Here is a 57,671-nt window from a genome sequence, read left to right on the forward strand (position 1 = left end):
CCGCTTGGCCCCTTATTATCGTGTCGTGGCGCCCGATGTTGCTGGCCGCGGCCGTTCCGACTGGTTGGCAGATCCCGGGTCTTATACGGTGATTCAGTATGTTGCGGACATGCTGGTGTTACTAGCACGTTTGCAGCCTAGGCAACTCCATTGGGTAGGCACCTCCATGGGAGGGCTGATCGCCTTAGGCATGCGGGCAATATTACTAAACTCTGAGCGTACGCGCCCCATAAATGGAAGTGGGCTTCCGCCACAAGCCGCATTTTCTTTCGGTAAGTTGGTTTTAAATGATGTAGGCCCAAGTTTAAGCTTGGGAGGGGTTCAACGTATTGCACAGGTGCTTGTGCAAGAGCAAGAGTTCGAAACCTATCAGCAAGCGCTTGCTTATGTGCAGTCAAGCTCTGAACACTTAGGCTTGTTGGACGCTGAAAGCTGGGACGCGCTGACGCGTTATCAATATGTGGAGCATGATGGACGTTGGCGTCGTCACTTTGATAATCGTTTGACCCAGTCGTTTACACAACAGGCACAGAGCGATCTGGCTCAGGCTCAAGCTTTATTGTGGGAAGGCTATGAACGTTGGCCCGCACCAGTTCTGATTTTGCGCGGGGGGCGATCTGATGTGTTGAGTGCGCCGCAAGTGCAACAGATGCTAGGGCGTCATCCCGACGCCCAGGCCCACGAACTACCCGGTATAGGGCATGCTCCTAGCCTGCTCCGAGAGACTGAGCTAGCGTTAGTTGAGCAATTTTTGCTGGAGCGATCATGACGTATTTAAAAGTAGATTTACATTGCCACTCGACGCGCTCAGACGGTGTGTTGTTGCCTGAGCAGGTGGCGACTCGCGCCTATGAAAATGGTGTGCAAATGTGGGCACTCACCGATCATGATGAGCTAAGCGGTATACCCAGTGCGCGGTCTACGGCCGAAGACTTAGGCATGCGGTTTATTAATGGTGTGGAAATATCCACCACGTGGGCTGGGATCACGGTACATATTGTGGGCTTGAACTTTGATGCGGAACATCCCGCATTACGTGATAATCTTGACCAACTACGTACCGGTCGCTTAGCGCGTGCCCATCGTATTGCAGAGGCTTTAGCCGAGCAAGGGGTCGAGGGAGCCTACGAGGGGGCACTTAAGTTTGCCGCTAACCCCGCCATGTTAAGCCGTACTCACTTCGCGCGTTATCTGGTTCAGGCGGGCTATTGCGAGCACATACAGCAAGCGTTTAACCGCTGGCTCGCGGATGGTAAGCCAGCTAGCGTACCTATGCAGTGGGCTACCCTAGAGCAAGCCGTAAGCTGGATACGTGCAGCGGGTGGCGTGGCGGTGATCGCTCATCCGGGACGTTATAAATATACTGCGCTGCAATTCCAATCCTTATTCGAATATTTTAAAGAACTAGGCGGGGTAGGGATAGAAGTGCTGACCGGCAGCCATACGCTTGAAGACTACAAAACCTACGCTAAAGTAGCTAAGCATTATGGCTTTTTAGTGTCTTGTGGTTCCGACTTTCATGGCCCTAGCGAGGGTCAGATAGACCTAGGACACTTGCCTCCCTTACCCGAGGGCCTAACGCCCATTTGGAAAGATTGGTGGTAAAGGTAAAAAAAGAATGAGTAAAGCATTTGTTAAAGAAAATGATCATCAAGAGGATGATGATTTCCCCGAGATCCCCGCATTGCCTGCAGGTACGAAAAACTATATGACCGTGCAAGGCTATCGTAGTTTGCGCGCTGAATTAGTACACCTGCTCAACAAAGAGCGCCCCGATATGGTGCAGGTAGTCTCTTGGGCCGCTTCTAACGGCGATCGCTCTGAAAATGGGGATTACTTATACGGTAAAAAACGCTTGCGTGAAATTGATCGGCGTATCAGGTTCTTGACCAAGCGTTTAGAGCTGGCCGAGGTGGTTGACCCAGGCTTACAGCCCAATAAAGATCAAGTTTTTTTTGGTGCCACCGTGCTGTATAGCGATAAGGTCGGAGAGGAGTTCCGGGTCACGATCGTGGGGGTAGACGAAGCGGAGCCATTACAAGGAAAAATTAGTTGGGTTTCCCCGGTAGCACGCGCATTGATAAAGTCCCACGAGGGAGATACGGTTGTTTTGCGTACACCTGCCGGTATTGACGAGCTCGATGTGTTGGAAGTGAGCTACCCAGAACCCGCGCCGCCAGCAGATCCTGATGGTAGTAGTCCTATTTAAGTCACAATACGGCACCCTTGGGCCTGCTTACAGGTAAAATGCCGCTATTCCTATTTCTTTTACTTTAGCCTACAGTCAAACCGTGAGCCACATTCTGTATTATTCTGGGTCCTCCATTTTGTCCTCGTTCCGTCGCGAGCGCTTGCTCGAGCGTCTGGCACAGTTGCAACTCCCCGTCGCTGATATACGCGCTTTGCACGAATATTATGTTTGGACAGCAGAGGGTGGCCTGACCGATGAGGGTCAGCAGCAACTATCACAGTTACTCGACGATGGCATGCCCCGGGCTTCCATCCAAGAAGCCAAAGGCGATTTGGTGTTGCGCGTTGTCCCACGTTTGGGCACTATTTCTCCATGGGCAAGTAAGGCAACTGATATTGCGCAAAATTGCGGTTTAGCGGATGTGCGGCGCATTGAGCGTGGCGTACGTTATATTATTACGCCGCAACGTGGCTTATTGGGTGCTAAATCGTTTGAGCAAAGCCAACTGGGTCAAATCGCTGATATCTTCCATGATTGCATGACTGAAACCGTGGTCGATGCCGATTTTGATGGTCAGGCTTTGTTCGTCGAGTTGCCGGGTAAGCCTATGGCCGTGGTGGATACCATGGCAGGAGGGCGGGCAGCCCTAGAGCAAGCTAACGTCAATATGGGCTTGGCCTTGTCGGATGACGAAATCGATTACCTCTACGAGGCGTTTGATCGCTTGCAGCGCAATCCGCACGATGTAGAGTTAATGATGTTTGCTCAGGCCAATAGTGAGCATTGTCGTCATAAAATTTTTAATGCGCAGTGGGTGATCGACGGTCAGCCTCAAGGTAAAACCCTATTTGGCATGATTCGCGATACACATAACGCCCAACCCGAGCGTACTGTTGTTGCCTATGCCGATAACGCGGCGATTATGCAAGGTGGGCAGGCAACTCTCTTTCATGCTGGGCATAGTGATGCCGAAGATGGTCCTGTGTATCAGCGTCACTCGGCTATAGTGCATACACTGATGAAAGTGGAAACGCATAATCACCCTACGGCGATAGCTCCTTTCCCTGGCGCCTCTACGGGTGCCGGCGGAGAAATTCGCGACGAGGGCGCAACCGGTCGTGGTTCTAAACCTAAAGCTGGTTTAACAGGGTTTACCGTTTCTAATCTGCGTTTTGATCAATACCCCGAGCCGTGGGAAAACGACTCCCATGGTTCTCCTGATCGCATAGCAAGTCCATTAGACATCATGATTGAAGGCCCTCTAGGTGGCGCGGCATTTAATAACGAGTTTGGCCGCCCTAACTTATTGGGTTATTTTCGTACCTACGAGCAAACTGCTGGCGAACAACGCTGGGGTTATCACAAGCCCATCATGATTGCGGGTGGTTTGGGCTATATCGATGATCGCCTTACCCATAAAGATCCCTTGCCGGTAGGCGCCTTGCTGATTCAACTGGGTGGCCCCGGTATGCGCATTGGTATGGGGGGGGGCGCTGCTTCTAGTATGAGCGTCGGGGTAAACCGTGTAGAACTGGACTTTGACTCCGTCCAACGTGATAACCCTGAAATGGAGCGCCGCGCCCAAGAGGTGATCGACCGCTGCTGGCAACAAGGAGATAACAATCCGATCATTGCTATTCACGACGTGGGTGCAGGTGGTTTGTCAAACGCCTTTCCAGAGTTAGTGAACGATGCAGAGCGTGGTGCTATTTTTGAGTTGCAACGTGTGCCGCTGGAAGAATCGGGTCTGTCGCCCGCAGAGATCTGGTCCAATGAATCCCAAGAGCGTTATGTATTGGCTATCTTAGCCGAAGATCTACCACGCTTTCGCCGTATTGCCGAGCGCGAGCGTTGTCCCTTCGCGGTAGTAGGGGTGGCCACAGAAGAACGGCATTTACGTGTCACCTTTGGTGAAGGCTTGCCGGGCATTGATGCCCATTACGCACCTAAGCCTGTGGCTGAGCGGCCCGTTGATGTACCTATGGATGTCATTTTAGGTAAAGCACCGCGTATGGAGCGCGATGTACAGCGCTTGCCTGGCGTGCAAGAGCCCCTAGATTTAACGGTGATTAAGCTAGACGAAGCTATTCGTCGGGTTTTGCGTCATCCTACTGTGGCCAGTAAAAATTTCTTAATCACCATTGGTGATCGCTCCGTCGGTGGTCTATGTAGCCGTGACCAATTAGTGGGGCCATGGCAAGTGCCCGTGGCTGACTGCGCGGTCACCTTGGCTGACTTTGAGTCCGTGCGTGGGGAAGCCATGTCTATGGGCGAACGCACACCTAGCGCGGTGATTAATGCTGCTGCCTCAGGTCGTATGGCAATTACCGAAGCGCTGACCAATTTGGTGGCCAGCGATGTGCGAGACATGAAGGATGTCAAACTGTCGGCCAACTGGATGGCTGCGTGTGGCACCGATGGTCAAGATGCCGCCTTGTACGACACAGTGCAAGCGGTCAGCGTGTGGTGTCAGGAATTGGGTTTATCCATTCCGGTAGGTAAAGATTCTCTATCCATGCGTACAGGCTGGGACCACAAGGGCGAGGCGCGTAATGTGATTTCTCCCGTATCCCTGATCGTGACCGCTTTTGCTCAAGTGGGCGATGTGCGACGTACCCTGACTCCACAGTTGCGCACTGATCAAGGCGATACCGCCCTAATTTTGATTGATCTGGGCCTGGGGCAAAAACGCATGGGTGCTTCTGTGCTGGCACATGCCTTTAATCAGGTAGGGGAAACCGTACCTGATATGCAAGATGCCCAAAGCCTACTGGCTTTCTTTACTATCGTGCGCCAGTTGCAAGCGCAAGGCCTGTTATTGGCTTATCACGATAGGTCAGACGGTGGCTTGTTGGCCACTGTGGCTGAAATGGCCTTTGCTGGGCGCACAGGCGTGTCGATTAACCTCGATATGCTTACCGTGGATCCCTACACTGCCGACTGGGGCGATTATAAAATTCGACCAGAGCAGGTGTCCGTACAGCGTGACGAGGCCACCTTACAAGCCTTGTTTAACGAAGAGGCGGGTGCAGTGATTCAAGTGCCGTTAGCGCAACGCGATGTCGTCATGCAGAAACTGCGTGAAGTTGGGCTTTCCGCGAATTCTCACGTAATAGGCAGCCCTAATAAAACAGATTTAATCGAGTTGTATCGCGATGGAGCCTGTATTTACCAAGCGAGTCGCGTAGAGCTGGCCAAAGAGTGGAGCGAGGTCAGTCGTCGTATCATGACCTTACGTGATAACCCTGCTACTGCTCAGGCCGAGTTTGATCTCTGGGATGATGTGCAAGATCCCGGTATTTCTCCGTCGGTAGACTTTAATCCACAAGAGGATATTGCGGCACCGTTTATTGCTACAGGGGTTCGTCCGCGTGTCGCCATCTTGCGCGAGCAAGGGTGCAATAGTCAGGTGGAAATGGCCTGGGCATTTGATACGGCAGGTTTTGAGGCCGTAGACGTGCACATGACTGATCTATTAAGTGGTCGGGTCTCTTTAGAAACCATGCAAGGCTTGGTTGCTGTAGGCGGATTTAGCTACGGTGATGTTTTAGGTGCTGGTGAAGGTTGGGCAAAAACGATTCGCTTTAACAGTCTCCTAGCGGATCAGTTTGCGGCGTTCTTTGGTCGCGACAACAGCTTTGCCTTGGGTATTTGTAATGGTTGCCAAATGATGGCGGCCTTGGCTCCTATGATTCCAGGTGCCGATTACTGGCCGCGCTTCACTCGCAACGTCTCTGAAAAATACGAGGCACGTTTTTCGTCGGTGGAGATTGCTCAATCGCCTTCTATTTTCTTGCAGGGCATGGCTGGCTCCCGCCTGCCAGTCGCCGTTGCACACGGCGAGGGTTTTGCTAATTTCGCTCGTCAGGGGGATGCTAGCCAAGTGGCAGGAGCAGTGTATTTTGTTGACCACAACGGCCAACGTACAGAGCGCTATCCTTTGAACCCGAATGGCAGCCCCAATGGCCTTACTGGAGTTACCACCGCCGATGGCCGTTTTACAGTCATGATGCCGCACCCAGAGCGCGTTACACGTAATGTCATGATGTCTTGGGCTCCTGAAAAATGGCATGCTCAAGATCAAGGTCAGCAGCAAGAAAACGGCGGTTTTACACCATGGATGCGTATGTTCCGTAACGCTAGGGTCTGGATTGGTTAAAGACTTATGCGTATAATCCATTTTTGGACGGAGTATTAAAACATGCGTCTCATCAAGAAAGCCTTAACCTTCGACGATGTGTTGTTGGTTCCCGCTTATTCCGAGATCCTTCCTCGCGATACCTCGCTAGTCACACGTTTTACGCGTGATATCTCGCTAAATATCCCTCTGGTGTCCGCCGCCATGGACACCGTTACCGAAGCGCGTCTGGCGATTGCGATGGCGCAAGAGGGTGGGATAGGAATTATCCATAAGAACCTTAGTGCCGACGCTCAAGCGCGTGAAGTTTCACGCGTTAAGCGTCACGAGTTCGGTATCGTCATTGATCCTATTACCGTTACCCCCACCATGAAAGTGCGTGATGCAATTGCATTACAACGACAGCATGGTATTTCTGGTCTGCCCGTTGTCGAGGCCGGCAAATTGGTCGGTATTGTCACCAATCGTGACTTGCGCTTCGAAGAGCGCCTAGATGTCCCGCTGCGCGACATCATGACGCCTCAAGATCGCCTCGTCACCATGAGCGAGGGCGCGACGCTGGAAGAAGCACAGTCCCTCATGCATCAGCACCGTTTAGAGCGTGTTCTGATTGTGAATGATCAGTTCCAGTTGCGTGGCCTGGCGACGGTAAAGGATATCGTCAAAAACACGGAACACCCGCTGGCTTGTAAAGATGCTTTTGGCCAATTGCGCGTTGGCGCTGCTGTGGGTGTCGGTGATGGCACCGAGGAGCGAGTCGAAAAACTAGCCAATGCTGGTGTTGACGTGATTGTGGTGGATACGGCTCATGGTCACTCAAAAGGTGTTCTCGAACGTGTACGTTGGGTGAAGAAAAACTACCCCCGCATTCAAGTTATTGGTGGCAATATTGCTACGGCGGCGGCTGCGCGTGCTTTGGCTGACGCTGGGGCGGACGGCGTTAAGGTAGGTATAGGCCCAGGCTCTATTTGCACCACCCGTATCGTAGCCGGGGTGGGCGTGCCACAAATCTACGCCGTAGCCGATGTCGCCGAGGCATTGAAAGGCACAGGTATTCCATTAATTGCTGACGGTGGCATTCGTTTTTCAGGCGACGTGGCTAAAGCCTTAGCTGCTGGGGCTTCTGCCTGCATGATGGGTGGCATGTTCGCAGGCACAGAAGAAGCGCCTGGCGAAGTGGTCTTGTTCCAAGGTCGCTCATACAAGTCCTACCGTGGTATGGGTAGTTTGGGTGCCATGGTGGAAGGTTCTGCCGACCGTTACTTCCAAGAACCAGGCAGTAATGCCGAAAAACTGGTTCCTGAAGGTATTGAAGGCCGTGTTCCTTATAAAGGCAGTGTGTTAGCCATCATTTATCAATTAGTAGGTGGCATACGCGCTTCAATGGGTTACTGCGGTTGTGCCACCATAGACGAGCTACATGAAAAAGCGGAGTTCGTGGAAATTACGGCTGCCGGTGTACGTGAATCCCATGTACACGATGTGCAAATCACTAAAGAAGCGCCCAACTATCGCGCTGACTAAGTTCGTGTAGTGTAAAGTCAAACGGCGTATTGGGTTAAAAAGCCTCAGTTCACTTTGAATCTGAGGCTTTTTTATATCACTACGGCAGGATAGCCATAGCCGATAGTTAGTGTGCTGGGCGTAAGATGATTTCAGTAATTTCCGCCGGAACGCCTAAGCGCAAGGGAAAGCCGGCCCATAGGCCAGTGCCGGTGCTGACGTATAGCAGCATGCCCTCTACCTGGTACATACCAGCAATAAAGCCCCCATTCGCTTTTTCTACCACTTTGTGTAATCCTAGAATTTGCCCTCCGTGCGTGTGTCCGGATAGTTGTAGGTTTACGCCGGCGGCAGCATTGGTCGCGGCTTCGCTAGGGCGATGGCTCAGTGCAATAATCGGTATTCCGCTAGGCACGCCCTTTAGTGCCGCCTTGATATCGGGTGTCGCTTGGCTATGTTTAGACGATACGGTGTCGGTAATGCCCGCAAGCGCTAGGGTACCGTGTCCTTTACTAATAAGGCGATGTTCATTTAATAAGAGCTGTATACCGATTTGGCTAAAGTGCTGCAGCCAAGATTGATAGTTCGTATAGTATTCATGGTTACCAACCACTGCATACACGCCGTATTTGGCATGTAAGTGTGCTAGCGGAGCGATATCCGCTAAGCGGTCGGAAACCGTACCATCAGCAAGATCGCCGGTGATGACAATCATATCCGGAGACAGCGCATTGGTTTTATTGACCACCGCATCCATCCAGTCCGCTTGTAGTAAACGGCTTGCGTGCAGATCGGTAAGTTGTACCAAACGGAATCCGTCAAATTCCGAGGCTAAGCCAGGAATATGCACCTCAATCGTCTGAATGTCAGGAACTTTGACTGCTTGGCCTACAGCAATAGGCGAGAGCGTTAGGGCGATGATTCCGATAGCAAGTCTAGGTCCCCTGGCTTGTAAAAAATAGCGGCCGCTGCGTTGATGAATCAGCCAAGCGATTCCTCCCACACTGTCCAACACAAACAGTAGGCAGGCTGAAATGATAATAACGCCTAGCAAGCCCCCCAGTAGCATTAAGATCACTCCTGGCACCTCTGGTGAGGCTCGGCTACCCCAGAACAGAGCAAGCACCCGATGGTATTGGCTGACAGCGACAAGTAAGAAGCTGAGCAAGTAAACCCCGTACTTCGGTAAGCCCAAGCGCGCAACTAAACGCCAAGCTACATAAAGGGCTAATAATAAAGAAAGTAATTGAATCACAGTAACATCCGCAAGGTAGTCAGCGCGGAGCTGACTCAGGTTTCTGGGTGATTGTACACATTGGGGTAACTGACCCTAGGCCTGTTTTAGGGATAAAAGATGTAAGCAAGCACGTCGTATGCTGGTTTATCAGCAAGGTGAGAAACACTCTGCAAAATCTTGCAAGGCTTATACGCACACATGGCGCACTACATCGCTAGCATGAAATAGACTTTTTTGCGTTAATAAGGAGAAGTGTATGAAAACCGTGCCTACAGTACTCCGCGGCATTGTAATGAGTTCCTTTTTGGTAGCTAGCATGGGGTTAAGTTCAGCTTATGCTATGCAAGCACAAGATAAGCGCATGATCCAAAGTAACTATGATCAAGCCATTGAACGTTGCGATGCCTTAGACGGCTCCGATAAGGACGTCTGCAAGCAAGAAGCAAAAGCGCAGCGCGAGGGCGCCAAGGCGGATGCTAAACAAGCTAAGAAGGAAGCCGAAGCAAGAGAGGAGGCGACTGCTGACAAGCGTGAAGCCGATTACAAACTTGCTAAAGAAAAATGCGAAGCCTTGTCCGGAGATGCGGAAGATGCTTGCCTAGCAGACGCCAGAGCCCAGTACGCCCAATAAAAAGTGTGGCGTAACGCAGGAATCGGCGGTTTAATCGCTACTGAGTTCAATAAGCAGTTTGCTTAAGGCTTCAGGGGCACTAATCATGGCCATATGCCCACACGCCAATTCCTGCGTATCCCAGTTCTTTTGTTCGGCCGCCCATTGGCGTGAGGCATCGACACCTTTGAACGCCGGGGCGGTGCAAGAAATATAGGTGCAGGGTAAGTGATTGCCTATGTGAGAGTTTTGCAGATTAAGGGCCGACTCATAAACACTAAGAGGCTGTGGCGTCAGGCGGCCAGCCACAAACTCAATATCAGACTCGGCACTAAGGCCTAGAGCATGTGCTGGGGGGGCCGGCATAGCGGGTACGTTATATTGACTAGCTAATTGCCGCATTTTCTCTACGGTTGGAGCAGGTAAAGTGTCAAACGTACTAAGACCGTTCGGTAAAATAAACGCATCTAGGTAAATAAGTTGGCGCAATTGCTTGGGCAAGGCATCAGCGACCCCACTAATTACGAGACCAGCAAAGCTGTGACCCACTAATACCACGTTGCACAACTGCTCCCACCGTATAAGGTTGGCAACATCATCAATAAAAGTATCTAAGGTGATATCAGCGCTAAGTAGGTGGCTACGCTCACCTAGACCAGTTAGGGTAGGGGTGTAGACAGTGTGACCTTGAGCCCTTAGCAGAGCAGCTACTTGTTTCCAGCACCAGCCGCCGTGCCAAGCGCCGTGAACCAGTACAAACACTAGAGAATCCTGTGATTCTTGCTGTGCGCAATCAAATTGCATGCCCGCCAGCGTGCGGTGCTTAGTGCTGGTACTGTAGTGTTGGCTGGCGGTATCGATAGAAGACGTATCTTCAGGGTATTCTTTCTTCCGAGTAGACATAGTTAAAAGCTCCGAAATGATCCTCTCTACTTTACTGGTTGATGCGTGCTAACACCAGTGCAATGGGGTAAATAAGTCTAAGGGCGGTGAACTCAGCGCTAAGGTTTCCTAAGATGGTCGACACGGGGTAAAATGGTAGTCTTTATTCTTTACCCTATTTAGGCAAAACATCTCCATGCACCAGCGTATTTTGATCCTTGATTATGGCTCACAAGTCACCCAACTTATTGCCCGACGCGTGCGCGAGGCCGGTGTATATTGTGAGATCCATCCTGGCGATGTAAGCGAGCAGTTCCTGGCTGAGCAAACAGGCTTAAAAGGGATAATCTTATCCGGCAGCCATGCCTCGGCCTATGCGGAGGAATCGTTAAAAGTCCCTGCCGCGGTGTTTTCAGCAGGTGTGCCTGTGCTTGGTATTTGTTATGGCATGCAAGCCATGGCACTGCAGCTAGGTGGCAAGGTCGAGTTCTCCGATCAGCGCGAGTTTGGCTATGCCGAAGTGCGGGCCCATGGCCATACGCGTTTGTTAAATGATATTCAGGACTTCTCCACCCCTGAAGGCCATGGCATGCTGAAAGTCTGGATGAGCCATGGTGATAAGGTTACCGAGTTACCCGCTGGCTTTACATTGATGGCCTCGACCAGTTCTTGTCCTATCGCCGGTATGGCTGACGAAGAACGTGGTTTCTATGCCGTGCAATTTCATCCTGAAGTAACCCATACCTTGCAAGGGCAGGCCTTGCTGAATCGCTTTGTGCTCGATATTTGCGGTTGCGGTGGCGATTGGAATATGCCCGACTATATCGATGAAGCCGTAGCACGTATCCGCGAGCAAGTGGGCGACGACCACGTTATTCTTGGTCTGTCCGGTGGGGTTGACTCCTCTGTGGCCGCTGCACTGATTCATCGTGCCATCGGCGACCAGCTTACTTGCGTCTTTGTCGACCACGGCTTATTGCGTTTGAATGAAGCCGAACAAGTGATGAATACCTTTGCGAATAATTTAGGCGTTAAGGTTATTCATATTGATGCGTCCGATCAGTTTTTGGGTAAATTGCAAGGTGTTAGCGACCCCGAAGCAAAGCGTAAAATCATTGGTAAAGAATTCGTCGAAGTCTTCCAAGTAGAAGCCGGTAAACTGAAAGATGCGCGTTGGTTAGCTCAGGGCACTATTTACCCTGATGTAATCGAATCCGCGGCGTCTAAAACAGGTAAAGCGGTTGCGATTAAATCTCACCACAACGTAGGTGGTTTGCCAGAAACGCTGAATCTGCAATTGCTAGAGCCTTTACGTGAGTTATTCAAAGACGAAGTGCGCAAACTAGGTGTAGCGCTAGGCTTGCCACACGGTATGGTCTATCGACACCCCTTCCCAGGCCCAGGTCTAGGTGTACGTATTTTGGGCGAAGTCAAACGCGAATATGCCGACCTATTACGTCGCGCAGATGCCATCTTTATCGAAGAGTTGAACAACACCATAGACCCCGAAACCGGTAAGTCTTGGTACGACCTGACCTCCCAAGCTTTCACCGTATTCCTACCTGTTAAATCGGTAGGCGTCATGGGTGATGGTCGCACCTACGACTACGTCGTCGCCTTACGCGCTGTCCAAACCACCGACTTCATGACCGCCGACTGGGCCGAGCTTCCTTACTCCCTACTCAAACGCGTCTCCGGCCGCATCATCAACGAAGTCCGCGGCATCAACCGTGTTACCTACGACGTATCCAGCAAACCGCCTGCGACGATTGAGTGGGAATGATCCCGCGTCTGGCACGGTCAGGCATCTGAAGGCATAAAAAGCCGCTAAGCCCGCGTAATTGCGGGCTTTTTTGTATTTGTGTCTGGCACGATCTGGCAACTGGAGGAAGCGCCAAGCACCGTTTGAGCATGGCATTAAAGCTGGTACTATCCGTTGATGATGCCATGACTGATGCCGATACCATGCTGCATTTTTTTATGTGTTCATGGTATCGAATTTTTATAAGCTATTGTTTCGTATAGAGAAAACGATAAAAATTTGGCGATTTTCAGCATGGTATCGAGAATGAAGAGGGACACACTACATGCTGACCGATACCAAGCTGCGAAATCTCAAGCCCAGGGACAAACTCTACAAGGTGAATGACCGAGAAGGTCTCTATGTGGCCGTGACTCCAGCCGGCTCCATCTCGTTCCGTTACAACTACTCAATCAACGGACGGCAGGAGACCATCACCTTTGGTCGCTATGGCGTCGGTGGCATCACCCTGGCCGAAGCCCGAGAGCAGTTGGGTGACGCCAAGAAGATGATTGCGGCGGGCAAGTCGCCGGCCAAGGAGAAAGCCCGAGACAAGGCGCGGGTCAAAGATGCAGAGACGTTCGGTGCCTGGGCGGAAAAGTGGCTGCGTGGCTACCAGATGGCCGACTCCACCCGCGATATGCGCCGTTCGGTCTATGAGCGTGAGCTGAAGCCGAAATTCAGCAATCAGAAGCTGGTGGAGATCACTCACGAAGACTTGCGGGCGCTGACTGATGCCATTGTTGAGCGAGGCGCACCGGCAACCGCCGTTCATGTGCGTGAAATTGTGTTGCAGGTATTTCGCTGGGCCATAGAACGTGGGCAGAAGGTCGAAAACCCGGCAGAACTGGTGCGCCCAACAAGCATCGCTCGATTTGAGCCACGTGACCGAGCGTTGACGCCAGAAGAAATCGCGCTGATGTATCAGTACATGGAGCGAGTGGGCACAAGCCCAACAAACCGTGCGGCGGCCAAGCTGTTATTGCTGACCATGGTGCGCAAAAGCGAGTTGACCAATGCGACCTGGAGCGAGATCAATTTTAGCGAAGCGTTGTGGACGATTCCAAAGGAGCGGATGAAACGCCGTAACCCGCACCTGGTATTTCTGTCCCAGCAGGCTCTGGATATTTTCATTGCCCTGAAAACCTTTGCCGGTGGTTCCGACTTCGTTTTGCCATCACGGTACGACTCGGATGCGCCGATGAGCGCTGCCACACTTAACCAGGTGCTGACGCTGACGTACAAGGCGGCGCAGAAAGATGGGAAGTCACTTACCAAGTTCGGACCGCATGATTTGCGGCGCACAGCCAGCACGCTGTTGCATGAGGCCGGCTACAACACCGATTGGATTGAGAAGTGCCTGGCGCACGAGCAGAAGGGCGTGAGGGCGGTCTACAACAAGGCTGAGTACCGCGAGCAGCGTGCGGCGATGTTGCAGGATTGGGCCGATATGATTGATGAGTGGACTTCGGGAGGCAGTAAGGGTTGATGTTTTTGCTATCTTTGATAGCATTGAAGTTGATGCCATGAATTTATAAATAAGGCCGCCATTGGCATCGGCAGGTCAATTACCGATTAGCTGCTTCGCGCAGCTACTCGATGAATAGCAAATATTCATTTGAGAGGTATTGACCTATGCAAAATATCAAGACCCTCATCAACAGGAAGAAGCTCCTGGAGATGATTCCGCTTTCGACACGAACAATTTATAACCTGGAGCAGCGAGGGGATTTTCCACGCCGTATCGCGCTAACCAGTAGAAATGTCGCTTGGGATTTGTCAGAGGTCGAAGAGTGGATTGAGGCACGTAAATCATCGGGTGATCAAGCTGCGCGACCTGGCCCTATAGAGGGCTAGTTATATGGCTCTTGATCTTATGGCGGCTTTTACGGAATTGCCGCCACCCATTGATTATGTTCTGCCTAATATGGTTGCAGGCACTGTTGGTGCTCTTGTATCGCCTGGTGGGGCTGGTAAATCCATGTTGGCCCTTCAATTGGCTGCACAGATTGCAGGCGGGCCTGATTTACTTGAAATAGGCGAGTTTCCCACCGGGCAAGTGGTCTATCTGCCTGCTGAGGATCCACCGGCCGCTATTCACCATCGTCTGCACGCCCTTGGGGCACACTTCAGCGCAGCAGAACGGCAAGCCGTGGCTGATGGTTTGCTCATTGAACCCTTGATCGGTAAATGCCCCAACATCATGGCTGCTAGCTGGTTCGATGCTCTCAATCGAGCCGCTGAAGGCCGTCGCTTGATGATCTTGGACACTTTGCGGCGCTTCCACATTGAGGAGGAGAACGCTAGCGGGCCGATGGCGCAGGTTGTTGGGCACATGGAGGCCATAGCCGCTGATACAGGCTGCTCCATTGTGTTTCTGCACCACGCGAGTAAAAGTGCAGCCATGATGGGGTCGGGCGATCAACAGCAGGCCAGTCGTGGATCGTCCGTACTGGTTGATAACATCCGTTGGCAATCGTACCTATCCGGCATGACGCGAGGCGAGGCCGAGATACTGGGGGTCGATGATTGTCAGCGCGGATATTTTGTCCGCTTTGGCGTCAGCAAGGCCAACTATGGCGCACCTTTTCAAGAACTCTGGTTTAGACGGCACGACGGCGGCGTGTTGAAGCCTGCTGTATTGGAGCGGCAGTGCAAGGTGAAAAGGAGACAGCGTGAAGAAGCCTAAGCATGACCTGACACACGTCCGACATGATCCCGCGCACTGTTTGGCACCTGGCCTGTTCCGCAGCCTCAAGCGTGGCGATCGCAAGCGCTGCAAGCTGGACGTGACCTACACCTTTGGCGAGGACGAATTCATGCGCTTCGTAGGATTCGAACCTCTCGGGGCCGATGATATGCGTCTTTTGCAAGGCATTGTGGCTCTTGGCGGTCCGAACGGCATCTTGCTAACCCCGGAACCGACCAGTGAGACGGGGCGACAGCTACGGCTATTCCTTGAACCTCGTTTCGAAGCCATTGAGCAAGACGGCTTGGTGGTTCGTGAGAGCCTGACCAAACTACTCTCGGAAACGGGCATGACGGATAGCGGCGACAACATCAAGGCGCTCAAAGCCAGCCTGCTACGCATGTCGAACGTCACCATCCTTGTGACGAAGGGGCGGCGGCAAGCCGCGTTCCACCTGATGAGTCATGCTTTTGACGAAACGGACGGCAGGCTATGGGTTGCCCTGAATCCGCGCATTGCCGAAGCAATCCTGGGGCATCGTCCATATGCCCGTATCGACATGGCGGAAGTGCGGGTGCTACAGACTGATCCGGCACGGTTGATGCATCAACGGCTATGCGGCTGGATAGACCCCGGCAAATCCGGGCGCGTGGAACTGGACACGCTTTGCGGCTATGTCTGGCCAGATGAAGTCACCAATCTCAACACACTTAAAACACGCCGCCAGACCGCTCGTAAGGCTCTGGCCGAAGTTGCCGCCGTGGGTTGGATGGTAAACGAGTACGCCAAGGGAAAATGGGAAATCAAGAGACCTGGCCGCGCGGCAACAGCTCCTGTTTACCGTCGTAACACCACCCGCCTACCGTCGTAACGTCACCCTTTCACCGTCGTAACGCCACCCGTCTCGGTCTGTAAAATCCAGATGAGGTAAGGCTTTGCGGGGAGTTTGAGAAATCCATCCATGATTATCTAAAGATAATCCATCATGCGCGGTGCAGCTCGCGCCTTGAGGGCGCGTTCTGACCTTGCCAATAAAGCCCTGGCGGGCTTTATCAATCGGCCATAGGCCGATGTTTTAACGCCAAGAAGAGACGGCGGCTTCAGTGGCCGCTAAAACGCCTTGTGAGAGGGGAAAACAACCCGGAGTCCCTTACCCATGCGCTGAAGCAGAATCTGCGTCTAACGGCGCTGGAGGGCCGCTGTGTGCACTTATAGTTATCTGTACTGAAACCTTGGCTCGAAACGTGAAATGGCTAAGCAGCGCCCATTCGTTCGGTAAGAATAATAAGAAGATTATTATTCTTATTATTACCAAGCAGAAATGAGCCATGTGTGCTGGATGCGCATAATCAGCAACCTGCGTGAAGGTGTCAACATCCGGAGAGGTTGCCCCTCAAGTATCAATACGTCGCCTTAGTGGTATGACGGGAGGGGAGGCAAATTTCTTGTGTTCATTGACATTTGAGGGGCGGGTTATGCCTTTCTTTTTTGGCGTCCAACTCGCCCCATCGGGGCGAATGGTTTGTGTCGATTGATGGCATTTTAGGTTCCGATTTAAAGCCGATTGAACAGCGATTTTGAAGCGACTATGTCGATTGCAGGCCGATTTGGTGACGATTACGGTTATGTTGCCAAGAATCGGTGTTTGTTTGACGATAAAACGCTTTACGTTCGATATGCGCTAGATTTTCAATAGTGGGTGAAATGCGGGCAGGATGGGTGAAGTTAGCTAACCGGCAAGCCGGTTATCTATCTTCACTGTCCCTTATTCGCGCCGGGGGCACTCAACGGGAATCCTGCCCTGAGGGGCTGATTGGCTGCCGCCGGTTGCAGGATGAGGGTTGCAGGACTTGTTATTTTTGCTATCTTTGATAGCATTGTTTCTGGGTACACCAAAAGGGCATTGATATGGCAAATGTGCTTATCAGAAATTTGCCCGCCGAGGTGCACCGTGCGTTGAAAGTTCGAGCAGCGCTCAACGATAGGAGCACCGACGCGGAGATACGCGAAATACTGGCGGCGGCAGTACAGCCGCTGGAGCTTGAAGAGATTGGCCGGGAAGTAGGCTTGTCCGAAAGCGATAAAAAATAAAGTAGTTTTACGTTTTGTAAGTCCGGGCCTCAGCGCCAAGGGCGATACCGATCAGCTAGTGGCGTAGCTCTTCGATGAAACGTTGCCGAGAACAAGCACAGGCTTGGTCAAGGCAATGCCTTCTTTTCATCGACGGAGTACGACCATGAAGTCCAAAATTTTAGCGGCTAAAAAAACCGCTCTAGCCGTTGCGCTCGCAACCGGCTTTATCACCACTATCACTACCGCCCCTGCTCAGGCCGGTATCCCCGTCATCGACGGCGGCAACCTGACCCAGAACATCATGACTGCCATCGAGTCTGTTGCGCAGACGCTCAAGCAGATCGAGCAGTACCAGACCCAGTTGCAGCAGTACGAAAACCAGCTACAGAACACGATGGCCCCGGCCGCGTATATCTGGGATCAGGCGCAAACCACAATGGACCGACTTATCGCGGCGCAAAACACCCTGGCGTACTACCAGAACCAGCTTGGCAGTCTCGATAGCTACCTGGGCAAGTTCCAGGACGTGGCCTATTACCGTGGCTCGCCGTGCTTCAACGGTTCGGGTGGCTGCACGCCGGCCGAAAAGGCAGCGATGGAAGAAAACCGCCGCCTAGCCAGTGAAAGCCAGAAGGTGGCCAATGATGCTCTGTTCAAGACGCTGGAAAACCAAGAGAAAGCCCTGCGTAACGATGCCCGTAACTTGGAACGGTTGCAGGGTGCCGCTCAGGGCGCACAAGGCCAGTTACAGGCCATCGGCTACGCCAATCAACTTGCCAGCCAGCAGGCTAACCAGCTCTTGCAGATTCGTAGCCTTCTCATGGCTCAGCAAACGGCTGTAGGGGCCAAGATGCAAGCTGACGCGGATCGAAAAGCGATAGAGCAGGCTGCGCATGAGCAGCTTTATAAGGGCTTACAAGAGCCGGTGAACCGTTCCAGAAGCAAGGAGTACTAACCATGGAAAAAATTATGATTGCCCTTGCCTTGTTTTCTTCGGCCTTGGTCACTGGTTGCGGAGATTCGACTGATCGAGATTTGAACACCCGAACGTCGGAAGAGCAACGGGCGGCAGATGAGCTTTATAAAGGTTTGAAAGCGCCCGTTGACCGTTCCAGAAGTAAGGAGTACTAGCCATGAAATCTGTACTCATGCGCTTTGGCTTTGGATCGGCGTTGGTGTTGCTTTCTCAATCCGCTTTCGCAGCTATCGAAAAGGGTGGTGTTCTGAATGAAGTGTCAGACCGATTCTTAACGGCTAGTTCGACCTGGGCTGGCACAATTACGCAATATGCGTCCTGGTTGTTCTGGACTCTGGTTGTAATTTCGATGGTCTGGACGTTCGGCATGATGGCCTTGCGTAAGGCCGACATTGGCGAGTTCTTTGCGGAGTTTGTCCGCTTCACGATATTCACCGGCTTTTTCTGGTGGCTGCTCATCAACGGCCCCAACTTCGCTATGGATATTGTCAATTCGTTGAGAACTATTGCCGCAGAAGCATCTGGACTGCCGAGAGCATTGGGACCGTCCACGCCCATTGATATTGCCTTCGATATTCTGGCGAAAGCGGCGAAGTCTTACAGCGTTACTAGCCCTATCGACAATCTATCAATTTTCCTGACTACTCTGGCCATTCTGGCGTGCATGGCGGTGGTGGCGGCTAACGTGTTGCTGGCGCTCATTACTGCCTGGGTGTTGGCCTATGCTGGGGTTTTTGTCCTTGGCTTTGGCGGAGCGCGTTGGACTTCAGATATTGCCTTGAACTATTTCAGAAGCGTAATGGGCATTGCCCTCAAGCTGATGACTATTACTCTGCTGGTCGGTGTCGCTGTGTCCATCATTGATGGTTACCACGCTGATCTAGCCAATAAAGCCTCAATGGACGAGCTGCTGGTTATTTTTGTTGTATCGCTTGTTCTGGTGATCCTGGTGAACAGCATACCGAACGTTATTGCGGGCTTGATTCCTGGCGGCGGTGCGGCTGCGAGTACCGGTAGTTCTTTCGGTGCTGGTGCCATTGTGGGTGCGGGTATGGCGGCGGCTGGCATGGCCACCGGCGGCGCGGCTTTGGCGGCCAAGGCAACTATGGGTGCCGCATCAGGAGCAATGGGCGGCGCATCCGCTATCCAGGCAGCATTCCAGAAAGCCTCAGCAAGTATGGGAGCCGGCGGAGATATGCCCAGCATGGGGTCTGTGGCCAGCAGTGGTGGCGGCGGTGAAGCGGGTACTGCTGGTAGTAGCCCATTTTCCCAAGCGGCTGGCTTGGGTGATAGCGGCAGCAGCTCAAGCGGTGGCGGTTTTGCCAGGGCCGCGAAGCTGGCCGCAGGCACGGCCTCCGAATTGGCCAAGGGTGTTGGCTCTCAAGTGAAGCAGGGATTCCAGGAGCGAGTGAGCCAGACCACCGGCGCAAAATTGGCTGCTTCGATACGCGAAAGCATGGAGCCGAAAGAAGCAAGCCAATCTGGCCAGTTCGAGGGAAATAGCTTGGGTGGCGATTCTGGCCCCGATAGTGACGAAGTCAGGAGTTAGCACGATGACAACATCAACATATATGGCCGCACTGGCAGCCTTGGACGGAACGCCAAGGGAAGAAGTAAGCCAGGTATTTGTTTCGCCGCTGGGCGATCAATCGACCGAGGTCGATGCAGAGGCAGAAACAGCCGCATTTTTATCACGGCCAAACCTTATGAGAGAGATTGAAACTAAGCCGGTAAGCACCGAGGCCAAGTTTGGCGGTAATCAGTGGTCAGCATTCGCGGAGGCGGCTGGGCTGTACCTGTAGGCGCACCGGGCTGGCCACAACCAGCCCGGCACTTTCAATCAACACCTATCAGAGAGGTGAATCATGACAACACAACATACTATCGAATCTGGGCATGTCGTGCATCAGGCGGCATCTATTCTGGCTTCCTTGGAGTACATCAACCAAGCGGAAGCGCGGAGCCTTGGGCCATTGGCCGAAGCTGTCGCTAACGCTTTCATGGTGGTGTACTACCAGGCCGAAACGGGCCGGGCGACCAGGGCAGATTTTCAGGAGGCTATAAAAGCCCTGCGTCAAGCATGTGGCTAATGATGTTTTGAGTAAATGCGCAAATGTAGAAAGGCGGCCACTGGCCGCCTTTCTACTTCTCATCATTGGGCCATTCTTGGCCTACTGGTGGAGCATCGACCCATTCCCGTTCTTCGGGCGGTAGCGGGTAATCCCCGAAGGTTTCGGCCTCAGCTAGGAGCTTATTTAACGTGTAGCGAGTCTTTGATATTGCTGGTTCTTTTTGTGCCGGTGTTGTAGGTTTTTCACTTATTCTGTATCTCGTCATGATGCTCACCGTCTGTTGTTGTATGTAACAATGATGCTTTGCTTGGAGTTAACCGATGAACTCGCATGATTCTACTTTCTTTGATGATGATGGTCCAAGCGCCGACTTGCCCACTTTTATTTCCACTACGAATGCGCATGAACTGTATGGCCTGAGGGAGGGGGAAACTGTGGTGGAGGCCATAGCCCGATATAAGGGTGAGAGAAGCGAACGAGTGGCAGTAAAACAAGAGGATTTTTAGGCTATAGCACTTTTGGTATTGTTGGTGAAGTCTTGATTCGTTCAATAAGTTAAATTTAGTTTTATGATGTATAAATACTAATAGTAATAAATTTAATTAACTAGCGTGGGGAGACGTGTGTGCTTACGGTTCAGATAAGAAATTGCAACAGCATTGAAAGTGCTGAGATTAAAATCACCAAGGGAACACTCAATATAAAATATGGGCCTAATGGATTGGGTAAAAGCTCTATAGCAAAAGCAATTCAGGCAACTGTGAGCAATGACGGATCACTTCAAGGATTGAAGCCATTTAAGTATCGTGCAGTTGAAGGAGAGTTTGATCCTTCTGTCGCAGGAGTCGAAGATATAAATTCGGTTTTGGTTTTTGATGATACCTATGTATCGCAATTTGCATTTCAGCGTGATGAAGTTCTCAAAAATAGTTTTGATATTTTCATAAAAACGGATGATTTTCTTGCTGCTATGCAAGAGATAGAGGTACTCTTTCAAGGGATCAAAGCAACTTTCGATGATAACGAAGACTTGAGCACTGCTATCTCGGACCTGAAAGAACTTCGTGATGCATTTGGAGTTACAAAAACAGGTGCGCTTTCTAAGGCAAGTAAGGGCTACAAAGCATTTGGTCTCGGGAATAAGATTGCTAATATTCCAGATCATTTAAAGCCGTTTGAAGAGTTCATTAGAAGTGAGCAACCAGCGACGTGGATAGCTTGGCAGTCTAAAGGTAATTCTTTCTTGGAGTTGTCGGATAATTGCCCGTATTGTTCTTCTAGTTTCCAGGAAACTGACAAGAAAGAAATCGCGCAATCTGTTGCTAAGGAGTACGACTCAAAGTCTGTGGAACATTTGAGTACATTACAGACTATCATCGAAAGATTGGGGAAATACTTTAATGATGCTTGCCGTGAAAGCTTAGAAGAAATTACAAAGTCGAAGGTTGAGCTTTCATTGGAGGAAACCAACTTCCTGAGTGCCCTTAGGGGAGATGTTGAAACGCTGATTGCAAAACTTGAAGGGTTGCGCTCTATCTCGTTTTTCTCGCTTCGAGACGTTGAGAAGGTTGAGGACGAAATTGGTAAGCTGAGAATTGATCTTAGTCTTCTTGAGAGGCTCAATTCGGAGGGTACTAAAACTGTTGTTGATCCCGTAAATACCAAGCTTGCGGAGTTGGCAGAGAAAGTTGGAGAGCTTAAAGGGAAGATCAATAAGCACAAAAAGCTCATCGAGAGAACTGTCGGCGAAAATCAGGACGGTATCAATGGTTTTCTCAAGTCAGCCGGTTATAAATACAGTGTAGTTATCAAGTCAGAAGCCGACTCCTACAAGATGAAGCTTGTGCACCATGATCATGAGGAACATATTGAGACGGCAACGCAGCATTTAAGTTATGGAGAAAGGAATGCCTTCGCTCTGATACTGTTCATGTACCAGGTGCTGAGAGAGAAGCCTGGGTTAGCTGTTTTGGATGATCCTGTTTCAAGCTTTGATAAGACTAAAAAATTCGCTATTTTGAATGAGTTGTTTAGAGGTAAGGCCAGCCTTCGCGACACAACTGTCCTCATGCTAACACATGATATTGAGCCTGCAATAGATGTTATACGTGGCGTAAAAAAATTGTTTCAGCAGCCTAAACCAACAGCATATTTTCTAGCGTCGAAAGCGGGTGTGGTTTCTGAGGTTGAGATTAAAGCGGAAAATATTCAAACATTTGCACAGATATGTGTTGATAACATTCGAGATAATGAGGATGAGGTTATTAAATGCATATATCTGAGAAGGCATTTTGAAATAATCAATGATCTCGGAATGGAATATAACTATTTGGCTAACCTTTTGCATGCTAGGGATATTCCAATTCTAAAATCTGATACGGGGGATATCGAGATGGATGGTCAACAGATTATGGATGCCGAATTAGGTATCAAGAAGCTTATTCCAACTTTTGATTACACGGCGGTGCTTGCTGTGATTAAAGATAAGGCAGAGATGAAGCGTCGCTTCATGGAAGCTACGGTAGGGTATGAAAAAATCCAGCTTTTCCGTATTTTTAAGGAGATGCACGGTTCCGCCAATGATGAACAGGATAGCATTCTTCAAAAGTTCGTGAATGAGTCATTCCATATTGAGAATGAGTATGTAATGCAGCTAAATCCTCATAAGTTTGACAATGTGCCAGAGTATGTCGTTATGGAATGCGACAGGGTTATTCAGGCGTCCTAAATCTGCCACCGGATTTTGTATCTTTTGGCATGGTATTAATCATGGTATTTGGTTTGTTTGTCTCCGTATGTTATTGAAAATATTGATGTCATCTTGATTAAACATCATAGAGTGGGATTTACGCTCGTCTAAATTAACATCGCGAAATTGCATATATCGTCGTGATGGGGTGCCCTCGATACGCTTGAGGTTGGGGTGCGGCTGGCTTATTGTCAGGATGTCAACTGCTCGCTTTTCTTTTTCTACGTTTATGGCCGCTATGCACGAAATCAATCTGCGAGATATGTATACCGACGTGCACGACTCGTTCGGTTAGGGCGCCTGGGGATGCGTTAGTCCCGTTGCAGGGCCTCAAGCCCTGCATGTAACGCACTGACTTCGCCATGCTTCAAACCGAAAAGTACATCCAGTAGTGGGAATGTGCTTCTGTAAAAACCAATCCGCTCCCGCATCGCATTAATTCCAAGGTAAGAGCTTCCCATCATCGTGAGAAAATCATCTCCCAAACCAGCTGCCAGGCTCGCGAGGTCGTAGGCGGGATCGCCGATTGAGCAACCGCCGAAGTCGATGATGCCCGAGACCTCGCCTTTATCGACGAGGATGTTTCCCGTGCCGAAGTCGCCGTGGATGACTGCTTTTGGGAGGTGTTTGCCGTAATTAGCGATAAACTGCTCGAACTTGGTACGCACCTCCATGGCAGTGTCGCGTGGCAGCAGTGGCAAGACCTTGCTGTCTACTTCGGCAAGAAGCTCAGACCACTCGGACAAGGGATCATCTGGCTCGTCAGCGGGATCGAGTACGTTGACAGGCAAAGCATGCAAAGCTAGAAGGAAGGCCCCAAGCTTGTCTGCTAGTTGTTGAAGCGCTGGGCCGCTTACTCTTGCTAGATTGAGCAAAGCCGTGCCGGGTAATTTTTTGTGCACCGCCATTACATTGTCCGAAGCAAGCATCATCAAGGTGATGTTTGGTATAGGCAGCGGGAGGCGGTCTTCAAGCGCCGCTAGTACTTTCTTTTCTCGCTTAAGGTCGCGGCTTGCGTCATCGTGCCTGGGAACTCGAATGATTAGCTCACCGGTGTCGAGCACGAGATTGTTCTGTCCGCCTTCGAGTACGACGGCCGATAGAATTTCCGGACGCCTGAGAGCGGTTGCTATTTCACTGAGGTTTGCATGAAGGTCAAAGTTCATCATTTCTATCAGGGTGTTTTAGCGTTACCTTGCCTTACAGGACTTATCAGCCATAGCTTTGACGACCAGGGATGTTAAAATGGTGCGGCGCGCTGTAGGGCCATTGCTCCAGCCAGTAGCTCTTTATAAGAAACCGCGGATAGCGGAATTAATCATCCTGTTTTTTGCAATGAAACACGTAATAAAGAGCTTCCGATGACTTGCAGATTTTATCTTAGGTTTAACTGATTTTGAGGTGAGTTAGCTATTTTTTCGCTCCTCGTTCCCAAGCATAGGCTTCGTTGTCGATGCTTGCGATTTCACACGCACAGCTAATGCTTAGGTTTAACCATTTTTTGCTGACAACTCTATGTCTTATTTAACCTTCGATACAAGTAGCTTGGATGATATTTCAGGACAGGTGGATGAGACGCTGAAGGTGCTAGAGCAGCATTTAGGTACATCTATTTGTGCCATCCATTTGTTTGGTTCTGCAGTAGATGGCGGGTTAAAGCCATTGAGCGATATAGATTTGTTGGTCACTATCAATGCCCCTTTAACAGAATCAACCAAAGCAGCGGTGATGTCTACGTTGTTGTCAGTGTCGGCTTATCCTGGTGCAGATGCGGTGTATCGGGCGCTTGAAGTAACTGTCTTACTCTACGACGATGTGGTGCCTTGGAAATACCCGACTATGCGGCAAATGCAATTCGGAGAATGGTTGCGTGAAGAAATAAGTGCGGGTGTTTTTGAACCAGCAATGGTCGATAACGATCTAGCTATTCTCTTGACGAAGGTGCGCCAACATAGCATTGCTCTTTACGGACCTGCAGCACAAGATTTTTTTGACGAAGTGCCTGTTATCGATTTACACAATTCACTCTTGGAAACCTTAACACTCTGGGCGACAGAGGCAGATTGGGAAGGTGATGAAAGAAACATAATTCTCGCCCTAGTGCGTATTTGGTATACAGCAGTAACTGGCGATATTGCTTCGAAAGAGGCCGCTGCGAATTGGGCTCTGCAACGTCTGCCGTCTCAACACCATAATATTGTTGCTGCCGCCAGAGATGACTATTTAGGGCTAGTTGCGATCGATGTGGCAGCCTATCCACAAGAGCGGGCAGAACTTTTAGACTATATTCGGGCTAGTGTGACTCGGAAATTAGTCAGCTCGAGTCAGGCAAAGCTGTTAGTGTGATAACTATCCCAGCGTGCCGCCTATTTGTTTAATCAGGGTTAACATTCGGTCGCTACGGGGTGGTGTACGGCGTGCGGAACAAGCTTGTTAGAGATTGAAGTCAAATGCTTCTGTTTTCGATTTATAATGAAAAGCTAACGTGACCGTGTAGTGGCAGTGCAAAATCCCTTGTGCCACCTGAGTCTAGAAACAAGATTGTGATATCACCTGCGAGTAAAGCAATGGACAGTAGCGAAAAAATTTATTCGGGTAAAACCAAAGACCTATACCTTTTGCCGAACGCAAATATACTTCTTGTTTTCAAGGATGATGTAACGGGAACAGATGGGGTGATTGACCCAGGTGCGAATACTGTTATTGGTCAGGTAGCGGGTAAGGGGCGTAAGTCTCTGGCTATGACCGATTATTTCTTTAAGCGTTTACACGCAGCTCAGATTAGTACTCATTTGGTGAACGTTGACCTTGAGCAGGGCACAATGGAAGTGCGCCGTGCTGAGCCGTTGGGCAAGGATATTAGCGGTGCCGGTGGCCTTGAGTTCGTGTGCCGTACTAGGCCTTGGGGCAGTTTTAGCCGTCGTTACCAGCAATATATTCGCGATCCTCAGCAATCGCTGGACTACTTGGTAGAAATTACGGTTAAAGATGACGAACGCGGTGATCCCCTTATTAACGATGATACGATCGTAGCTCTTGGCTTGGTTAGTCCAACCCACTTAGCAGAAGCGAAGGATATTACGCGTCGTGTCTGCCGTATTGTAGAGGCAGATTTGAGCAGCAAGGGCCTAATGCTGATTGATATGAAAATTGAAATCGGTCTGGTCGAAGGCAAGGTCGTGGTCATTGACGAAATCTCGGCCGATGCCATGCGTGTTATGGATGACGCTGGCAATGTACTAGAGCACAGCATGGTGCACGAAACGTTAATTGGCTAAGTTATTAAAAGCTGAAGCATGTTTCACTTGAATAGCGTCGTGTGAGGCGCTATTTTTTTGTATTGAAGTATAAGCATAATTAGCTTAAAAACGCTTAGCTTCCCTAGGTTGTAAAAAGATCAAGTAGAAGGTGGTGCTAGTTATTTGAGTGGGCGCGTCCACGGTCTTGCCGTCATGTTGAGTACTGCAGGAGAAAAACAAATGAGTTCCTCGCACAACACTGCAGTACAACCCGCCAATAACGTAATCTTTCATGATCCGGCTTTGGCGCCTGTCCGTGGGGCGTCCGACTGGCTTTTCGATTGCGCCGACAAATTGTTGCGTTTCCCCGTCGATCAGGCCATCTCGCTTATCTTGTCTGCCATGGGTGAAACCGCTGCTGTAGACCGGGCTTGGATGATTGAGTATCGTCCAGACTTGTTGCGGTTTCGTAATACCCATGAGTGGTGTCGAGGCAAGACAACTCCCTACGTTAAAGAGTTGCAGGAAGTACCCACGACGCTGATCGCTTGGCTGCACCGATATATGGTTAAAGAAAAAGCCGTCGCGATCTACAATATTCATGAGCTACCGCGCTCGGCACGCGCGATCCAGATTGAGTTTATTCGGCAAGGAGACAAAAGCGTCTTAAGTGTGCCGGTTTTTTGTGATGACCAGCTCTACGGCATTATTGGTTTTGATACCACGGTGAGCTATCGCGAGTGGGCCAGTGCGGAAGTTGACGCCTTGTTTCAATGTGCCAGGTTGATCGGCTATGCCAAGTACGGCAACGGACGGGGAGCCCATCGGGCTGTCTTGTATGAGGGGCAGTCCCCTACGCTGTATTTAAGCATGAAGGGCGTGGTGCAAGGCATTCAGCCGGAAGCTATTTTGGGTGTGCGTTCGGCGGGCAATTATACGGAGATCTGGCTAGCCAACGGATCTATGGTGCTGGACTCCCGTTCGTTAGGGATGTGGGTCACGCTATTGCCTCAAAAGACATTTTTTCGAATTCATCGCACTGCGGTGATTAATGCTTTGCATGTGGTCGAGGTTGATCGTAGTGATAGGGATCGCTGGTTGATTCGTATGCGCGACATGAATCGCACCTGGCCGGTTTCACGCTCTTATCGCAAGCTGTTGCGTGAACGTATGGGCATTTAGGCAATATTCCTGCACTCAACACCTCTTCCTATTTTCAGTTGGTTTCCCGCTAGGTTTGTGCTTTTGCTTCAGCCCTGTTGAGCTCAAGACAGCCTTTGAAAGTGCGCTAGGCGGCAATTCATCCAACCGGCGTGTTGATTCATCCCGCTATGCTAGCGGATCTTTTTGGTTTTGGTATCGTCAGGCTTAATTCCTATCGTCGATATCATCAAAGAGGTCCTGTATGCTGGCTACCCGTATTTTATTACATGCTTCTACTATTACCATTACGGTAGCTTGTGTCCTCGGTATCCACTCTGCCCGGGCTGACGACTTAGCGCTGACTGAAGCGGTGACCATGGCAGGAATGCAGCTGTTTCTGGACTCAGGCGCGCCAGGCATCGTGATCGGCGCGGTACGCGGTGATGACATGGTCATTCAAGGTTATGGTGAAACGGCACCGGGCAGTGGTATCGAGCCCAATGAACGTTCTATCTTTCGATTGGCTTCCGTATCCAAGGTCTTTGCCGGCGATGTATTGGCCTCACTGGCAGCCAAAGGCAAGTTGAGTTTGAACGATCCTTTGTCTACCTATGCGCCAACCAATGCCCGTGTACAAAGTAATGGCCGGCCCATCACCTTGTTGGATCTGGCTACACACTCTGCAGCGCTTCCCCGCGAATTGCCAAATCCGGATGCTCCTCCTTCAGACAACCCCTTCTCTGTTTTTGATCGCGCCTATTATTGGCATTGGATGGGTAGCAATAAGCCTGCCTATATCCCGGGCACGAGCACACTGTATTCCAACTTGGGTTATGGCCTGCTTGGGGACGCCTTAGCCAAAGCTGGCGGCAGTAATTACAACACTGTCTTTACCAACGAGATAGCGATACCCCTAGGCTTGAAAGATACCGGCAATGAGTTGAACGACGACCAGAAAAAACGTCTGATGACGGGTTTGGATCCATTTAATAATCCAGATCCAAATGCGATGGTCCCCGAGGTGATGTACGCCAGTGCAGGCTTGTACTCCACAGGTGAGGATATGGTGCGTTGGATGAAATGGCACCTTGATGGCGCCCGTCAACAGCGCGGTGATACTTTGCTTGCCCATCAGATGTGGCTGCCTTATGACGGGTTGACGTCTGTCGTGGGTACGGAGGTTTCTGATGCCGATGGAATGGGCTTAGGTTGGGTGGTGAGCTTGCCACGCGACGGCGCTCCCTTACTGCTGGGCAAGAGTGGTGGTCTGGGTGGTTTTATGACCTACGTGGTGCTTTCGCCTAGTCGGGATCTAGGTATCTTTGTGGTTGCTAATCGGGTGAGTTTTGCTATGTTTAACGGCCTTCATAGTCGAGTGCGTGAATTAGCGGCAGAATTGGCACGGTAAGCGGTTGTGATGCTTAGAAGAGGGTTGGGCCTGTCGATGGTGGCTCTATCTATGAGCGTCAGTGCGCAGGAGGATGGGGACCTGTTCAAAACCCAGATATTCCTCACCCCTTATAGCCAGATGGGGAACTGGCAACAAAGCACTCCGAGGATCAGTGGTCGCGTACTGGCGATGACCGGCTATACACGCTACTTGGGTGTTCGTGACGGTTATGCTCAGATTCCTCGCTCGTCGTGGATGAGTACACAGCCCTCGATAGAAGGTGCCTTTGTAGTGCAATTAACCGAGCAGCTATCCATACGCACCAAGGCGGGCATTGATTCATCGAGCAATGAAACGCGTAATAACTCCTTTTCCGATCTAGGGGGAGATATGGATAATCTTTTCCTAGCCTATACCGCAGACCGATACGCTTTATATGGTGGAAAAATAGACGTTGGTTACGGAGATGCCTGGCATCTCATCGATGGCGTGTATTCTGGCTTTACAGAAGGAGTGCATTACCGCGGAGCAGTCGGGTTTGGGGCACGCCGAACATTCGGCAGCCCTGGAGCCCCTACACACTCAGTGGCCGCCGTATTGTTCAAACGGGATGGAGGTGGCCTAGGAAAACGCTTGAGTTTCGATGGTGGCCTGCTAAGGGCGCAAGGCAGCCCCTCCTTTAGTGACCGGTTCAAATCTGTCGTGCTTTCCTACGACGTCCGCGGGCAGGGCAGCCTAGAAGGCCTACAAGCAGGGCTAGATGCGGGACGCTTGGAGGCACAGCCCGGGTTCGGTAAGAACACCAGTTTGGTATCGTTGCGCGTGCGCTATCAGGCGGCACTGCGCAATCGCTGGAATGCAGCTTGGTACAGCGAAGCCACCTATGCCACAGCTTTTCAAGGTTTAGCAGTTTCAAACGGTCACGGCGTGAGCTCGATTTCTCTGTCGCGTGATCGTTGGCAATGGGTGTTGACGGGGGCTCTACGAAAGGTGGCAGATAGACACGAGACACTGGCGCGTTATGGTCTTCATGGCGGTTGGGACTGGGGTATATCGGGCGCCGTTACCTATGTAACCGAATCGGGTTTTATTGTACAGGCCGGACTGGTACGTCAGCGTGATCAGGCGTTGGTCGTTAATCAAGGCGTTGTTCGTCTGGCCTATCAACTGGAGTTATAAAATGATTTTTTTGAAAAAAGTAAATGTGTCCAGCATAATCCCCGTGTTAGTGTTAAGTTGCAGTCCGCTTGCGGCGCAAACTGTGGCTATCGATGTGCAAACGGTACCCAATATGGACGCAGTGGCGATCCCGAGCGGCAGTCGTGAACAAGCCGTGGAAGCGTTGCCAGCCATTATTGACAGCGTGATGAAACGCAGCCAGGTTCCAGGCATGGCTGTGGGGGTAGTCCTCAATGGAAAAACAGTGTTTGCGCAGGGCTACGGTAAGCGCGAGCTTGGTAAGCCTGAACCTGTCACTGCGCAGACAGTTTTTCTGACAGCATCGGTCTCTAAGTCACTCTCATCGACGGTGGCTGCTATCGAAGTGGGCAAAGGTCATTTGGCTTGGGATGACGCTGTGACGCGTTATTTGCCTGACTTTACACTGAGAGATCATTATGTAACGCAACACGCCACAATAGCCGACTTTCTCGCTCATCGTAGCGGGCTTCCAGGGACAGCAGGTGATGATTTAGAAACCCTAGGCTACACACGTGACCAGGTGCTAGCACGATTACGCTTATTACCCTTGTACTCATTCCGCACTTCTTATCATTACGCTAATTTCAGCGCCACAATTGGAGCCGAAGCGGTCGCGGCAGCGGCCAAGAAGCCCTTTGAAGATTTGGCTCGCGAAGAGCTGTTTTTACCCTTGGGTATGAACGCCACCAGTTATTACTACCATGACTACGAGGCACAGGATAATCGGGCTTCTCTGCATGTGTATGAGCAAGGGAAGTTTCAGCCACGAGGACAGCGTAACGCAGACGCCCAAGCCCCCGCGGGAGGTGCTTCGTCCAACGTGATTGACTTGGCTGAATGGCTCAAGCTTTTATTGGCTAATGGGCAATATCAGGGTAAGCGTCTGATGCCTACTGAGGCCTTATTGCCCGTATTGTCACCCCAGGCTTTCAGTGCACCTCCTTTTGAACTAAACGCGCGTCCGGGATTCTACGGTTATGGCTTTAACGTTAGTGTGGAGACGGGGGGGCGCCCGGCTATGGGGCATTCGGGAGCCTTTCTGCTGGGGGCCGGCACATCGTTCAAAATTATCCCTTCAGCTGGGCTAGGTATTGTGGTGCTAACCAATGGCGCCCCGGTGGGGGCGGCCGAGGCAGTCGTCGCACAATTTACTGATATTGCCTTGTATGGCAAGACTACCCGTGATTGGTATGCGACATATCATCAAGCGATGCAAGGTTTTTTTGCACCGCAGGCCGACCTGTCTGCACAGCAGCGTCCTGCTTCCCCTAGTCCGGCTCAGTCATTGCAGCACTATGTGGGCAATTATGAGAATGCCTACTTTGGTCCCGCTCAGATTCGCGAGTCTGGCTCCGGTATGACCTTGGTGCTGGGCCCCAAAGGCATGAGTTTCAAATTGAGCCACTGGGATGGGGCAACGTTCGTCTTCACTCCGCCGGGAGAAGCTGAGCTAGTAGCTTCTCAAGCCTCTATCGCGTTTCAGGGAGAAAAAGATCAGCCTGCTACTCGCTTTGTAATCAAGACGTATGATGAAAATGGGCTAGGAACTTGGACTCGACAATAAGCGAGTGCTGGAGTGAGTCGTTAAGTCGCTGCAAAATACCAACGTATGCTTGAGGACGGGAGCAGCCACCTATAATCAAACTACTCCTATCCCGTAGACAGCGACCGTGGCCGTGTGGGAAGTGGTCTCGGCGCTAACAAGACCATGCTGTTAAGAGTTTTTCTCCACGTAAACAGTTTGGCTTGGAAAGGCAAAGTCGGCGCCTTGTTGTTGGACGATATCGATAATTTTCAGATAAACGTTCTGCTGCACGTTTAACCATTCTGCCCATTTGGTGGTTTTGGTAAAGCAGTAAACCATGATGTTCAATGATGAGTCGGCAAAGGCATTGAAGTACACCAACGTAGTTTGGCTCTGATCAATATCAGGATGCTGTGCCAGCATTTGACTAATATTTTCGACGATGATTTTTATCTTGTTGGCATCTTCGTAACGTAGTCCAATTTCAGTGCTAATTCGGCGGTTAGTCATACGGCCTGGGTTTTCAACACTAATGGATGAAAAAACAGAGTTGGGGACGTATAAAGGGCGATTATCAAAGGTCATAATTTGGGTCAGGCGCCAGCCTATTTCGACCACAGTGCCTTCAATATTGCGATCGGGGGAGCTAATCCAGTCGCCGATATTAAACTGACGATCAAAATACAGCATGGCTCCGGAAAATAAATTGCTCAGGATATCTTTGCTGGCCATGGCAATAGCAATACCACCGATACCCCCAAAAGCCAGCAGGCCCGATATACTCAGTCCAAAGTGCTCACCAAATAAAATGAGGATACATAGGAAACCCCCAAACTTCATGACCCGAGCAATCATGAGTGTTGAAGTGGCATCCCGGCCCTTTTTGACCTGTACTTTCACTAGTCTATTGATGAGTAGTGAGAATTTTTGCATGAGAATGCATGCGATAATAAAAACGGTCGCCACATTGACCATACGTGGTGTTAACCACGTATGGTGATAGTCCTCGATAGCCAGGTAAGCATAGTGGCTTGCGATGCCTACGGCACACAGCGATAGCGTCACCTGCACCATATGCATGGTTATGCTACGAGCCCATCGTTGTTGGCGGTGTTGAATAATGGCAATGATGACTGCGGCTAACAAACAAACCGTAAAAAGGCCCGTGCCAACGAGGTACTTAAACACTACAGTGTGGCTATCCATTTTATCTCCTGGCGAACTAAGCCGTCACGATAGCATTATCTATTCTTGAATGTGGGACGCCTTAATATTTTTTATCTACATCATGTATGTGACGCCCTAAAGCCCGATCGGGGGCTAGGAAGTGCGTTCTCGCTTGTTAATAGGGTGAGGGTGTGTGCACGTCGATTAGAAAGGCCAGAAGTATGGGATTAAAAGTACGCCCAATACCCAGAAAATAAGGTTTAAAGGCAAGCCCACCTTAATAAAATCGGCAAATTTATAGCCGCCTGCGCCATAGACCATGGTGTTTGTTTGATAACCTACTGGAGTGGCAAAGCTGGTCGAGGCGGCGAACGTGACGGCGATTAAAAAAGGCGTTGCGTCGACCCCCATCATTTTCGCTGTAGAAAGAGCGATAGGGGTTAGTAACACAGCCGTCGCAGCATTGCTCATGAATTCGGTCAGTATTAATGCCATCAGGTATATGGCTGCTAGCACGGTAAGCGGGCCGTAGGACTTCACCAAACCTACTGTATTGTCGACTAAGAACTGAGCTGCCCCTGTTTCACTCATGGCCATGCCTAGCGGTAACAGTCCGGCCATTAAAATGATGATGCGCCAATCGATCGCGTCATACACATCGTCAGCGTTTAAACATCCTGCTAGGGTCATGGTAACGGCTCCCAACACTGATGTAATACTGATGGGTACCCAACCAAAGGCGGGTAATGCTACAACAAGGGCCATGGTAAGCAGGGCGAAAGGTGCCCGCCAACCCATTTTTTTCTCGGCCTCGCGCTCAGAAAGCACGATGATATTGCTATCGGCTCGTAAGTCACTAATTTGCGCGGCCGGCGCAAGAAGCAAGAGTATATCGCCCACTTGTAAGCGGACCTTTTGCAATTGATCGCGAAGGATTTGACTGCGTCTATGGATACCTAGCGCCGTAAGGTTTTGATGCCAGCCATTGCCTAAGCTGCCTAGCGTACGACCGCTAAGACGTGAGCGCGGCGCAATCATTACTTCTATCAACCGTTGATCCACTTGCTCAAAGGATTGCTGCTCTAGCTTGAACTGGGGATCAACTTCTAAACCTGCTTCCTTACGAAGTTCCTCCAACTTCGTCCAGTCGCCCCGTGATAATAAAATATCACCGGGCGCTAGTTTTTGCTCGCGCGGGCCCCATAGCTTAGTTCCATCTCGTAGCAGTTCAAGCACGTAGACACCAAACTGCTCGCCTAGTTTAGCGTCGCCTACCGACTGCCCCACCAAGCTGGATTCCGGCATGACACGCAGTTCCGTAATGTACTTTCCTAAATCGTAGTGATCGACTAGTTCGCCACTGCGAGTATCGGGCAACAGCCAGCGACCTACGGTAAGTAAGTAAAGGCTGCCCGCCAATAAAAAAATCACCCCTAAAGAGGTGAACTCGAACATGCTAAATCCAGGGTGCCCCATATCTTTAGCGATAGCGTTAACTAGTAAGTTCGTCGAAGTACCGATGAGCGTACAGACTCCTGCCATTTGGGATACGTAGGAAAGCGGTATTAAGGCTTTAGAAGCAGACATGCCAATACGGGAGCTAGCGGTCATTACTATAGGAATAAACACCGCTACCACGGCCGTGTTATTCACAAAGGGGGCAATCACCGCCAAGATGAGGAATAGAATAAGCAGAAATTGAAGGGGTGAATCAGTCTTGCCGAGTACGTGTCCTATACCTGATAAGGCGCCACTGTTTTGTAACCCGGCAGCTAGTACAAACATGGCAGCAACCGTTATAGTGGCAGGGTTGCTAAATCCACCCAATGCTTGCTCGGGCGATACAAGACCCAACACGGCAAGCATGCTGAGAACGAGTAAAGCTATCGCGTCTATCCTCAGTTTTTCGGTAGCAAATAAGACAATGGCTACCAATGCTAAACCGATGACGATAGCAATTTCTGTTGTCATGTTACTGCGACCCCTTTTTTATTGATTTTTGATATTACTGCTTTTTTAGATAGTCCTATCCCTAAGATCTTACCGCTAAAGCAGCCAGGGCGAGCAGTTTTTGATTTGTGTGGGTCTCAAGGTGTTAAAGCCGAAGGGGCTCATACGATTGAGCAGTCGATGAAAGCGATCATTGCGCCTGAGCAAGCGCGATATCGATAAAAGCACGCACTTGTTTTGAGTTTTCGTCTTTACGAAAGGCCAACATAAACTCTATAGAGGCTTTTTCGTCGTGGAAAAAATATGGGGGCTAGCGCGAAGTCCTTCAGTCAGGTGTCGCGCTAGTTACACAGATGGCTTGAATGTAAAGGAAATAGGAAGCTCACTTTAGCCAAGTGCTGCTTGGTTGTGCAAAGCTAGTTCACGAATATCCTCGGCGGGGAAGCGTCCCTCACCAAAACCGTCTGCGAACACACAGTCAAATGCGGCTTGCAGTGCATTCGTTTCCTCTTGGTCTAATGTGTTGGTGTAACGAGTTCGTTGCAGACGAAAATCCGCTTGATCGTAGGCGAGATAGTCAGCATTGCCGCCAGCAATGATACCTTCAGACACCATACTATCAATCGCCCACGGTACGCTACGGGAATAGGGGTTGCCTTCGCGGATGGTATATACGGCGCCAGTGATGGGATTACCAGTAGCGCGTTGAAGGGTAAAGTCCGCATACCAAAGCACGCGGCTAAATGCCTTCAGCCCCCCAGGAGCAGGCGTGCGTTGCTGGGAAAGCAAGTACTCTAGGCAGGCTTTCATTTTATTGGGTAGGAACATGTTAACTCCCAAGTCAAAGAGGCCCTCTGGCTCTACTTAAGAGCCAGAGGTGATCTAATTAAGGTAGGGGGAATGGCGTACCATCGGCGAAGCGACGCAGTACATTGCCAGTCAGGCGAGCAATGTTATTGTCATAACCATTATGAGATAAGCTTCCTGCGTAAGCGATGGAGCCTACTGACCAAACCGCACCACCATGTGGGGTTTCATAAAAGCAAATATCTGCTCTCACCCAGTCGCATTGAGTGCCACTGCAAGCAGGTAGGTTAAATAGGAGTTCTTCAGCAACCAGCATATAGGCATCTGTATGGCCTTCCGAAGAGGCGACGACCAAAGCGTGCGGAGGCGTCCCTAGGTTGCGATCCACCCTATCCAGCTCTAGTCCTGCCGCTCCTCCACCGATAAGCCCAAAATCGCCGAGTAGCTCTTCGGAGCCGATGCCGTCAAACATCCATTCCACGCGGGGATTATCCCGGTCTGGTGTTTGGCGATAGTAGGAGGAAACATCAAAGCCTTCAGCTGAAAAGCCAACTCCCGTCAACACTTGTGGAGATCGCCTGCCTTGGCGACGCCATAAGCCGCTGTATTCACCTGTAGTGCTTAGGTAGTATTCTCCGGTGGGCGGTTCAGAAGCACGGCTACCGTCTTCGGCACGGCGAATTTCCAGTAAACCAGGACGGTGCTGATCATATCCACAGCGCCAGTAATAACCATTGGCGCCTAAGTACATGAGTCTTCCACCTTGTTGGGTGAACTCATATAAGCCATCCCACATATCTTTGGTGTAATACTCCGGGTGGCTGCCAGAGACGACCACGTTGTAAGGTTTTAGAGCGGCTAAGCCCTGTTGGTGTAAGTCCTCATCGGTGATGACATCAAACTCAAATCCTTCTGCACTCATCCAGTCAATGATGTGGGTGTCGGCGTTAAATTGCCATAGCGACGAGCCAAATCCGCCGAGTATGCCTTGTTGCATAGGGCGCATATTCAAGATGGGGCGTAGACGGCTAGAGTAATAGACAGGACTATTATCGGAGTGTCTGTCGTAACAAGAGTGTCCGTATTCGCGATGCTCATTCAAAAAGAGGTGATCGGGGTTAAGCACTGTAGACCGGTACCACATTAACTCTCCGCCCCATGGGTTGGTGGTGAAGTGTTCATTGGCATAGGCCATATAGCTGGCTGTGGGCAACAGGAAGCATATTTTTGCTTCTTTGCCGGGCTTAGGGCGCACGGCGAAAGGTACGTACTCGGAGTCTGCTCCTGCTGAGAGTCGAACGGCATACAAACCACTGCTTAGTGTCTCGGGGACCTTCAACGTAAAATCGACATCCCATTGAGCATCATACAGATCATCATCATGGAAATGCACGGCGTCCCATAGGGATGGGTTTTGTTTCCAGTCGTGGTGCTCACCGTCCCAACGCGGGCCGGGCACGGCGCGCGTTGGGGCATTAATTAAAGAGCCGTGCTGCAAATAAGCCGAGCCGTCGGCGAAGCGGTCAGTGGTCATAAACTGACTGAAATCCCATTTCCCTAGGATACTCTGCCGCAGTTGGGTGTTCGCTTGCCCACTATCGATGGTGCGTAATTGCTCAAGACTAAGAGCATGCTGGCACAATGTTGGTGCAGCAATTTTGCCATTATAAAAACCTGCTGCCGCCCATTGTTGCTTTCGTTTTCCATTGGCATGAGCGGCGAACATGATAGGCGTGCTCGCTTCAGCTTGTGGGTGGAGTTGCAGCTGCGCTTCTGTATGCCCCTCATCATCCACCGTGGCATAGGTAGTCAGGGGAATTTGCGTTAATTGAACCTTGCCTGTGGCTCGCTGATAGGTCGCAGCAACAAAATACCACTCCCACGGTACAAAGGCCTTACCTGTAGAGACAACTTCAATATTTGTTCCGTCGCCTACCCGTAACCCTAGGCTGCCTTGCTCATCTACGATTAAGGCATAGCCAGCCTGGTTGGCTGCATTGTATTGGCCCATGATGGTTTGTTCGCCTTTGCCTGGCGTGGTGGGCATAATCCAGCAAGACAGAGAAAAGTCTTCTGATGCTGTTAGGCTAGGAAATGGTTCTACTTGACCATAGGAGCCCGCATAAATGGTTTGTGTGCGGCCTGTAAAGTGCTCAGGTAAGTCAGTGGCTATAGGGTCCATTTTTACCCCCGGCCCATCAGGATTGTCATCGCCACAACGTATGCGTACGAGTTCCGCTTGATATTGTGGGTGTTCGCAGTTGACCATTACCTGTAGCTCATCGCCTGGAGCGACGCTAATCTTATCGGAATACGCAGTAATTTTTAGCATGGGAAGTCTCCTTTATGGTGTTATTTAGAAAGGTAAGGCTTTACCAGTTTCGGCTAACCAGCAGAGTCGAAAGATGGCCCGCTCCCCATCCTCTAGGGACGTATGAATATCTTCGCTAACGATCTCCACAGGTTGAGCGCGTCCTTTCAGGCGGCCGACTTGCCACTCTTTCCACGGCGTGATTTGCACCAACACGTAGCGACCGTTTAGAGGGCTGCCGTGAAAGCGGTTAAGTATTCGTTGTAAGCCTTCAGAAAAGGGACGACTCGTGGGAGCGTCCATAAATTCCTTCGCATAGCTAAGGGCCTGTTCTTGGCTCATATGCAGAAAAGGTGAAGTGCTCTCATTTTGATGCCATGACATACTTGTCTCCTTGTTAAGTCTCTGGTTGTGCATCGATGCGTTAATAATTGTTGACGATCGAGCATGTTGGGCTCTTCAGGAAACAGCATAGAGGGCTTATGCAGCGCTTAACATCGTTCAAATAGCCTCATGCAAATGGGGGATGGCGAGTACCCCGTGGACTGGTTATGATGATGAGGCGAGCCTATTAAAACTAGAGGTGCATACAAAATAATGCACACGGGAGACACGTTTATGGTGCAGGCTTCATTGCTAAGTGCATGTTTATTAGACGTTCATGAGGGCAGTACTAGGTATGCTCCAGAGCATTTTCTGGAGCATTCCCTCAGTAGGGTCTGTGACACGTTTAAAGTGGATAAAGCGTGGTGGGGGATTATGTCTGTGAAGCGTGGGCAGTTTTTGCTACACGCCTCGTGGCGACAAAACTTACCGGAAAGTTTCGAGCCTATGTGGGAGGAACTGAAACAAGATGATGCTTTGGCTAGGGGTGTATCGTTAAAGCCGGGACAAGCTGTGAGTCTGAATGAAACAGGCTTTCGAAGCTTTCCGGGTTTGGCAGTATTGATGGGGGAGCACGGAATATCCAATGCGCTTTGTACCTCTGCCTTCTTCCCAGAGCACGATGCTTTTATGTTCCTGTCTTTGTATCGCAAACAAAAAGGCTTTGATCATCGCCAAAGCGTGACCAGTGAGTTGTTAATGCCTCATTTGTTTTCTGCATGGCGCACTAATTTACGTTTAGGCTTATCTTCAGGGGCGACGGTAGTAGCCCCTACGGTATATCGAGGTTTTGTCAGTGCCCAGGGCCGTTTGTTGGAAAGTGAGCCTAACTTTACGACCCTTATGCAAGCTCTGGGGCCGTGGGAAGATGAGCAGGTTATTTCTCAACCGCTACGCACGCTTGCTGAGCGCTCCGTCGTGAAAGAAGGAGGCTGGCAAGGGTTAGGGGAAATCATGTGCAGAGCAAAATATATTGGCCCAGTGCAGATGATAGAGCTTCGACAACGCAGTTGTTTAGACGCCTTAACTGAACGAGAGGCGAGCATTGCTAAGTTGTTCTCGGCTGGTTCAACCTATAAGCACATCGCGCGCGAACTGGGCATTTCTCCTGCAACGGTTAGGCACCATCTTCGCAATGCGTATCTGAAGCTAGGAGTTGCCGATAAAGGGGCATTAGCTTGTTTGTTACACGATGCGGCTGCCGCCTAAGACGTACCGTTCAGTAGCGTACTTTGTGGCAAAGATAAGTATTTCTAAGTGGTCTGGATTATGATGGTGCTATTGATGCTACGTGGAGTTTATGATGCAAGGCCATCCAGAAATTATTGATACCTTGAAAGAGCTGTTGCGCGGAGAATTAGCCGCTCGTGATCAGTACTTTGTGCACTCTCGTTATTACGAGGATCTAGGGCTAACGCAGTTGTACACTCGCATGAATCACGAGATGGAGGAAGAGTCTCAGCATGCCGATGATATTTTACGGCGAATTATTTTTTTAGGTGGACAGCCTGATATGACGCCTCACCGTTTTGAGTACGGTACCAGTGTGACCGACATGTTGCGCAAGGATTTGGCAGTCGAGTACAGTGTACAAAAAAATCTAACAGCTGCTATGGCGTTGTGCGAGACACATAGAGATTATGTTAGCCGTGATTTGTTGTTATCACAGTTGCGCGATACAGAAGAAGATCATACTTATTGGCTAGAAAAACAACTGCGCTTGATTGAAACGGTAGGCTTGGAAAACTATCAGCAATCACAAATGTAGCTAGCGGCCTAATGGCTGTGAATGTATTAAACGCAGGTAACGTCGTTAACGTTACCTGCGTGGTTACTTGATAAGGCTAATTAAAGATTAGCGCCACCATTAAAATCGCGTACCTGCTTCTCAGCCTCTTCGCGTTTAATGCCGTATCTTTCCTGTATTTTTCCTACCAAGTATTCTGTGTTGCCCTCAGCAACATCCATGTCGTCATTAGTCAATTTGCCCCACTGGGCTTGAATTTTTCCCGAGAGTTGTTTCCATTTACCTTTGATTGTGTCTTCGTTCATGGTTCACCTCTATGTTGATAGCTAGTTTTCGTAGAAAAAGACCGTAGCGCTTACTTATCAGGGCTAACTTTCAGCCCAGCCGCATCAACTTCAGTGACACCTTTTACACTTTGAGCGGTAGCAACAGCTTTTTTCACTTCGATCTCGCTAGGAACCGTGCCTGTTAAGGTCGCGACTCCATTATTAGTTTCCACCGAGATGTCGCCACTACGTAAATCTTTCGTGCTAGCCAGCTCGGCTTTGATTTTGGTAGTGATCCAGCCATCGCTGACGGCTTCCCCCATACTGGCAGAGTGATCTTGATTCTTGCCGGTTTCGTTGGCGAGTACGCTAGTTTGCATGCCCAAGCTCAACGCTGCTGTCAGCAGTGCGCTAGATAGTAAAGTACTGGTTTTCATAAAGTTTCTCCTTGTTGAAAGCAAGAGCGAATGCCTGCTAATAAACACTCTTGAGCGACTTGATGAACATATCCTTAAGGCTAGAACTACTGTTTTTTGTCTAAAGGATGACTTCACAGTAAACCGTTAAAAAAGCTATATCACGACAAAGTACTACGAACATTTACCTAAAATAAGCGTCTACTCCTTAAAAGCGTTGTCTTCGCATGGAGCAGTGCGGCGGTTTTCCTTACCCGTGGGAAAACGGCCATGCTCTTGTTGAGTAGGGCTTCGCAGAAAGTTTGGGCGCATCATCCGTTAAGAAAATTAGGCGGTTCAGCCCAAGTTGATACTACTTACATTTTTTTTCGACTCGCTTACCGTTGCAAGGCGCAATGCGTCTTCATGTTGGCGGCTGGTTAGCATGGAATAGGGCGTGTGATGCTCCACTCATCGGGCAGTTGGGCTATGCTCCTAGCCTTTTATCCCTGCTAGTCAATCTAAGGAACTGATAATGAGTCAGCGAAACGATCCGCCTTATTGGAAAGTCTTAAGTGTGTTTATTGGGCTGGCTTTTATCGCGATATTTATTTGGCAGTTTCCCAGCAATTCAGCCGAGTGGGCTGCATGGGTGCAGGCTTTCGGTGCGGTGACCGCGGTGGGCTCTGGTGTACTACTCATTCGTCACCAGATCGTTAAGCAGAAAGAAATGGACCAAGAAAAGGAACGCCAGCAACGGATTCGCTTGATTAAGAACCTGAAAACTGAAATTAAAGTGAACTGGGAAAGGGTAGACAGCGGTTGGGGGAAACTGCTTAGAACCGCTTGTGAAAAAGGCAATGGTTTTGAAATGATGGTCAATGTAAAGGGTTGGCCATTTCCCGTGTATGACGCTTGTGCGCGTGATTTAGGCCTGATTGAAAGTGAAGAAACACGGGATTTGCTTATTGCTGCGTACGTGGCTGCACGGGGGCTATTATTGACGATGGAGATCAATAATGAGTTGATTGCTAGGTGGGAGGCCGCCGTTCGCGAAGCTCAACATGTCAGCGAGTTGAATCCAGCCATAGAGGGTGCAGCGCAACGTCAGGTGGACGCAGCGGCGGCAATATTGCATCGGTATGGCCTGGAGGTGAAGGATAAGTACGAGCACCTGGGTAAGTTAGTCGTAGAGGTGTTGAAGATTGAAGCCCGTTAGGTGATTGGCGTGCTGAGGTGTTGTATTTAGGTGGCTACTGGATAACTTGGGTGGTTACAATTAAGTCTGTACTGATTGACTTGATTTTCTGGTAAAAGCGTTAGTAGGTAGTGGGTGAGCGTGTGCTAAGGCGCTACTACTGATTATGTATAAAGGCTTCGCTAACATTTAGTTTGTAACAGCGCTATCCATATGTTTGGATAAACGGCATAGTGTGAAGCAAGGAGATTTTTCCTTTGAACAATTAGGACTTATTTTGAAAACAGAAATCGGTATTGTGAAGTGGTTTAACAACGAAAAAGGCTTCGGTTTTATTGCACCGGAGAATGGCGGCAAGGACCTCTTCGCTCACCACAGTGAAATCCAAGGGACAGGCTTTAAGTCTCTTGAGGAAAACCAACGAGTATCCTTTGTAGCAGCTAATGGTCAAAAAGGCCCTTGCGCTACTCAGATTCAAGCCATATGATCCCCTTGCTTAGCAACTAGCCAAGCGTAGCGTTGATCATCTAAAGCCGACCCTTTGTTACATTGGGCCGGCTTTTTGTTTTGAGACTGGTAAGAAATAAAGCCCTGTTGATGAGGGGGCTTATTGGCAGACAGAATTTTTTTGTTGGGATTACCCGCTTATCGAAAGATTGGCGGGTTTTTCACCTGTCAGCTTGATGTTTTAATGAGCAGCTTGTTCAGTTACAGCAGGGGTGGATTGCATCAAAGACTCAGAGGCTAGGAGAGTGCGGCGCGCTTCTTCGTGCTGATCATGCAAGGACAAATAGCGAGCTTGCCCATCATCATTACGGTCCACGGTTCCTTTAAAGGATTCGGCCAGATACTTTGAGTACCAAAGGGAATCGTTTGCGGTCATGCCTACGAACACTAGGTTGTTGTTCTGGTCTTTAGCCAAGGCACGAATTTCTAACAAGTACGCCCGTTCACGGGGCTGAAGTTCTAACATAAGGCTCCTTAATAAGCCTCCATTGTAGTCTGCTCTGCGGCGTCGTGTCTAAGAAGCCTATAAAACGGCAGTGTATTGGGTCGGGCTAGGGTATCAGCGCAGGCCCCTTATATATCTATTGTTTATTGGGCCAGGCCTTGCTGTGCGGGCAGCACAAAAAGAAAAAGCACTGAGTCTGTAGAGATTTAATTCTATAGAGTCAATGCTTGATCAGTTTGCTGGTGCGAACGGAGAGACTCGAACTCTCACACCTCTCGGCGCCAGAACCTAAATCTGGTGCGTCTACCAATTCCGCCACGTTCGCTTTCGTGCAAAGAAAGTAACTATAACCCGTGTGCTTCAGTTGTGCAAGCTTTTTTTGCTTTCTTAGGGAAAGTAAGATTTTTTCGCTCTGTTAAAAGGGATTTTGGGTTCGAGAGACAAGGAATCGTTACGCTGTTTGTTGTGCGCTTGAGGTACTGAATGACGTGTTGTGCTGGCTTTTCGTTGGCCTAGTGGGGTAGCATGACGAAAATCATGAGTTTTTGTGTTTTGTCTTCGGATAGCTCAAAAGTAGGTGTAAAAATCATGTGTAATGTTGATTTTTACCGCTAGTTTTCATAGATTCATAGTTTATTTGGATTAAACCGGTCACTTTCCGGTAAAATATCAGATTCTTTTGTTTAAACACTTATTTAAATAGGTCTCTAATGCAGCCCGAGGTTGAAATTCTGTCCGGCTTGGAGCGCCGAGTCGATGTGGTCGTTTCCGTAGCCGACGTTGAAAAACAAGTACAGGCCCAACTTAAACGTGTTGCCCGTACAGCCAAAATTCAGGGCTTCCGTCCGGGTAAGGCGCCACTGTCCCTAATTGAGCGCAGCCATGGTCCTAGCGTTCGTTACGATGCAATTAACGATGAAGTTGGTAAAGCACTGGATAAAGTATTCAGTGAAGCCAAATTGCGCGTAGCTGGTACGCCCAATCTTGAGGCCAAAGAGGGTGAGCAAGAAGAAGGCAAAATGGTTTTTACGGCAACTTTCGAGGTGTACCCAGAGGTTTCTGTACCAGAACTCTCAACACTGGAAGTTAAGCGCGTAAAAGTTGATGTTGCCGACGACGATGTACAGCGCACCGTAGACGTATTGCGTAAGCAGCGTGCCAACTACGAAGTAAAAGAAGATCGTGAAGCTCAGGAAGACGATCGCATCACGATGGACTTCAAAGGTACCATTGATGGGGTGGCTTTTGAAGGCGGTAGTGCAGAGGGGTTCCAGTATCTGCATGGCCGTGGTCGCATGCTGCCTGAGTTCGAAGAAGCCGTTAAAGGCATGAAGGCGGGGGAAAGCAAAACCTTCCCATTGGCCTTCCCTGAAGACTACGGTAGCAAAGAAGTTGCTGGTAAAACAGCTGAGTTTGAAGTGACCGTTACTGAAGTGGCCGAACCTATTTTGCCTGAACTAGATGCTGAGTTTGCTCGGTCTTTAGGTCAAGCAGAAGGCGATGTAGAGGCGCTTATTGCTGACATTCGTGCCAATATCGAGCGTGAAGTGAAAGCTCGCGTACAGGCACGCAACAAGGCAGCAGTGATGGATGCCCTGTTGGCAGCGTCCAGCTTCGACGTGCCTAAAGCCTTAGTGAATAACGATATCGAAGGCCGTATTGTTGCTGCCCGTGCTGAGCTCAAAGAGCGTGGCATGCCCGATGCAGACAAAATGCCTATTCCTGCAGAAGCTTTCCAAGAAGAGTCTGAGCGTCGTGTGCGTTTAGGTTTGTTAGTATCTGATTTGGTGCGTGAAGCGGGCTTGCAAGCTAAACCTGAGCAAGTGCGTGAGCGTATCGAGGAATTCGCACAAAGTTATGAGCATCCCGCTGAAGTCGTAGCTTTTTATCTACAGGATCGTCAGCGCCGTTCCGAAATAGAGGCTGTTGTGCTCGAAGATAATGTTGTTGAGCACGTGTTGTCGCAAGCCAAAGTTACGGACGAGGAGGTGGCGTTCGACCAAATTATGGGGACTAACTAATGTCGTCGAGTTTTGTCGACTTTTACGCTTCCATGCACGGTGGGCATTCCGTTGCCCCTTCCGGGCTGGGCTACGTACCAATTGTCGTAGAACAGTCTGGTCGTGGCGAGCGTTCGTATGATATTTACTCGCGCTTATTGCGCGAACGTATCATTTTTTTGGTAGGTCCGGTGCATGACAGTATGGCCAACCTAATTGTGGCTCAGCTACTGTTTTTGGAGTCTGAAAATACCGAGAAAGACATTTCTTTGTATATCAATTCTCCCGGTGGCTCGGTGTATGCAGGGTTGGCTATTTATGACACGATGCAGTTCGTCAAGCCAGAGGTTGCTACCCTGTGTACAGGTATTGCCGCTAGCATGGGTGCTTTCTTGTTGTCTGCAGGGCAGAAAGGTAAGCGCTTCTCGCTACCAAACTCTCGGATCATGATTCACCAGCCTTCGGGTGGTGCGCAGGGTCAGGCTTCTGATATTCAGATTCAAGCCCGAGAGATTTTGAGTCTGCGGGAAAGGTTGAATCGTATATTGGCTGAAAACACAGGCCAGACGATTGAACGTATTGAACTCGATACAGAGCGAGACCATTTCATGGACGCTGGCGAAGCACAGGTCTATGGTCTGATCGATAAAGTGATGACATCGCGCGCCGATACGTAATTTTACGTCTTAGAATCACGCCGAATCCGGGAGCTTTTTTGAAGCGACCGGATTCTTATAGCGTTAAGGTTCATCTCCCTCTTTTAGGGCAATTTTGTCCTTATCTCATTCTGATGTGAAAGAAATATATGTCCGAAAAAAAATCGGTCGATGAAAAAGTTTTGCATTGTTCCTTTTGCAATAAAAGTCAGCATGAAGTCAAAAAGCTGATTGCTGGACCTGGCTCGGTCTATATTTGCGATGAGTGTATCGAACTTTGCACCGACATTATTCGTGAAGAAGCGCTCAACGCAAGCAAAGAAAGTGGTGAAAAGAAAGCGTTGCCAACGCCACAAGAAATTAAAGAGTTTCTCGATGGCTACGTGATTGGGCAAGATATACCTAAGCGTACGCTAGCGGTGGCTGTGTATAACCACTACAAGCGCATTCAGAATGCGAAGGTCGATGACAACGGCGTTGAGTTGTCCAAAAGTAATATCCTCTTGATTGGACCTACCGGCTCTGGGAAAACGTTGCTAGCGCAAACGTTGGCGCGCATGTTGGATGTGCCATTCGTTATGGCAGATGCGACGACCCTGACCGAGGCAGGTTATGTCGGTGAGGATGTGGAAAATATTGTGCAGAAGTTGCTCCAAAACTGTGACTATGATGTCGAGAAAGCGCAACGAGCCATTATTTATATTGATGAAATTGATAAGATTTCTCGTAAATCAGATAATCCCTCTATCACCCGTGACGTGTCCGGTGAAGGTGTACAGCAAGCATTGCTGAAGCTGATTGAAGGGACCGTGGCATCTGTGCCGCCACAAGGCGGGCGCAAACACCCGAATCAAGATTTTGTGCAGGTTGATACCACCAATATCTTGTTTATCGTTGGCGGTGCATTTGATGGTCTAGAGAAAGTCATACGTGATCGCACCGAAAAATCGGGAATAGGTTTTTCTGCTTCTGTTCAAAGTAAGTCTGATCGCGGTGTCGGCGAGTTATTTGCCGAGGTTGAGCCTGAAGATATGATTAAGTTCGGGATCATTCCCGAATTGGTAGGTCGCTTGCCCGTAGTGGCTACGTTGGAAGAGTTGCGTGAAGATGCGTTGGTGCGCATTTTAACCGAGCCCCGCAACGCGCTCATTAAACAGTTTCAAAAGCTTCTTGAACTGGAAGACGTAGAGTTGCAAGTAGAGCCCGAGGCGTTGAGTGCTATTGCTCAACGTGCCATCAAGCGTCGTACTGGTGCTCGTGGTTTGCGCAGCATCGTCGAATTGGCTCTGTTGGACACTATGTACGAGTTGCCCTCACGCACTGATGTCAGTAAAGTAATCTTGACTGAAGGGGCTATCTTGGGCAAGGAAAAACCCGAATTGATACTTGGGCGTACTTTGGATGATAGTAGTGCTAGTAGCTCTGATAAACCGGTAAAGGATGCGGCAGCGTAAATCGCTAGTATTTTTTAACGAAATCATTTAAGTTGTAAATAGCTACTTGAAATACTGAATTTTGACTCCATTTGAGACTCAATAGCTTGATCTGCGAAAGGGAAGCCAAGGCTTCCCTTTCGTGTCAAGAGGACATTGAAAGGAAATAATTATGTCTGAGAGCCAGATGCTTACCATGGAGCCCACCGACCTGCCATTGTTGCCTTTGCGCGATGTGGTGGTGTTTCCGCACATGGTAATCCCGCTATTTGTAGGCAGGCCTCGTTCTATCAAGGCACTAGAACTGGCTATGGAGTCCGGCAATAACATCATGCTGGTGGCTCAACGCTCGGCTGGAAAAGATGAGCCCGCTCCTGAAGATCTGTACGAAATTGGGTGTGCAGCGAGTATTTTGCAAATGCTGAAACTTCCTGATGGCACTGTTAAGGTGTTGGTGGAAGGGCAGCAGCGTGCGCGTATTACTCAAGTCAATGATCTTGAATCGCATTACACGGCATCGGTGGTGGCGGTTGAAGTCCATGAAGGTGAAGCCTCCGAAACAGAAGCACTGCGTCGAGCTGTTCTAGCCCAGTTCGAACAATATGTGAAGTTGAATAAAAAAATCCCCCAAGAGATTCTGACCTCGCTAACCGGTATTACCGAAGCAGGGCGCTTGGGCGACACGATTGCAGCACATTTACCGCTTAAGCTAGAGCAAAAGCAACAAATGTTAGAGACCTCCAGTGCCCAAGAGCGTTTGGAAAGTCTGTTAACCCAATTAGAAAGTGAAATCGACATACTGCAAGTGGAGAAACGCATTCGCGGCCGCGTTAAAAAGCAGATGGAGAAAAGTCAACGCGATTACTACTTGAATGAGCAGGTCAAAGCCATTCAGAAAGAATTGGGCGAAGGCGAAGAGGGTGCTGACGTTGAAGAGCTAGAGCGTCGTATCCAAGAAGCTCAGCTCAGCAAAGACGCGCAGAAAAAAGCCGACTCAGAAATGAAAAAGCTCAAGCTTATGTCGCCAATGTCGGCCGAGGCGACGGTGGTGCGCAACTACATTGAGACCTTAGTGGGCTTGCCGTGGCGTAAAAAAAGCCGCATCAATAACTCGCTAACTAATGCCGAAGAGGTGCTAGATGCCGATCATTACGGCCTAGAAAAAGTCAAAGAGCGCATTTTGGAATATTTGGCCGTACAACAGCGAGTCGATAAGCTCAAAGCGCCTATCCTGTGTTTGGTAGGCCCTCCAGGGGTGGGGAAAACCTCTTTGGGGCAGTCAATCGCTAAGGCCACCAACCGCAAATTTGTGCGCATGGCCTTGGGGGGTGTACGAGACGAAGCTGAGATTCGTGGGCATCGTCGTACTTACATAGGCTCTATGCCTGGTAAGGTGCTACAAAACATGAGCAAAGTGGGTGTACGTAATCCTTTGTTCCTGCTAGATGAAATAGACAAAATGGGCGCAGATTTCCGCGGTGATCCGTCTTCGGCTTTGCTCGAGGTGCTGGATCCCGAGCAGAATCATACTTTCCAGGATCATTACCTGGAAGTGGATTACGATCTGTCCGATGTCATGTTTGTGGCGACCAGTAATACGTTGAATATTCCGCCTGCGTTACTAGATCGCATGGAAGTTATTCGTTTATCTGGATATACCGAAGACGAAAAAGTACACATTGCTTTCGATCACCTGTTGCCTAAGTTGATGAAAAACAATGGTGTGCATCCTTCCGAGTTGCAAGTAGACGAGGCAGCGATTCGGGATATCGTGCGCTATTACACACGCGAAGCTGGGGTGCGCTCTCTTGAGCGTGAGATCAGCAAGATCTGCCGTAAGGTCGTACGCAAGTTGCTGGAGGCAGCGCCAAAGGGCAGGAATCGTCGTCAGCCACTAAGTTCCGAACCAGTCGTGGTGACAGCCGAAAATCTCAATGATTACTTGGGTGTGCGCCGCTATAACTTCGGTTTGGCAGAGAAAGAAAACAAGCTAGGCCAGGTAACTGGCTTAGCGTGGACCGAAGTGGGTGGTGATCTATTGACGATCGAAGTGGCTGATATGCCCGGTAAAGGCAATGTGCTACGCACGGGGTCTATCGGCGATGTCATGAAAGAGTCGGTGGAAGCGGCACGCACAGTTGTGCGCTCGCGAGCTCAAAAGTGGGGTATCCATGATACCGCCTTCGAGAAACGCGATTTGCACGTCCACTTCCCAGAAGGCGCTACGCCCAAAGACGGTCCCTCTGCCGGGATTGCGATTACTACCGCAATAGTGTCTACCTTCACAGGTATTCCTGTACGGGCAGATGTCGCGATGACAGGTGAAATAACCCTGCGTGGTGAAGTGTTGGCGATTGGCGGTTTAAAAGAAAAACTGCTAGCCGCTCACCGTGGTGGTATTAAAACTGTCATCATCCCTGAAGAGAATGTGAAAGACTTGTCTGATATTCCAGATAACGTTAAAAATCATCTGGAGATCGTGCCAGTACGTTGGATTGATCGGGTATTGGAAGTTGCCTTGCAAGACCCTATCACTCCATTGTCAGACGAGGAGTTCGAACGTTTAACCGCCGAAGCAGCTGCTGCGGCGCGTGGTAACGGTCCAGCTACAGGTGGTAGTTTGAAGCACTAACATTAGTGTTGAATTTGGTAAGCCCCGGTACTGTTTAACAGTCCGGGGTTTTTTTATGGCTATTTAGTGATGTATTTGTGCCAGCAATTGAGCAAAGCGTTGTTGTATCCAAAGCAAAATGGGCGAGGCTGGCCAACCTTGTCGCCATAGCATGCGGACGCTTAAGGGCGGCAGTTGCAGGGCGGGGCAATGTAGTTGCTGTAAGGGGCGACGATAAGCCAGATACTTACCGATATTCACAGGGATGATCGCCCAGCCTAGATTGTCCGCAATCATTTCCGCTATGCTGTAAAAGCTGTCTGAGCGCCAGAGCCTTGGGCTATAAGCAGTTTCCTCTACCTCTTCCACCGCCATGATGAGCTGTCTATACTCGGCCAAGTCTCGCACGCTTACCGATGGAAGTTTGAGTAAAGGGTGGCCTTGGACAACGAAGATTCCTTGAGCGACCCACGCTAAGTGAGCTTGTTCAAAGTGAGCAGGTAGTGCGCCCCGCACGAAATGTATACCTGCTTGCGCGCGCTGCTGTTCTACTTGATCGCCCACTTCGCTGGCGGTTCCGTGCAGTAAGGTGAGATCTAATTCTGGAAACTGATGGGATAGTTCGCTGGTTAGGTGACTAATTGCGGTGTAGGGGAGTGCCTCATCGAGGGCGAGGCTTAGGCTGGCTGGGCTACCTTTGTGCAAAGCCTGTGCTCGGGTGTCCATCGCCTGAGCTTGGCGTAGTAGATGGCGTGCCTCAAGCAGCAGCACTTGACCGGCATCAGTGAGGTGGGCATTGCGTTTGCTGCGGTCAAAAAGTTGCACGCCTAAATCTGCTTCAAGTAGCGCGATGGCGGTGCTGACGGCAGACTGAGCTTTCCCTTGAGAGCGCGCTGCAGCGCTAAAAGAGCCGCTTTCAGCAGTTAAAATAAATTGGCGTAATTGCTCTAGTGTCCATTGCATAAGGCGATAGTATCTGTTTTTTAGATGGAATCCAACTTTATCGATTTTAAAATGAGTTGGATAATAATGCTTTCAACAACCGCAGCCCTTGGCTTATTGCTTACAAGGCCTGCTTATCTTGTGTTTCCTACCTCTCTTTTCCTCACCACCACAACAGCTCCGCTATCATCACTTCGCCGTTGGGCCGTATTAGTTGTTGTAGGGCTAGGTCTGTTGATTGTGGCGCTCGATGTCACCATACTCTACACCGCTTTGCCAACGCTAGAGCGCGAATTACATGCTAGTACTACTCAGGGTTTGTGGATTATCAATGCTTACCCTTTAGTAACAGCGGGCTTGCTACTCGGAGCAGGCACCCTAGGCGATCGGGTCGGACATCGAAGCTTATATTTACTCGGTTTATTGGTATTTGCTGCCGCCTCTTTTATGGCAGCACAATCCTTGACGGCTGAATGGTTAATTTTGGCTCGCGTGTTGCAAGCGGTGGGTGCGGCAGCGATGATGCCTGCCACCTTAGCGCTTTTACGTCTTGTTTTTTTGGATGAGCGCGAGCGTAACGTTGCTATTTCGGTTTGGGCCAGCTTATCGTTGCTAGGTGCTGTGTTAGGCCCTTTACTAGGCGGCTGGTTGCTTGAGCATTATGCTTGGGGAAGTATTTTCCTTATTAACTTGCCGGTGGCTTTATTGGCAATAATTGGAGCTTTGTGGCTGGCGCCCCCTCAACAGCCAGCTACAGTACTTCAGCCTTGGGATTGGCGCTCATCTTTATTAGCGCTAGTGGCTTTATCGTCATTTGTGGCGGCGATTAAAGAAATGCTTGCCTCCCAGATATCGTTGTGGCTGATGATATTGTTATTTCTTGTCTCCCTTGGTGCGGCGATTTTATTTATCCGCCGCCAAACCACCTTGAGCTACCCATTATTAGATTTTTCCTTGTTTCGCAATGCGGCTTTTAGTTCAGGGGTACTGGCTGCGACCTTTGTAACGTTTGCTACCGGTGCACTACTCCTAAGTATCGCGCAACGTTTTCAATGGGTGGCTGCTTATACTCCCTTACAGGCCGGCTTATTAGTATCTGTCGTGTTTGTGGGTACCTTACCCAGTGGGTTAATAGGCGGTGCATTATTACACAAAGTCGGTTTGCGCTCTCTGTTATCGGGCGGTTTAGCCGTAGCTAGCGTAGGCCTATTGCTGGCTGCCTTCAGTCTTGACTTCGATATAACGGTGTTGGTGCTTGCTTTGTTAATCGCTGGCCTAGGTCTAGGCGCCACCATATCGGTTGCCTCTACGGCTATTATCGTCAATGCTCCTACCCACCGGGCAGGGATGGCAGCTTCGGTGGAGGAAGTCGCGTATGAGTTCGGCAGTTTGTTCGCAGTAGCAATATTGGGCAGTTTATTAACTGTTTTATATTCAAGTTCTTTGCAGTTGCCGTTTGATGCTCCAGAGGCTGCACGACATGGGATGGCCGAAGCTTTGATGTTGGCGTCTCAGGCAGGGGCTTCGGGTGGCGCTTTATTCGCGGCGGCGGCACGAGCGTTTGATTATGCTTTTAAGATGGTCATGCTTACTGCGGCGGCTTTGCTTTTTGGTGGGGCGCTTTTGACTGCTTATTTATTACGTCCATCGCGGCATATAATAACTGGCTCTGTAGTGGTGTCAGCGTAGTTACTACACTAAGTGAACGTTAACGGGCCGCTTTATTGAGGCCCGTTTTTCTGTGTTAGTGTCAGCTTACTGCGTTTAAAAAAAACAATTATTCAACGATAGTGATAGTGGCTTTAACGAGTAATCCCAGTAAGGTATGGGGTGGGATTACACCGTTTGAGTGGCAATAGTTCGTGCGCATAATAAGTGCTAGCTTGGACGATTAACGAATTATATTTAAGTACGAGGAGAAGCGATGAGTACCCCGATTGTTATTATGTTCGCGATTTATATCGCTATTATGCTTTTAATTGGGTGGTTTGGTTACCGCTCTACGCAGGATTTGTCCGATTACATTTTAGGCGGCAGAAAACTGGGGGCATTTGTCGTGGCCCTTGCTGCGGGCGCATCAGACATGAGCGGTTGGTTATTAATGGGCTTGCCCGGAGCTATTTATACCGAAGGTATTTCTGCGTCATGGATTGCTATAGGACTGATTATAGGCGCTTATCTGAACTGGTTATTTGTCGCACCACGTTTACGCGTGTATACAGAACGTTCTGGCGACGCCCTCACACTGCCTGATTATTTTTCTAATCGATTCGATGATAGAAATAACATTTTGCGCATCGTTTCGGCGGTTGTGATCTTAGTGTTTTTCACTTTGTATTGCGCATCCGGTGTAGTGGCTGGGGCCCGCCTTTTTGAAAGTATGTTCAACATGCCTTATCACACCGCCTTATGGGTGGGGGCGGTGTGCACGATTGCCTACGTTTTTATCGGCGGCTTTCTAGCAGTAAGTTGGACCGATACCGTTCAAGCGTCGTTAATGTTCACCGCTTTAGTGTTGACCCCGTTATTCATTCTTAACGATGTTGGCGGGGCAGGGGAAGCGGTTTCAGTGGCGCAGCAAGTCAATATAAACAGCGTTAATATGTTGTCTGGGGTATCGACACTAGGGGTGTTGTCAGCCTTAGCTTGGGGGCTAGGTTATTTTGGTCAGCCACATATTTTGGTCAGGTTTATGGCGGCCGACTCAGTTCAAACCATTCCGAATGCACGCCGCATTGGCATGACGTGGATGATTCTGTGTTTGGCGGGAGCCGTAGCAGTAGGCTTTTTTGGGATTGCTTATTTTCATGCGAATCCTGAGTTGGCGTCTGGTGTCGAGGCGAACGCTGAACGTGTATTTATTGAGTTGTCTATCCTCTTGTTTAATCCTTGGGTGGCAGGGGTATTGTTAGCAGCCATTCTCGCGGCCGTTATGAGCACGTTGTCTGCTCAGTTACTGGTGTGCTCAAGTTCTCTGACTCAAGATATTTATAAAACCTTTATTAAGCGGGATGCTTCCGATCAGCAGTTGGTGTGGTTTGGGCGTACGATGGTATTGGCGGTAGCGTTAGTAGCTATTTATTTAGCTTCAGACCCCAATAGCCGTGTGTTGTCGATGGTGAGCTATGCTTGGGCTGGTTTTGGGGCCGCCTTTGGGCCCGTGGTGTTACTGTCACTGGTGTGGTCGCGTATGACACGCGCCGGAGCCTTAGCGGGGATGATAACCGGCGCCTTGGTGGTACTGCTGTGGAAACGCCTGGCTTGGATCGAACTTTATGAAATAGTGCCAGGTTTTCTCTTGGCTGGCGTAGCGATTTATCTTGTCAGTATGATGACCGCGGCGCCTAGTAGGGAAACGACGGAATTATTCGATGCCGTGCAGCGAGAAACACGCAGTGGCAGTTAAGCAGCTTATGATTTTTGGATGAAATGCAAGGCCGGCGAATGCTGGCCTTGTTGCACGACCAGCACGTTAATTCAAAGGGGTAGTGCGTATTAGCCCTACGGCGATACCTTCGAGTGAAAAGCTGTCTGGGTCGTCAATGATGATAGGCTCAAAGTCTGGATTCTCGGGTAGTAGCATCACTTGCTGACTAGAGCGGTGTAAGCGTTTGACAGTGACATCATCGCCAATACGCGCCACGATGATTTGTCCGTGGCGTGCCTCAGAGACTTTTTTTACGGCGAGTAAGTCGCCTTCAAGTATGCCTGCGTCACGCATACTGAGACCACGCACGCGTAGTAGATAGTCGGGTGTGTGGCTGAATAAACCGCTGTTCACCCCGATTTCACGTTCAATATGTGCAGCAGCTAATATGGGGCTACCTGCAGAGACACGACCAATAACCGGCAAGGTAAGTGCGTCTAGTAAAGACTCTACCATGGGCTTGGTTTCTTCCAGTAATAAACGTATGCCGCGTGAAGCACCGGCAGTAAGCTCTATAGCCCCCTTGCGCGCAAGTGCCTTTAAATGGTCTTCGGCGGCATTCGCAGAACGAAATCCGAGCACTTGGGCAATTTCAGCACGAGTAGGGGGAAACCCGGTACGCTCGATTTCAGTGCGGATGATATCCAGAACTTGTTGCTGGCGGGCCGTGAGCTTAATCATTGTTGAGTCTTATTGGGCTGTTTATTTATACAGCTTCGATTTTGCGCTATTTCTCGTGTTTTTGCAAGGTTTACAGGCTTTTCCCGCTATAAGCGCTCAGGGGAATGATGCTTTGGTTGGCTCGATAGAGGCAGTGGCGACGTAAAGGGTTAGTCGGCTCAAGATTAGGGTGTTCGAAATTATGTACGTACTGCATGCCTAGTTTTTGCATTAACTGTTGGGAAGGCAGGTTGAGTAAGCTGGTGAACGCAAGAATTTCTTCGAGTTTTAGGCTATGTAGACCAAACTGCAAACAGGCTTGGGCGGCCTCATAGGCAAAACCTTGGCGCCACCAACGAGGCTCTAAACGCCAGACGATTTCTACGCAAGGCATAAAATCCATAGCAGTATGGGGGATATTAAGCCCCACAAGCCCCATGAACTCGCGTGTTTCTTGATGTTCTACTGCCCATACACCCCAACCATATTGATTGATGAAATCACGGCAGCGTTTGAATAACATTTTGCTTTGATGCGGATAAAGAGGCGCGGGGAAAAAGCGCATGACCTCAGGGTCGGCATTGAGGCGTATCAGTGGCGCCAGATCTGCCGCCTTCCATTGCCGCAAGCGAAGTCTGGTGGTGCGAATTTCTTGCAAGCGTATAAGGCTGGGATACACAGGTTTCATTATTAGCACTCAGCCTAACGTAACGCTAGCTCTAGTAGAAACGGCACCCTAAAAAAGGTGCCGTTGCCGACTTACTTTAGCACCGAGGCAATCGCCTGCACAACGTAGTCGATATTATGATCGTTCAGTGCTGCGACGCAAATGCGGCCACTGCTCACCGCATAGACGCCATGTTGGTCACGCAATACGTCGACCTGTTCAGCAGTTAGACCTGAGTACGAGAACATGCCGCGCTGCTCCATAACAAAAGCAAAGTTATGGTGAGGAACTTTAGCTTTCAGTTTGCTGACTAACTGTTCGCGCATGCTACGGATACGATCTCGCATTTGGGCTAGCTCGTCCGACCACAGTTGAAACAGTTCAGGGTTGCTTAAAACCGTGGCGACCACTTTACCGCCGTGTGTGGGGGGGTTAGAGTAGTTGGTGCGGATGACGCGTTTAACTTGGCTAAGCACCCGTTGACTTTCCTCTTGACTGGAAGTGATCAGGGTTAGGGCACCCACACGCTCACCATACAATGAGAAAGATTTGGAGAACGATGAACTGATAAAGACGGAGATGTCTTGGGCGGCAAATTGACGCACGATCGCCGCGTCTTCCTCTAGGCCTGCACCAAAGCCTTGATAAGCGATGTCTAAAAAGGGAATCAGTTGTTTTTCTTTGACAGTCTGGATAATGCCAGCCCATTGCTCTGACGTAGGGTCTACGCCGGTGGGGTTGTGGCAGCAAGCATGCAATACCACAATAGAGCCTGCAGGCATGGCTTGTAAGTCTGCCTGCATGCCTGCATAATTAAGACCGTGTGTGGTGGCATCGTAATAGGTATAAGTGCCTACTTCGAAGCCGGCGCTTTGAAATAAGGCGCGGTGGTTCTCCCAACTGGGGTTGCTAATATAAACCCGAGCAGAGGGCTGCAGCAGTTTTAAAAAATCAGCCCCAATTTTTAAGGCACCTGTACCACCTAGTGCCTGGACGGTTACGGCTTTGTCCGTTGCGATAAGGGGTGAGTCAGCACCCAACAGTAAACGTTGAGCCCCTTGGTTGTAGTCGGCGATCCCTTCTATAGGTAAATAGCTTCGCGCGTTAGCAGCGGCGGTTAACGCATGCTCTGCTGACTGTACTGCCTTAAGTAAGGGGATGCGACCTTCTTTGTCGTAGTACACCCCAACACCTAGGTTAACTTTACCGTCACGCTTGTCAGCGTTGTATTGTTCATTGAGTCCTAAAATAGGGTCGCGGGGGGCAAGCTCGACGTGTTCGAATAGCGATGTCATATTGTTATACGGTTATGGGAGATAAAAGGGGTAGTGTACTAAAGTGATACTATGATAATAAAAGCTTAATCCTGGATGTGTCTAGCTAATGAAGTCATTTGAACCGTGCTTTCTGGAGTTTCCAGGTAGTCCCTTCCGTTTACATCAACCTTTTCCCCCAGCTGGGGATCAGCCTGCAGCAATCGATCAGCTTCTTGAGGGGTTGGCGGACGGGTTGATGTATCAAACCTTACTGGGAGTGACCGGTTCGGGAAAAACATACACGATGGCCAATGTGATTGCCCGCTCCGGCAGGCCAGCCATCGTATTGGCGCCTAATAAAACCTTGGCGGCGCAGTTATATGCAGAGATGCGAGAGTTTTTCCCTCGCAATGCGGTGGAGTACTTCGTTTCTTATTACGATTATTACCAACCCGAGGCTTACGTACCATCGCGCGATTTATTTATCGAGAAAGACTCGTCAATCAATGAACATATTGAGCAGATGCGCCTGTCGGCCACTAAAAGTCTGCTTGAGCGCCGTGACACCATTATTGTCGGCACTGTGTCGTGTATCTACGGTATAGGCAACCCGGGTGACTACCATGCCATGGTCTTGACCTTGCGCACGGGTGATCGTATAGGGCGACAAGAGCTGTTGGCACGGTTGGTGGCCATGCAGTATGAACGTAACGATGTGGATTTTGCGCGTGGCGTATTTCGTGCGCGTGGCGAAATTATTGACATTTTCCCAGCGGAAAACGCCGAGCATGCCCTACGGGTAACCTTATTTGATGACGAGGTCGAAACGCTGGAGCTATTTGACCCTCTGACGGGTTCTGTGTTGCAAAAGTTAGGGCGGTTTACCGTATTTCCTAGTTCGCATTATGTCACCCCCCGAGAAACAGTGCTACGGGCCATTGAAGGCATCAAAACGGAATTGCGTGAGCGTTTAGAGTTTCTTAATCGCAACGGGCAATTGGTTGAAGCACAACGTTTAGAGCAGCGTACGCGGTTCGACTTGGAAATGCTGGTTGAATTGGGGTTTTGTAAGGGTATTGAGAATTACTCTCGGCATTTGTCGGGAGCGGCCCCGGGCGAGCCGCCGCCTACCCTTATTGATTATTTACCTCGTGATGCCTTGATGTTTATTGACGAAAGTCACGTGACGATGGGACAGCTTAGTGCCATGTATCGTGGTGATAGGTCGCGTAAAGAAACGTTGGTTCAGTTTGGTTTTCGTCTGCCTTCGGCAATGGATAACCGTCCTCTCAAATTAGAAGAGTTTGAGCGTCGTATGCCCCAGACAATATTTGTCTCGGCCACTCCGGCCGCCTATGAGCAAGAGCATGCGGACAATGTGGTTGAACAGGTGGTGCGTCCTACAGGATTGGTTGATCCCATCA

51 protein-coding genes and 1 tRNA gene (1 of these 52 running past the window's edge) are annotated in these 57,671 nt (G+C 50.0%); 36 read left to right on the forward strand and 16 right to left on the reverse strand.

What is annotated here, in order from left to right; genetic code table 11:
• From OSH01_RS13940 to guaB, 5 genes are all read left to right on the forward strand, one after another.
• Positions 1 to 769: alpha/beta fold hydrolase (locus OSH01_RS13940; protein ID WP_266124735.1), on the forward strand; the 769-nt coding region annotated here is incomplete at its 5' end.
• Positions 766 to 1,605 (forward strand): PHP domain-containing protein, encoded by an 840-nt coding sequence (locus tag OSH01_RS13945; protein WP_266124736.1) that lies wholly within the window; start codon positions 766 to 768, stop codon positions 1,603 to 1,605. The genes OSH01_RS13940 and OSH01_RS13945, both read left to right, overlap by 4 nt.
• A gap of 13 nt (positions 1,606 to 1,618) precedes the next feature.
• Complete coding sequence (greB, locus tag OSH01_RS13950) at positions 1,619 to 2,209, forward strand: transcription elongation factor GreB (RefSeq protein WP_266124737.1); 591 nt, start codon at positions 1,619 to 1,621, stop codon at positions 2,207 to 2,209.
• Between the two features lie 82 nt (positions 2,210 to 2,291).
• Positions 2,292 to 6,350, forward strand: coding sequence for a phosphoribosylformylglycinamidine synthase (gene purL, locus OSH01_RS13955; RefSeq protein WP_266124738.1), 4,059 nt, complete (start codon positions 2,292 to 2,294; stop codon positions 6,348 to 6,350).
• A 42-nt stretch (positions 6,351 to 6,392) separates the two neighbouring features.
• Positions 6,393 to 7,853 (forward strand): IMP dehydrogenase, encoded by a 1,461-nt coding sequence (gene guaB, locus OSH01_RS13960; RefSeq protein WP_266124739.1) that lies wholly within the window; start codon positions 6,393 to 6,395, stop codon positions 7,851 to 7,853.
• A 106-nt stretch (positions 7,854 to 7,959) separates the two neighbouring features.
• Here guaB and OSH01_RS13965 read toward each other — a convergent pair whose 3' ends face one another.
• Positions 7,960 to 9,087 (reverse strand): metallophosphoesterase, encoded by a 1,128-nt coding sequence (locus OSH01_RS13965; RefSeq protein WP_266124740.1) that lies wholly within the window; start codon positions 9,085 to 9,087, stop codon positions 7,960 to 7,962.
• Positions 9,088 to 9,325: 238 nt separating this feature from the next.
• Between OSH01_RS13965 and OSH01_RS13970 the strand changes: the two genes are divergently transcribed.
• A complete protein-coding gene (locus OSH01_RS13970) occupies positions 9,326 to 9,700 on the forward strand; it encodes a hypothetical protein (protein ID WP_266124741.1) in 375 nt (124 codons plus the stop codon).
• A gap of 30 nt (positions 9,701 to 9,730) precedes the next feature.
• Here the strand turns inward: OSH01_RS13970 and OSH01_RS13975 are convergent, their stop codons facing one another.
• Positions 9,731 to 10,582 carry an alpha/beta fold hydrolase gene (locus OSH01_RS13975; RefSeq protein ID WP_266124742.1) on the reverse strand — a complete coding sequence of 284 codons (852 nt, stop codon included), beginning with the start codon at positions 10,580 to 10,582 and terminating at the stop codon, positions 9,731 to 9,733.
• Between the two features lie 175 nt (positions 10,583 to 10,757).
• Between OSH01_RS13975 and guaA the strand changes: the two genes are divergently transcribed.
• The 13 genes from guaA (at position 10,758) to OSH01_RS14040 (ending at position 22,900) form a co-directional block, all read left to right on the forward strand.
• Positions 10,758 to 12,344: a glutamine-hydrolyzing GMP synthase gene (gene guaA, locus OSH01_RS13980; RefSeq protein ID WP_266124743.1), complete on the forward strand. Its 1,587-nt coding sequence runs from the start codon at positions 10,758 to 10,760 to the stop codon at positions 12,342 to 12,344.
• Positions 12,345 to 12,648: 304 nt separating this feature from the next.
• Positions 12,649 to 13,851: a tyrosine-type recombinase/integrase gene (locus tag OSH01_RS13985; protein ID WP_266124744.1), complete on the forward strand. Its 1,203-nt coding sequence runs from the start codon at positions 12,649 to 12,651 to the stop codon at positions 13,849 to 13,851.
• Positions 13,852 to 13,997: 146 nt separating this feature from the next.
• Entirely contained in the window at positions 13,998 to 14,219 is a 222-nt protein-coding gene (locus tag OSH01_RS13990; RefSeq protein ID WP_001179606.1) for a helix-turn-helix transcriptional regulator, read from the forward strand.
• Positions 14,220 to 14,223: 4 nt separating this feature from the next.
• Positions 14,224 to 15,051: a helicase RepA family protein gene (locus OSH01_RS13995; RefSeq protein ID WP_266124745.1), complete on the forward strand. Its 828-nt coding sequence runs from the start codon at positions 14,224 to 14,226 to the stop codon at positions 15,049 to 15,051.
• Positions 15,038 to 15,922: a replication protein C, IncQ-type gene (gene repC, locus OSH01_RS14000; RefSeq protein WP_266124746.1), complete on the forward strand. Its 885-nt coding sequence runs from the start codon at positions 15,038 to 15,040 to the stop codon at positions 15,920 to 15,922. The genes OSH01_RS13995 and repC overlap by 14 nt, the downstream gene beginning before the upstream one ends.
• A gap of 1,037 nt (positions 15,923 to 16,959) precedes the next feature.
• Complete coding sequence (locus OSH01_RS14005) at positions 16,960 to 17,142, forward strand: FitA-like ribbon-helix-helix domain-containing protein (RefSeq protein WP_266124747.1); 183 nt, start codon at positions 16,960 to 16,962, stop codon at positions 17,140 to 17,142.
• A 145-nt stretch (positions 17,143 to 17,287) separates the two neighbouring features.
• The gene (gene trbJ, locus OSH01_RS14010) at positions 17,288 to 18,079 is read left to right on the forward strand and encodes a P-type conjugative transfer protein TrbJ (RefSeq protein WP_266124748.1); all 792 of its coding nucleotides are present in this window, start codon (positions 17,288 to 17,290) and stop codon (positions 18,077 to 18,079) included.
• 14 nt (positions 18,080 to 18,093) lie between these two features.
• Entirely contained in the window at positions 18,094 to 18,255 is a 162-nt protein-coding gene (locus OSH01_RS14015) for a hypothetical protein (RefSeq protein ID WP_266124749.1), read from the forward strand.
• A 17-nt stretch (positions 18,256 to 18,272) separates the two neighbouring features.
• Positions 18,273 to 19,649, forward strand: a complete 1,377-nt coding sequence (gene trbL, locus OSH01_RS14020; protein WP_266124900.1) for a P-type conjugative transfer protein TrbL — start codon at positions 18,273 to 18,275, stop codon at positions 19,647 to 19,649.
• Positions 19,650 to 19,653: 4 nt separating this feature from the next.
• Complete coding sequence (locus OSH01_RS14025) at positions 19,654 to 19,902, forward strand: hypothetical protein (RefSeq protein ID WP_266124750.1); 249 nt, start codon at positions 19,654 to 19,656, stop codon at positions 19,900 to 19,902.
• A gap of 63 nt (positions 19,903 to 19,965) precedes the next feature.
• Positions 19,966 to 20,190 (forward strand): type I toxin-antitoxin system ptaRNA1 family toxin, encoded by a 225-nt coding sequence (locus tag OSH01_RS14030; RefSeq protein ID WP_221078998.1) that lies wholly within the window; start codon positions 19,966 to 19,968, stop codon positions 20,188 to 20,190.
• Positions 20,191 to 20,492: 302 nt separating this feature from the next.
• Positions 20,493 to 20,678, forward strand: a complete 186-nt coding sequence (locus tag OSH01_RS14035) for a hypothetical protein (protein ID WP_266124751.1) — start codon at positions 20,493 to 20,495, stop codon at positions 20,676 to 20,678.
• Positions 20,679 to 20,797: 119 nt separating this feature from the next.
• Positions 20,798 to 22,900, forward strand: coding sequence for an AAA family ATPase (locus OSH01_RS14040; RefSeq protein ID WP_266124752.1), 2,103 nt, complete (start codon positions 20,798 to 20,800; stop codon positions 22,898 to 22,900).
• A gap of 332 nt (positions 22,901 to 23,232) precedes the next feature.
• Here the strand turns inward: OSH01_RS14040 and OSH01_RS14045 are convergent, their stop codons facing one another.
• On the reverse strand, positions 23,233 to 24,090 hold the full coding sequence (locus OSH01_RS14045; RefSeq protein WP_266124753.1) for an aminoglycoside phosphotransferase family protein: 858 nt from the start codon (positions 24,088 to 24,090) through the stop codon (positions 23,233 to 23,235).
• Between the two features lie 346 nt (positions 24,091 to 24,436).
• On the opposite strand from OSH01_RS14045, the gene OSH01_RS14050 reads away from it, so the two are divergent.
• The 6 genes from OSH01_RS14050 to OSH01_RS14075 all read left to right on the forward strand — a co-directional run bounded on the left by OSH01_RS14050 (position 24,437) and on the right by OSH01_RS14075 (position 31,457).
• Positions 24,437 to 25,267, forward strand: coding sequence for an AadA family aminoglycoside 3''-O-nucleotidyltransferase (locus tag OSH01_RS14050; protein ID WP_266124754.1), 831 nt, complete (start codon positions 24,437 to 24,439; stop codon positions 25,265 to 25,267).
• A 221-nt stretch (positions 25,268 to 25,488) separates the two neighbouring features.
• On the forward strand, positions 25,489 to 26,199 hold the full coding sequence (locus OSH01_RS14055) for a phosphoribosylaminoimidazolesuccinocarboxamide synthase (RefSeq protein ID WP_266124755.1): 711 nt from the start codon (positions 25,489 to 25,491) through the stop codon (positions 26,197 to 26,199).
• Positions 26,200 to 26,400: 201 nt separating this feature from the next.
• Positions 26,401 to 27,342, forward strand: a complete 942-nt coding sequence (locus OSH01_RS14060) for a GAF domain-containing DNA-binding protein (protein WP_266124756.1) — start codon at positions 26,401 to 26,403, stop codon at positions 27,340 to 27,342.
• Positions 27,343 to 27,565: 223 nt separating this feature from the next.
• The gene (gene ampH / locus OSH01_RS14065; protein WP_266124757.1) at positions 27,566 to 28,711 is read left to right on the forward strand and encodes a D-alanyl-D-alanine-carboxypeptidase/endopeptidase AmpH; all 1,146 of its coding nucleotides are present in this window, start codon (positions 27,566 to 27,568) and stop codon (positions 28,709 to 28,711) included.
• A gap of 36 nt (positions 28,712 to 28,747) precedes the next feature.
• Positions 28,748 to 29,872, forward strand: a complete 1,125-nt coding sequence (locus OSH01_RS14070; protein ID WP_266124758.1) for a hypothetical protein — start codon at positions 28,748 to 28,750, stop codon at positions 29,870 to 29,872.
• Between the two features lies 1 nt (position 29,873).
• Positions 29,874 to 31,457 (forward strand): serine hydrolase, encoded by a 1,584-nt coding sequence (locus OSH01_RS14075; RefSeq protein WP_266124759.1) that lies wholly within the window; start codon positions 29,874 to 29,876, stop codon positions 31,455 to 31,457.
• Positions 31,458 to 31,607: 150 nt separating this feature from the next.
• Here the strand turns inward: OSH01_RS14075 and OSH01_RS14080 are convergent, their stop codons facing one another.
• From OSH01_RS14080 to OSH01_RS14100, 5 genes are all read right to left on the reverse strand, one after another.
• A complete protein-coding gene (locus tag OSH01_RS14080; protein ID WP_290459119.1) occupies positions 31,608 to 32,624 on the reverse strand; it encodes a mechanosensitive ion channel family protein in 1,017 nt (338 codons plus the stop codon).
• Positions 32,625 to 32,789: 165 nt separating this feature from the next.
• On the reverse strand, positions 32,790 to 34,556 hold the full coding sequence (locus OSH01_RS14085; RefSeq protein ID WP_266124760.1) for an SLC13 family permease: 1,767 nt from the start codon (positions 34,554 to 34,556) through the stop codon (positions 32,790 to 32,792).
• Between the two features lie 366 nt (positions 34,557 to 34,922).
• The gene (locus tag OSH01_RS14090; RefSeq protein ID WP_266124761.1) at positions 34,923 to 35,363 is read right to left on the reverse strand and encodes a hypothetical protein; all 441 of its coding nucleotides are present in this window, start codon (positions 35,361 to 35,363) and stop codon (positions 34,923 to 34,925) included.
• A gap of 58 nt (positions 35,364 to 35,421) precedes the next feature.
• A complete protein-coding gene (locus OSH01_RS14095) occupies positions 35,422 to 37,674 on the reverse strand; it encodes a N,N-dimethylformamidase beta subunit family domain-containing protein (RefSeq protein ID WP_266124762.1) in 2,253 nt (750 codons plus the stop codon).
• A gap of 24 nt (positions 37,675 to 37,698) precedes the next feature.
• The gene (locus OSH01_RS14100) at positions 37,699 to 38,037 is read right to left on the reverse strand and encodes a hypothetical protein (protein WP_266124763.1); all 339 of its coding nucleotides are present in this window, start codon (positions 38,035 to 38,037) and stop codon (positions 37,699 to 37,701) included.
• A gap of 234 nt (positions 38,038 to 38,271) precedes the next feature.
• Between OSH01_RS14100 and OSH01_RS14105 the strand changes: the two genes are divergently transcribed.
• The gene (locus OSH01_RS14105) at positions 38,272 to 39,246 is read left to right on the forward strand and encodes a response regulator transcription factor (RefSeq protein WP_266124764.1); all 975 of its coding nucleotides are present in this window, start codon (positions 38,272 to 38,274) and stop codon (positions 39,244 to 39,246) included.
• Positions 39,247 to 39,340: 94 nt separating this feature from the next.
• Positions 39,341 to 39,805 (forward strand): bacterioferritin, encoded by a 465-nt coding sequence (bfr, locus tag OSH01_RS14110; RefSeq protein ID WP_266124901.1) that lies wholly within the window; start codon positions 39,341 to 39,343, stop codon positions 39,803 to 39,805.
• 80 nt (positions 39,806 to 39,885) lie between these two features.
• Here bfr and OSH01_RS14115 read toward each other — a convergent pair whose 3' ends face one another.
• A complete protein-coding gene (locus tag OSH01_RS14115; RefSeq protein WP_266124765.1) occupies positions 39,886 to 40,089 on the reverse strand; it encodes a CsbD family protein in 204 nt (67 codons plus the stop codon).
• A gap of 50 nt (positions 40,090 to 40,139) precedes the next feature.
• Positions 40,140 to 40,487: a BON domain-containing protein gene (locus tag OSH01_RS14120; protein ID WP_266124766.1), complete on the reverse strand. Its 348-nt coding sequence runs from the start codon at positions 40,485 to 40,487 to the stop codon at positions 40,140 to 40,142.
• Between the two features lie 493 nt (positions 40,488 to 40,980).
• On the opposite strand from OSH01_RS14120, the gene OSH01_RS14125 reads away from it, so the two are divergent.
• Together OSH01_RS14125 and OSH01_RS14130 are read left to right on the forward strand one after the other, a co-directional pair.
• Positions 40,981 to 41,664: a hypothetical protein gene (locus tag OSH01_RS14125; RefSeq protein WP_266124767.1), complete on the forward strand. Its 684-nt coding sequence runs from the start codon at positions 40,981 to 40,983 to the stop codon at positions 41,662 to 41,664.
• Between the two features lie 256 nt (positions 41,665 to 41,920).
• Positions 41,921 to 42,130, forward strand: coding sequence for a cold-shock protein (locus tag OSH01_RS14130; RefSeq protein ID WP_266124902.1), 210 nt, complete (start codon positions 41,921 to 41,923; stop codon positions 42,128 to 42,130).
• Positions 42,131 to 42,331: 201 nt separating this feature from the next.
• Here the strand turns inward: OSH01_RS14130 and OSH01_RS14135 are convergent, their stop codons facing one another.
• Together OSH01_RS14135 and OSH01_RS14140 are read right to left on the reverse strand one after the other, a co-directional pair.
• Positions 42,332 to 42,616: a hypothetical protein gene (locus OSH01_RS14135; RefSeq protein WP_266124768.1), complete on the reverse strand. Its 285-nt coding sequence runs from the start codon at positions 42,614 to 42,616 to the stop codon at positions 42,332 to 42,334.
• A 219-nt stretch (positions 42,617 to 42,835) separates the two neighbouring features.
• A tRNA-Leu gene (locus OSH01_RS14140) sits at positions 42,836 to 42,920 on the reverse strand.
• A 385-nt stretch (positions 42,921 to 43,305) separates the two neighbouring features.
• On the opposite strand from OSH01_RS14140, the gene tig reads away from it, so the two are divergent.
• The 4 genes from tig to lon all read left to right on the forward strand — a co-directional run bounded on the left by tig (position 43,306) and on the right by lon (position 49,316).
• Positions 43,306 to 44,616, forward strand: coding sequence for a trigger factor (tig, locus tag OSH01_RS14145; RefSeq protein WP_266124769.1), 1,311 nt, complete (start codon positions 43,306 to 43,308; stop codon positions 44,614 to 44,616).
• Complete coding sequence (clpP, locus tag OSH01_RS14150; protein WP_290459120.1) at positions 44,616 to 45,272, forward strand: ATP-dependent Clp endopeptidase proteolytic subunit ClpP; 657 nt, start codon at positions 44,616 to 44,618, stop codon at positions 45,270 to 45,272. The genes tig and clpP overlap by 1 nt, the downstream gene beginning before the upstream one ends.
• 128 nt (positions 45,273 to 45,400) lie before the next feature.
• Entirely contained in the window at positions 45,401 to 46,705 is a 1,305-nt protein-coding gene (clpX, locus tag OSH01_RS14155; RefSeq protein WP_266124770.1) for an ATP-dependent Clp protease ATP-binding subunit ClpX, read from the forward strand.
• Positions 46,706 to 46,856: 151 nt separating this feature from the next.
• Positions 46,857 to 49,316 carry an endopeptidase La gene (gene lon, locus OSH01_RS14160; protein WP_266124771.1) on the forward strand — a complete coding sequence of 820 codons (2,460 nt, stop codon included), beginning with the start codon at positions 46,857 to 46,859 and terminating at the stop codon, positions 49,314 to 49,316.
• 63 nt (positions 49,317 to 49,379) lie between these two features.
• Here the strand turns inward: lon and OSH01_RS14165 are convergent, their stop codons facing one another.
• The gene (locus OSH01_RS14165; protein ID WP_266124772.1) at positions 49,380 to 50,258 is read right to left on the reverse strand and encodes a LysR family transcriptional regulator; all 879 of its coding nucleotides are present in this window, start codon (positions 50,256 to 50,258) and stop codon (positions 49,380 to 49,382) included.
• A gap of 66 nt (positions 50,259 to 50,324) precedes the next feature.
• On the opposite strand from OSH01_RS14165, the gene OSH01_RS14170 reads away from it, so the two are divergent.
• Entirely contained in the window at positions 50,325 to 51,926 is a 1,602-nt protein-coding gene (locus OSH01_RS14170; RefSeq protein ID WP_266124773.1) for an MFS transporter, read from the forward strand.
• A gap of 235 nt (positions 51,927 to 52,161) precedes the next feature.
• Complete coding sequence (gene putP, locus OSH01_RS14175) at positions 52,162 to 53,643, forward strand: sodium/proline symporter PutP (protein ID WP_266124774.1); 1,482 nt, start codon at positions 52,162 to 52,164, stop codon at positions 53,641 to 53,643.
• 66 nt (positions 53,644 to 53,709) lie between these two features.
• Here the strand turns inward: putP and lexA are convergent, their stop codons facing one another.
• From lexA to OSH01_RS14190, 3 genes are all read right to left on the reverse strand, one after another.
• Positions 53,710 to 54,345, reverse strand: a complete 636-nt coding sequence (gene lexA / locus OSH01_RS14180) for a transcriptional repressor LexA (protein WP_266124775.1) — start codon at positions 54,343 to 54,345, stop codon at positions 53,710 to 53,712.
• 70 nt (positions 54,346 to 54,415) lie between these two features.
• On the reverse strand, positions 54,416 to 55,012 hold the full coding sequence (locus tag OSH01_RS14185) for a GNAT family N-acetyltransferase (protein ID WP_266124776.1): 597 nt from the start codon (positions 55,010 to 55,012) through the stop codon (positions 54,416 to 54,418).
• A gap of 71 nt (positions 55,013 to 55,083) precedes the next feature.
• Positions 55,084 to 56,286 (reverse strand): amino acid aminotransferase, encoded by a 1,203-nt coding sequence (locus OSH01_RS14190; RefSeq protein WP_266124777.1) that lies wholly within the window; start codon positions 56,284 to 56,286, stop codon positions 55,084 to 55,086.
• Between the two features lie 88 nt (positions 56,287 to 56,374).
• On the opposite strand from OSH01_RS14190, the gene uvrB reads away from it, so the two are divergent.
• Positions 56,375 to 57,671, forward strand: partial view of an excinuclease ABC subunit UvrB gene (uvrB, locus tag OSH01_RS14195; RefSeq protein ID WP_266124778.1) — the 5' portion only. The gene runs 731 nt beyond the window's last position; 1,297 of the gene's 2,028 nt are visible here — the first part of the coding sequence; its start codon is at positions 56,375 to 56,377; its stop codon lies off the right edge, out of view.

The sequence above is a fragment of the Alcaligenes endophyticus genome (assembly GCF_026344035.1).
Taxonomy (GTDB): domain Bacteria; phylum Pseudomonadota; class Gammaproteobacteria; order Burkholderiales; family Burkholderiaceae_B; genus Alcaligenes; species Alcaligenes endophyticus.

What these genes read in the sequence shown, in the direction of transcription:
- OSH01_RS13945 (WP_266124736.1), top strand. Translation starts at nt 766, where the DNA reads ATGACGTATTTAAAAGTAGATTTACATTGCCACTCGACGCGCTCAGAC.
- greB (WP_266124737.1), top strand. Translation starts at nt 1,619, where the DNA reads ATGAGTAAAGCATTTGTTAAAGAAAATGATCATCAAGAGGATGATGAT.
- guaB (WP_266124739.1), top strand. Translation starts at nt 6,393, where the DNA reads ATGCGTCTCATCAAGAAAGCCTTAACCTTCGACGATGTGTTGTTGGTT.
- OSH01_RS13970 (WP_266124741.1), top strand. Translation starts at nt 9,326, where the DNA reads ATGAAAACCGTGCCTACAGTACTCCGCGGCATTGTAATGAGTTCCTTT.
- OSH01_RS13975 (WP_266124742.1), bottom strand. Translation starts at nt 10,582, where the DNA reads ATGTCTACTCGGAAGAAAGAATACCCTGAAGATACGTCTTCTATCGAT.
- guaA (WP_266124743.1), top strand. Translation starts at nt 10,758, where the DNA reads ATGCACCAGCGTATTTTGATCCTTGATTATGGCTCACAAGTCACCCAA.
- OSH01_RS13985 (WP_266124744.1), top strand. Translation starts at nt 12,649, where the DNA reads ATGCTGACCGATACCAAGCTGCGAAATCTCAAGCCCAGGGACAAACTC.
- OSH01_RS13990 (WP_001179606.1), top strand. Translation starts at nt 13,998, where the DNA reads ATGCAAAATATCAAGACCCTCATCAACAGGAAGAAGCTCCTGGAGATG.
- OSH01_RS13995 (WP_266124745.1), top strand. Translation starts at nt 14,224, where the DNA reads ATGGCTCTTGATCTTATGGCGGCTTTTACGGAATTGCCGCCACCCATT.
- OSH01_RS14005 (WP_266124747.1), top strand. Translation starts at nt 16,960, where the DNA reads ATGGCAAATGTGCTTATCAGAAATTTGCCCGCCGAGGTGCACCGTGCG.
- trbJ (WP_266124748.1), top strand. Translation starts at nt 17,288, where the DNA reads ATGAAGTCCAAAATTTTAGCGGCTAAAAAAACCGCTCTAGCCGTTGCG.
- OSH01_RS14015 (WP_266124749.1), top strand. Translation starts at nt 18,094, where the DNA reads ATGATTGCCCTTGCCTTGTTTTCTTCGGCCTTGGTCACTGGTTGCGGA.
- trbL (WP_266124900.1), top strand. Translation starts at nt 18,273, where the DNA reads ATGCGCTTTGGCTTTGGATCGGCGTTGGTGTTGCTTTCTCAATCCGCT.
- OSH01_RS14025 (WP_266124750.1), top strand. Translation starts at nt 19,654, where the DNA reads ATGACAACATCAACATATATGGCCGCACTGGCAGCCTTGGACGGAACG.
- OSH01_RS14030 (WP_221078998.1), top strand. Translation starts at nt 19,966, where the DNA reads ATGACAACACAACATACTATCGAATCTGGGCATGTCGTGCATCAGGCG.
- OSH01_RS14035 (WP_266124751.1), top strand. Translation starts at nt 20,493, where the DNA reads ATGAACTCGCATGATTCTACTTTCTTTGATGATGATGGTCCAAGCGCC.
- OSH01_RS14045 (WP_266124753.1), bottom strand. Translation starts at nt 24,090, where the DNA reads ATGATGAACTTTGACCTTCATGCAAACCTCAGTGAAATAGCAACCGCT.
- OSH01_RS14050 (WP_266124754.1), top strand. Translation starts at nt 24,437, where the DNA reads ATGTCTTATTTAACCTTCGATACAAGTAGCTTGGATGATATTTCAGGA.
- OSH01_RS14055 (WP_266124755.1), top strand. Translation starts at nt 25,489, where the DNA reads ATGGACAGTAGCGAAAAAATTTATTCGGGTAAAACCAAAGACCTATAC.
- OSH01_RS14060 (WP_266124756.1), top strand. Translation starts at nt 26,401, where the DNA reads ATGAGTTCCTCGCACAACACTGCAGTACAACCCGCCAATAACGTAATC.
- ampH (WP_266124757.1), top strand. Translation starts at nt 27,566, where the DNA reads ATGCTGGCTACCCGTATTTTATTACATGCTTCTACTATTACCATTACG.
- OSH01_RS14070 (WP_266124758.1), top strand. Translation starts at nt 28,748, where the DNA reads ATGGTGGCTCTATCTATGAGCGTCAGTGCGCAGGAGGATGGGGACCTG.
- OSH01_RS14075 (WP_266124759.1), top strand. Translation starts at nt 29,874, where the DNA reads ATGATTTTTTTGAAAAAAGTAAATGTGTCCAGCATAATCCCCGTGTTA.
- OSH01_RS14080 (WP_290459119.1), bottom strand. Translation starts at nt 32,624, where the DNA reads ATGGATAGCCACACTGTAGTGTTTAAGTACCTCGTTGGCACGGGCCTT.
- OSH01_RS14085 (WP_266124760.1), bottom strand. Translation starts at nt 34,556, where the DNA reads ATGACAACAGAAATTGCTATCGTCATCGGTTTAGCATTGGTAGCCATT.
- OSH01_RS14090 (WP_266124761.1), bottom strand. Translation starts at nt 35,363, where the DNA reads ATGTTCCTACCCAATAAAATGAAAGCCTGCCTAGAGTACTTGCTTTCC.
- OSH01_RS14095 (WP_266124762.1), bottom strand. Translation starts at nt 37,674, where the DNA reads ATGCTAAAAATTACTGCGTATTCCGATAAGATTAGCGTCGCTCCAGGC.
- OSH01_RS14100 (WP_266124763.1), bottom strand. Translation starts at nt 38,037, where the DNA reads ATGTCATGGCATCAAAATGAGAGCACTTCACCTTTTCTGCATATGAGC.
- OSH01_RS14105 (WP_266124764.1), top strand. Translation starts at nt 38,272, where the DNA reads ATGGTGCAGGCTTCATTGCTAAGTGCATGTTTATTAGACGTTCATGAG.
- bfr (WP_266124901.1), top strand. Translation starts at nt 39,341, where the DNA reads ATGCAAGGCCATCCAGAAATTATTGATACCTTGAAAGAGCTGTTGCGC.
- OSH01_RS14115 (WP_266124765.1), bottom strand. Translation starts at nt 40,089, where the DNA reads ATGAACGAAGACACAATCAAAGGTAAATGGAAACAACTCTCGGGAAAA.
- OSH01_RS14120 (WP_266124766.1), bottom strand. Translation starts at nt 40,487, where the DNA reads ATGAAAACCAGTACTTTACTATCTAGCGCACTGCTGACAGCAGCGTTG.
- OSH01_RS14125 (WP_266124767.1), top strand. Translation starts at nt 40,981, where the DNA reads ATGAGTCAGCGAAACGATCCGCCTTATTGGAAAGTCTTAAGTGTGTTT.
- OSH01_RS14135 (WP_266124768.1), bottom strand. Translation starts at nt 42,616, where the DNA reads ATGTTAGAACTTCAGCCCCGTGAACGGGCGTACTTGTTAGAAATTCGT.
- tig (WP_266124769.1), top strand. Translation starts at nt 43,306, where the DNA reads ATGCAGCCCGAGGTTGAAATTCTGTCCGGCTTGGAGCGCCGAGTCGAT.
- clpP (WP_290459120.1), top strand. Translation starts at nt 44,616, where the DNA reads ATGTCGTCGAGTTTTGTCGACTTTTACGCTTCCATGCACGGTGGGCAT.
- clpX (WP_266124770.1), top strand. Translation starts at nt 45,401, where the DNA reads ATGTCCGAAAAAAAATCGGTCGATGAAAAAGTTTTGCATTGTTCCTTT.
- lon (WP_266124771.1), top strand. Translation starts at nt 46,857, where the DNA reads ATGTCTGAGAGCCAGATGCTTACCATGGAGCCCACCGACCTGCCATTG.
- OSH01_RS14165 (WP_266124772.1), bottom strand. Translation starts at nt 50,258, where the DNA reads ATGCAATGGACACTAGAGCAATTACGCCAATTTATTTTAACTGCTGAA.
- OSH01_RS14170 (WP_266124773.1), top strand. Translation starts at nt 50,325, where the DNA reads ATGCTTTCAACAACCGCAGCCCTTGGCTTATTGCTTACAAGGCCTGCT.
- putP (WP_266124774.1), top strand. Translation starts at nt 52,162, where the DNA reads ATGAGTACCCCGATTGTTATTATGTTCGCGATTTATATCGCTATTATG.
- lexA (WP_266124775.1), bottom strand. Translation starts at nt 54,345, where the DNA reads ATGATTAAGCTCACGGCCCGCCAGCAACAAGTTCTGGATATCATCCGC.
- OSH01_RS14185 (WP_266124776.1), bottom strand. Translation starts at nt 55,012, where the DNA reads ATGAAACCTGTGTATCCCAGCCTTATACGCTTGCAAGAAATTCGCACC.
- OSH01_RS14190 (WP_266124777.1), bottom strand. Translation starts at nt 56,286, where the DNA reads ATGACATCGCTATTCGAACACGTCGAGCTTGCCCCCCGCGACCCTATT.